A 57671-nucleotide genomic window follows, 5' to 3' on the forward strand; every position below is an offset into this window, starting at 1 on the left:
AATCCAGCACAACAAAGATTAGTGTATATAGATAATGGTGCAGATTCAGTTGCCATTAATGGAACTGTAGATTTTACAACTGATGGTTTAGGTTTTACATCATCATCAAGAATGGATATGAATACTTGTATGTATGGTAAAGAGTATACAAAGCACTTTTTACAGATGTTTGATAGGATTTGGAATGATGAATCTTTAGTTGAAGATGTAAAAGATAAAGTTCTTGAACAAATGAAAGTTATTTATAAAGAAAATACACCAGAGTTTATTTATTTCGTTACTTTATATAACATATTCAGAGATTATTTAGATGAGTTAACAGAAGACAATATAGTTAAAGCTAAAACAGGATTTAAAGAAACAGTCATATGGAATAAACTTTATAAGTTCCAAAAGGATGGAGTAATTGGAGCTATAGATAAATTAGAGAAGTATAAGGGCTGTATTATTGCAGATTCAGTTGGTCTTGGTAAAACTTTTTCAGCATTAGCCATTATTAAATACTATGAACTTAGAAATCATAGAGTGCTAGTGTTAACTCCTAAAAAGCTAAGAGATAATTGGATTATGTATACAAAGAATGATAAAAGAAATGTTTTATTAGAAGATAGATTTAATTATGATGTATTGAATCATACAGATTTAAGTAGAGATAGTGGTATGTCTGGAGATATAGATTTAGCTACTGTTAATTGGGGAAACTATGACCTTGTGGTTATTGATGAATCTCATAATTTTAGAAATAATAATGCAAGAAATAATAAAGTTACAAGATATACTAAGCTTCTTAATGACATTGTTAAATCAGGAGTTGAGACTAAAATATTAATGCTTTCTGCAACACCTGTTAATAATAAGATGAATGATTTAAAGAATCAAATTCAATTTATTACAGAGGGTAAAGATAATGCATTTGAAGAAGAGGGAATAACTAGTGTTGAACAAACACTTAGAAAAGCTCAGCTTATATTTAATAAATGGACTAATTTAGAAGAAGATGAAAGAACAGTAGATGTATTTATTGAAATGATGAATACTGATTACTTTAAATTATTAGATACAGTTACTATTGCTAGGTCTAGAAAGCATATAGAGAAGTATTATAACGTAGCTGAAATAGGAAAGTTTCCAACTAGATTAAAGCCTATTAATAAAAAGCCAGATATAGATGAATTAGGAGAATTTCCAAAACTTGAATATGTTAATAAGAGTATTAAGAACTTACACTTAGCAACATATTCTCCAATGAAGTATATACTGCCAGAGAAAAGAGATGAATATAGTAGAAAATATGATATTAGAGTAAGAGGTGGACAATCTGTTTTCAAAATGACTGATAGAGAACAAAGTCTTGTTCATTTAATGAGAGTTAACATATTAAAAAGAATGGAAAGTTCAATTAATTCTTTCGGAATTACTATAGCAAAGCTATTGAAGCAAATAGATTTAACATTAGAAAAGATTGATAAAAAGCAATTTGAATATACTCAAGATTTATCAATTAATGATATAGATACTGATGATGATAACTTAGAAGAGCTATTAATTGGTAATAAAGTTAAAGTGTTATTGCAAGATATGGATTTAATAAAGTGGAGACAAGATTTAGAGGATGACAAAAAGAAGCTAGAAGAATTACTTGTGGAAGCTGCAAAGGTTGTTAAAACTAGAGATGCAAAGCTAAATACATTAATAGAGCTATTAAAAGATAAAGTTAATAATCCAATTAATGAAGGCAACAAAAAAGTTATTATATTTTCAGCCTTTGCAGATACAGCAAATTATTTATATGAGCATATTGCACCAATGATGCTAAGTGAATATGGACTTCACACAGCTTTAGTTACAGGTAGTGGTGATAATAAAACAACATTAAAAGCTATTAAGAGAAAAGAGTTAAATGAGATTCTTACAAACTTTTCACCAATATCTAAGGAGAAAGCAAAGTTATATCCTGATATGAAGGGTGAAATTGATATTTTAATAGCTACAGATTGTATTTCAGAGGGACAAAATTTACAGGATTGTGACTATTTGATTAATTATGACATACACTGGAATCCAGTAAGAATAATTCAGAGATTCGGAAGAATTGATAGATTGGGTTCAAAGAATAAAGTTATTCAGCTAGTTAATTTCTGGGCTAATATGGAGCTTGATGAGTATATAAATCTTGAAAGAAGAGTAACTGGAAGAATGATGCTTTTAGATATATCAGCTACAGGAGAAGAAAATATTATTGAAGTTAATAGTAACAAGAAGATGAATGACCTGGAATATAGAAAGAAACAGTTAAAGCAATTACAAGAAGAGGTTGTTGATTTAGAAGAAATATCCGGTGGAATATCTATTACTGACTTGACTATGAATGATTTTAAGATGGATTTATCAAGTTATATGAAAGAGAACAGAGAGAAATTAGATAGTGCTCCTATGGGAATGTATGCTGTAGTTAATGTGGAGGATGAAACCTTAAAAGATACTATTAAACCAGGAGTTATCTTTACGTTAAAGCAAATAAATGCTGTAGCTAAGATTGAAGAAAGTAATTCATTACATCCTTATTATATGGTTTATGTTTATGATAATGGTGAAGTTAAGTATAACTTCTTAAGAACTAAGAGTATATTAGATTTTTATAAAAAGCTATGTAGTGGTAAAAGTGAGGTATTAGCAGAATTAGTACAAGAATTTAATAGTGAGACCAATGATGGTAAGAAGATGAGTAAATACTCTAGCTTACTAGAAAGTGCAATAGATAATCTTATTGGAAAAAAAGAAGAAAAGGGAATGGCTTCATTATTTAGAAAAGGTGGTACTCATATTCAGAAATCTTTATTTAAGGGCATTGAAGATTTTGAGCTTATATCATTTTTAGTAATAAGGTAGGGAATACGTATGGAATTAGATTATATGGTTAATTTCAATGCACCTAAAGAGTGTATTGAAGGTAGTAGAATACCTAAAAAGTTATTTTATGAAGAATATGATATGTCGTCTTCTGATAAAGAGTTATTTATAAAAGCAATAGATAAAATAGTTCTAGAGTATTTATTTTGTGAAGATAATACTAATATTGTTGCATATAAAAATGAGGATATTGAGTGTGAAGAGGTAGCTGTAATTAGAGTGCTTTTAAATGAGGATAGTAAATATAAAAGGATTTGTGAAATAATCCAGAGGGCTATACCTTATTCATTAATAGTTATATGTGAGCATAAAGAAAATATATTATTTAACGTAGCTAGTAAAAGAGTTAATAAAAATGATTCTCAAAAAAACACTGTAGAAGAAATGATATTTACAGATTGGATTTCTTTAGAAAAGCAAAAGAAAAATGAAAAGGTATTTTTAGAAACTCTTAATGTAAGAGAGTGGTCTTATGTTAATCTTTATAAGTTTTATAATAGCTTCGTAGATAAGGTAAAGTTATTTAATGCTAGTAAATATAGCAGTAATATAGAAGTTTTGAATAGTATTGATGTAGATGAAGTTAAGAAGTTAACTGATAAAATCGAAGATTTAAGTTTTGAGATTTCATCTTTGAAGGACAAGCTAAAAAAAGAAAGTCAGTTTAATAAGAAGATGGATTTTAATATAAAAATTAAAAAGTTAGAGATAAAGAGAAATGAATTTATAAAAGAGCTTAATGGCAATAAATAATGGGGGAAAATGAGATGAAGGTATTAACAGAGAATAATATGGAAATGTTAGATGGAAGGAGTATGGATATAATAGCTAATAATATAGAAAAATTAAGAGCTATATTTCCAGAAGTGTTTTGTGAAGATAAAGTAGATTTTGAAAAGCTTCAAGAGGTATTAGGAAATTATATAGAGGATAAAGAAGAGAGATATAGATTTGAATGGAACGGAAAATCACAAGCTATAAGAATAGCACAAACACCATCAACTGGAACATTAAGACCGTGTAAAGAGGAAAGTAAGAATTGGGATACAACTCAAAACTTATATATAGAGGGAGATAACTTGGAGGTATTAAAACTACTTCAAAAGAGTTATCAAAATAAAATTAAAATGATATATATTGACCCACCGTATAATACTGGTAATGATTTTGTGTATGAAGATGATTATAAAGATAATATAAGAAATTATTTGTTTATCACAGGTCAATTAAATGAATTAGGAAATAAATTTTCTACAAATTCTGATGAAAGTGGAAGGTATCATACTAATTGGTTAAATATGATGTATCCAAGGTTAAGATTAGCTAAAAACTTATTAAGGGAAGATGGGGTAATTTTTATTTCAATAGATGATAAGGAAGTATTTAATTTAAAAAAAATATGTGATGAAATATTTGGAGAAGAAAATTTTATTTCTAATATAGGATTAGAGATAACAAAGACACAGGGAATGAAGGTAAAGGCAGCTAAAGAGGGTTCAGTAGTAAAGAATTATGAGTATATTTTAGTTTATGCTAAAAATAATTTAAATAAAAATATAGTTAAAAATGTTTTATATGATGCAAATGAAGGTTATGATACTCATTTTTCATATTATATAGATAGAAGTTGTGGAAGTTTAAACTTGAGAAAACTAACTGATGAATTAGAGAGTAAAAAAGATATATTAGATGAATTCATTAAGTTAGGATTAACTAAAAACAATAAAATATCAATAAATTCAATAGAAAAAGCTATTAGTATTTCTGAAAAGGTTAGAGAGTATATTTTTAATGAAATTTCAAGTAATATTTATCAAGAAATGGCTTGTAATATTAAAATTGATGCTGAAACGGAGAAAAAATTATGTGAAAATAAAATAGTAGAGTATAGAAACTATTTATTAACAAAATCATCAGGTGGGAAGCTTAGACAATTTAGTTCTTTAAAAGAAACTTTAAATTACAGTGATGAGTATAAAAGTAAATATACTAGAGTGACAATAAGAGGAGATTTGTGGAAAGGGTTTTATTCAGATATGATGAATGTAACAAAGGAGGGTGAAATAGAGTTTAAAAATGGTAAAAAGCCTGTTAGATTGATTAAACAATTAGCTAAATGGATTGGTATGGAAGGTAGTGATATTGTATTAGACTTCTTTTCTGGTTCTGCAACAACTGCACAGGCAATGATTGAATTAAATTTAGAGTATGATAGTACTATAAAATATATTATGGTTCAATTACCTCAACAAACGAAAGAAATAGCAGATTCATATAGAAATATTTGTGAAATTGGTAAAGAACGTATAAGAAGGGCTGGAGATAAGATAGTTTCTGAGAATAAGGAGAAGGATGGAATTGAAGATTTAGATATTGGATTTAAGGTGTTAAAATTGGATTCCTCTAATATTAAGAAATGGAATCCTAATTATGATAATTTAGAACAAAGTTTTGATGATATGTTAGAGAATTTTGTTCCTAATAGAAGTGAAGAGGATGTTGTTTATGAAATAATGCTTAAGTATGGAATTGATTTAACTTATCCAGTTGAAGAGAAGATTATTAATGGAAAAAAGATATATAGTGTTGGTTTTGGAGCCTTAATTATTTGCTTAGATAATGATATTACTTTGGATGTAATTGAAGGAATAGTTGAAGTTAAAAAAGAGCTGTCTCCTGAAGTTTGCAGAGTAGTATTTAAAGATAATGGATTTGCTAATGATTCTGTTAAAACTAATGCTATTCAAATATTAAGAAGAAATAACATTAAAGAAGTAATGAGCATTTAAGGAGGTAACTATGAAGTTAAAATTTAATTCAGAATTAGATTACCAAATAGAAGCTATAAGCTCAATTGTTAATATATTTAAAGGGCAAACTCAATGCCAATCAAACTTTACAGTAGTAGCTGGAGTTGATGAAAGTGGGACTGAGGGAAAATTAGTTACCAACTTAGGTATAGGAAATAAGCTAGAACTTGATGAAGAGGATATATTAAAAAATGTTAGAGATATTCAATTAAAAAATGGATTACCACCATCTAAAATAATAAAACCTGGTGAATATGATTTTGATATAGAAATGGAAACTGGTACTGGTAAGACATATGTATTCTTAAGAACTATATTTGAATTAAATAAACAATATGGATTTACAAAGTTTATTATAGTAGTTCCATCAGTTGCAATAAAAGAGGGGATTGTTAAATCAATAGACATAATGACAGAACACTTTAAAGAATTATATGATAATGTAATCTTTAAAAGCTCTGAATATAAGTCAAAGAACTTAGATATACTTAGAGATTTTGCTATAAGTGATAATATAAGAATAATGGTTATGACAGTACAAGCCTTTAACAAGGATACTAATGTTATAAATAAAGAACATGAAAAAACAAATGGATTAAAACCGTTACAATTTATACAAGAAACTAATCCAATTGTTATCATAGATGAGCCTCAAAGTGCAGCTAGTACTGATAAGGCTATTGCTGCAATAAATTCATTAAATCCATTATGTACTTTAAGATACTCAGCTACACATAGAAAAATAAATAACTTAATGTTCAAGCTAGATGCTATAGATGCTTATGAAAGACAATTAGTTAAACAAATAGAAGTAGCAAGTGTAATATCAAAGGAAAATAATAATGATGCTTATATAAAACTTATAAGTGTAGATAATAAAAAATCACCTATAAGTGCTAAAATAGAAATAGACGTTAATAAAAAGGGAAAGATAAAAAGAGAAGTAGTTACAGTTAAGGTTTCAGATTGTTTAGGAGACTTTTATAGTGGTAGAGAACTATATAAAGATTATATAGTTAGTGAAATATCTTGCAAGGAAGGAAATGAATTTATTTCATTTTCAACTAAACCATCTTTGAAATTAGGTGAAGTTAGAGGGGAGATAGATAATGATACTATTAAAAAGCTTCAAATAAGAAAGACCATAGAAGAGCATCTTGATAAAGAGTTAAGATTAACATCTGAAGGAATAAAAGTTTTAAGCTTATTCTTTATAGATAAAGTAGCAAACTATAGATATTATGACAGTGAAGGTAGACCACAGAAAGGTAAATATGCAATTTGGTTTGAAGAAGCTTATAAAGATTTAATAAAACTTCCTAAATATAATACATTGTTTAAAGATATAGATGTTGAAGCTGAAGTAGATAAGGTTCATAATGGATACTTTTCTCAAGATAAAAAAGGACATTTAAAGGATACTAAAGGAGATACTGCTGCTGATGAAGATGTTTATAGTTTAATAATGAAAGACAAAGAAAAGTTATTAAACTTTAATACAAAGCTTAGATTTATATTTTCACATTCAGCTTTAAAAGAAGGATGGGACAATCCTAATGTATTTCAAATTTGTACATTAAGTGAAGCAAAATCAGAAATCAAAAAGAGACAAGAAATAGGTAGAGGATTAAGACTTGCAGTAAATCAGGAGGGTGAAAGAGTATATGGATTTAATGTTAATACTCTTACAGTAATGGCTAATGAAAGCTATGAGGATTTTGCTAAAAAACTTCAATCAGAATATGAAGAAGATGGAACATTAAAATTTGGAGTAGTAGAAAAGCATACATTTGCGAATATTGTAATTAAGAAAGATGGCAAGAACACGTATTTAGAACAAGATAATTCAGAAAAGATATGGAGCTATTTAAAGAAAGAATCACTTATTGATACTAAAGGGAAAGTAACAGATAGTCTCAGAACGCAATTAAAGAATAATACTTTTGAGTTACCAGATGAATTTAAAGAAGTTAAAGAGCCAGTAGTTAAAATATTAAAGAAATTAGCTGGAAGTTTAAATATAAAAAATGCTAATGAGAAAAAAGCTGTAACATTAAATAAACAAAGATACTTAAGTCCAGAATTTAAGGAGTTATGGAATAGAATAAAATATAAGACCACATTCTCTGTAGAATTTGATAGTAATGAACTTATTGAAAGTTGTGTTAAAGAAATTAAAGAAAATGTAGATATAAGAGAAATCAAACATTTATATAGTAAAGCTATTATTGATTATGAAAAATCAGGAATAGAGGCTAAAGAAATAGATAGATATAGTGAAGGCTCTGTGCCAGTTAAGTTTAACTTACCAGACATAATAACTTATCTTCAAAATGAAACTCAACTTACTAGAAGAACTATAGTTGAAATATTAAAACAAAGTGATAAGATGCAGGACTTTAAAAATAATCCTCAAAAGTTCATGGATGAAGTAAGAGATATTATTAAAAGAAAGATGAAGTATCTTATTGTTGATGGTATTAAATATGAAAAGCTTGGTAATGATGAGTATTATGCTCAAGAGCTATTTGAAAATGAAGAGTTATATGGTTACTTATCTAAAAATATGTTAGAAAGTACTAAGTCTGTGTATGATTATGTTGTATATGATTCAGGAGTTGAATCAGATTTTGCTCAAGCAATGGAGAATAATGCAAGGGTTAAAGTATATGCTAAGTTACCAGGGTGGTTTACTATAGATACTCCTCTTGGAACTTATAATCCTGACTGGGCTGTATTTATTGAAAAGAATAATGAAGAGAAGCTTTACTTTGTATTTGAAACTAAAGGGAGTATATTGTCAGAAGATATAAGAGAACGTGAACAAGCTAAAATTGACTGTGGGATAAAGCATTTTGAGGCTTTAGATACTGGAGTGGACTTTGTTAAGGTTGATAAATTTGATAGAGTATTAGATACAATTTAAGAGTTTAAAGAGAGGGATTATTTATGGCAGATATTAAATATGAAATAGAAAAAGAAATAGGTGTTATTTCTGAATCAGCTAAGGGATGGACAAAAGAATTAAATCTTATTAGTTGGAATGGTAAGAAAGCTAAGTATGATTTAAGAGATTGGGCACCAGAGCGTGAAAATATGGGGAAGGGAATTACTTTAAGTAAAGAAGAGTTAAAGTTATTAAGAGAATTATTAAATAGTATGGAACTATAATCGGATAAGAAAGTAGAGCTTTGGTGAAAATACTGAGGCTCTATATTTTTTAGTATTCTGTTAATTTAGATAAAAAATATTAAAAGTTATTGTTTTTTTGTAAGATTAAAATTTTTCTGATAGAATATCAAGATTTTGAAACTTAATAACTCCAAAATGGAGGGTTAGGTTGCAAAACAACATATTTTAGAATAGGAGAATAATTAAAATGGTAGTTAGAAGAGGAAGTATTTTTAATGTTAAGTTAGGAACAAAAATAGGGAGTGTTCAAGCTGGTATTAGACCAGTACTTATTATTCAAAATGATACTGGTAATAAATATAGTACTACAACTGTAGGTATACCTATTACAAGCAAAAGGTCAAAAAGGAATTTGCCAACTCATAAAGTATTAAAGAATTATGGGAAATTAATAGATGAATCAACGGTGCTAGCTGAGCAGATATGTACAATCGATAAATCTCAAATAATTAATTACATATGCGATATTAGAGAAGAGGATTTACAAGATATAAATAAGAAAATAGCTATTAGTTTAGCTTTAGAAAATTAATTAGAAGTTTTAGGTGCTATAGGAGAACAACCTATAGCATTTCTTATGCTAAAAAAATTTAAAAAGTATAAAAAAATAAAAAGGAGTTTCTTTTAACTGATATAATCTTATGCTATATAAAATTTAAGGTTAAAGGAGAGAACATTATATGATAAATGTTACAGTTGATTTAGGAAATTATAGTATAAAATATGCAGGACAAAATGTAGGTAGTTTTAGTTCTAGGATTAGTACACAGTTTAATCCAAACCCAGAAGCTTATGATAGAATTCAAATAGAAAATGAAATAACTTATATAGGTGTCGGGGAGTATGATAGGCAGTTCTCAAAAATTGATAAAAATTATTTACCATCTTTATTATTTGCTATAACGCAAGCAACGAATGAGAGTGATATAAACTTATGCTTATTATTACCATTAGTACAAATGAATAATAGTAGTAAATTTATAAATAGGCTAAAAAATAGTAGTTTCAACTTTTTAGTAAATGGTATTCCGAGAACAATAAATATTAATAAGGTAGTAGTTCTTGGTGAAGGATTTATTTCGCAGTATATGATAGAAAATAATAAAGATGACATTCTTATTTGTGATATTGGGAGTAGAACTATTAATTATGTAACAATAGTAAATGGAAAGACAGAATATAATTATACAGAAAGATTAGGAGTCTTAGATTTATATGCAAATATAAAGGATATTGAGAATTCTAAGGGGGAAGATTTTGTAGAGGAGGATATAGAAAGACTTATTAGGAATGGCAGAATAGTCGTTGATAGTAGAGTATATTTAGATTTTTTAAAGCTTATATTGAATAGAATACAAGCAAAAGTTAATATAAAAAATTATAAAGTATATTTTACTGGTGGAGGTTCTTTACTGTTAAAAGATTATATCGAAACAAATACTCCAGCTAAAGTTTTAGAAAATGCACAGTTCTCTAATGTACTTGGAGCACATAAGGTTGCTGAAATCGGTTGGAGAGGAGCTAATCAATAATATATGAGCAAAAGATTTTATATAACATTAAATCCTCAAAAAGATAAAGATAAAATTATATTAGACTATTTAAGTTCTACATATAATGAATCAGAAACTATAAAGAGTTTATTATATAAGGTTGCAACTGGTGGAGGCAATACGGTGCAATTAGATGATAGAATAAGTGGGATTATAGCTGTAAATGAGGAGAAAACTATTGCAAATAGTACCGAAAAGGTAATTAAAGATGAAAAATTAAATAATAATCAAATTATTATTGATGAAGAGATTATGGGATTCTTTAAATAAATAATAAAGTTTTAAGCTGCAATTTGCAGCTTTTTTAATACATAACATTAAAAGTTAATTCTTGATGAAGGAAAAATTAATAACTCTATTAATCATTATTATATAGATTAATAAAAAGTTTAGAAGTGCAATCATAAAATCTTTTTAATTAGGAGGAATTTTATAATGAATGAATTAATAGAAATTAATAAAAATCTTATGTTTGAGGTATGCTTAGCTTTAGATGTTTTTGAAGAAGATACTAAAGTTATTGTATTTAAAGAATGGAGAGATAAATCAATACTATTTGTTACAGATTTTTTAATGAAACATGAAATTACGTTTGAAGATATGGAAAACTTCTTTTATTTAGAAAAGTATGAATTTATTAAAGTATCTACATTATATGAGTTATTAGAAGAGCTTGTAGAAGAGCATCAAGGATTATTAGATATTGTTAGTTAATATAAAAAGCGAACTTCAATTTTGAGGTTCGTTTTTTAGTAAGCTTATTTTTTATGACCAATAAAAAAATAAAGTGATTATCAGTAAAGATGCTCACTTTATTACACTAAGTATAGCTTTATATATCATAAATTTTAATGGGGGAAAGGTTATGGTGTTGAATACATATACATGCCTCTTCAAGGGCAATATTAAAATAATATATGAAATCATATGAAAATGTATCAATTAAGGTTAAATTACAATGCTTCTTCCCAGGTAATATATCTATTGTACAGTTATGACTATAGCGATAATTACTTGATTCATGAGTAAAAACATATCTTTCAAAATTTAATAATTGAGATTTTATTTCGTCAATATCGGTACTATGGATGGTATTAAAATTTTTACAAGTTGTCATATCAATCACTCCTTTCTTTATTTAAATTACTTCAATATATACTCTATAAGATGGATGATTTCTATTTTTTATAGGTTTAGATATAGTAAGTATTTTAAATGCTTTTTGTATTTTAGATATAGCGGATATATACTCCTCTTCATTAATATATTGAATTCTTAATTTAATCATAATTAAATCCTCCTAGATAAGTATTTATATAATTAATATACAAATAAAAATAAAAAATCCTTTTAATATGGTGTTATAATGTTTGTATAAACAAAAAAATACATAAGGAGTATAAAATGTATAAAATATCAACAGTTGACAAAATGAAATTAGAAAAGTTATTAGATATGAAAGATGGATATGTATTAGATTTTACAAATAGTGAATTTGAGAGATTTATATTGGATAATGTAGGAATAAATATATATGATGATTACTATTGTGAGCGTGGTAATTCAAAAGCTAATAGACTAAGAGTATTTTGGAATAAAGAGTCAAATTGGGTTGTGAAAAAATTATTATTAAGCTTATTTGAATATATACAATTTAAAGACTCCTTAATTGGAAAAGTAAATAAAGAGTTACTGAATGAATGCTATAAAATAGCAGAAAAATTAGGTGAAGATAATATAACTATTAATAATTTAGATTCTATTAATGATGAGAATTTTGATACGTTATCTTTAGCAATTGCAGATTCAATAATGTCTGGATTACCCGTTTTGGCATTAGATAGACTTCATACATATATGATGCGATATATTAGAAAGTTATGTCTAAAACATGATATAGAGTATTCAAATAATGAATCATTAAGCAGTTGTTATGGTAAATATATAAAAAAAATTTATGCAGATGGACTAATTGAAAGTGAAATGACAAAAACAATCTTAAATGCTGAGAGAGCTATTTTAGATAAGTTTAATTATGTTAGAAATAATGAAAGTTTTGCTCATGACAATGAGGTATTAAATAGTAAAGAGAGTATGTTTATATATAAAAGTATAGTTAATATAATTAATTTTATTAATGGTATTGAAGAGTATAATATTTAAATAAATATAAATTAAATTTAGAATTATGGGAGAAATATAATGAAATTTTTTGATATAGAGAGACCAAATCCACCGAAAGATAGTAGTAAAATTTTTTCATTTGATATTCCACCTCTAAAAAGATTAGAACTTATGGATGATACTGAATTTGAAGAAATCATATTAGAGTGGGCATATTTTTATTTAAGCAACAAATACAAAAAGGTGAAAAGATTTGGTGGGGCAGGAGACATGGGTAGAGATATAGTCGGATATTATGATAATGGAGATATTGATATATATCAGTGTAAGCATTATAAAAATCAGTTGACGCCTAGTGAGTTTTGGATAGAATTTGGAAAATTATGTTACTATACATACAAGAATAAATACAAAGTACCTAAAAAATACTATATAGCAACTACGAAGGGTATAGGACCTGCTTTATCTAATTTAATAGATAATCCTAAATCAATAGCAAATGAATTAATTAAAAATTGGCAAGGATATTGTATGAACAAAATAACAAAGGATGAAGAAATACAATTAGATGAAGATTTTATAAAATATATAAATACATTTGATTTTTCTATTGTTGAAGAGTTGGAGCCAATAAAATTTTTAGATGAATATAGTACTACAAAGTGGTACAAGTATAGATTTGGAGGAGGGTTACCAAAAAGAAAATTACTTAAGGAGATAGATGTATCTATAAATGAAGAGGAAAAAGATATGAGATATATCATTCAATTAATAGATGTATATAGAGAAAAAACAAACAATGTAGTTTTTGATTTAGATAGCATTAGTAATAGTAGTGCATGTAAAGAACATTTATATAGACAAAGGCTAGCTTTTCATTCAGCACAAGCATTGAAAGTATTTACAAGGGATGAATTGATAGATATTGAACCGTATGAAGAAGCTAAAGAACAAATATATCTGTGTATTGCAGATATTATATTTGATGAATATGAGAGTTCTTTTAAAAGAGTATCTGAAACAATAAAATATTTAAATACAGTTCCATTAGAAATAAATCCATTGGGAAATATACAACCAACTGAAAAATGCGGAATATGTCATGAATTAGTAAATGATGAAAGGATATTTTGGGTAATAAAAGATGAATAATAAAAGGATATATAATAATATTTATGAGATAGCTAGTAGGCTTTTAGTGATATTGAATAGATTTGAATGTAGTTTAGATGTTCAACAACTAATATATTATGACTATTTATTAATTTATGCACATGAATTTAGTAGTGAAGGGAAAAATGTACATCCGGCTAATCCAGGTCACAAAAGAGAAGTATATTCTAAAAGAAGAATAATAATGGATGCTTTAAAGTTATTGGTTAGTAAACATTTAATAACAGTAAGTTATAGTAAGGATGGATTTTCATATAAGAAAACTTGTATAACAAATAAATTTTTAGAGTGTTTTCAAAGTGATTACTATAGCCAGTTAAATAAAAATTCAATATTGATTTATAATGAATTTAAGGGAAAATCATTAATTGAATTAGAACAGTATATGAAAAATATATTATCAATAGAAGATGATGAGTATGATAAAGAGGATTTATTTAGGGGTGGATATTTTGAAAGAACATTATAATGGAATATATATAAGAAGTTTAATCCTAGAAAGTGATAGTAAAGAATCAGTAGAAATAAGATTTAAAAAAGGATTGAATATAATATCAGGTAGTTCAAATACGGGTAAAAGTTATATATATGAGTGTATTAATTATGTATTAGGAGGAAGTAAGTCACCAAAGGATATAATAGAAGCTAGAGAATATGGCAGATTTATTTTAGAAATTGAAGGGTATGATGGTATAGTAAACACTATTGTAAGAGAGAGAAAAGGCAAAATAACGAATTATAATTGTGAATATAAAGAAATAAATAATAATATAGGACAAACTTTGTCACAAAAATTTAAAGCTGATAATTCAAAAAATATTTCAACGGTATTAACTAATTTATGTAACATAAATTACTCAAAAGTAATTTCAACGTATACAGGAAAGATAAATAATTTTACATTCAGAGAAATGATTCATTTAAACATGATAGATGAAGAGAGAGTTATAAATACTAAATCAATAGTATATGATAAAAACGGAGGATTTACTAAAGCTAAAAATGAATCAGTATTCAGAATTATTACATCAGGAAAAGATGATTCTGATATAAATTCTAATACAAAAAAGAAGAAAGAAAACACTAATATAGATTTTGCAAGAAAATTTGTTGATGAAATGAAAAAAGAACTAGGTGAAAATTACGTAGAGTCAGATTGTTTAGTAGAATTAAATGAAATAGATAATAGAATAAAGTTTACTAAAAAGGAAATTGAAGATTATAATAAAAAAATAAATGACTTAAAATATAAAATACAAGAAAAGAGTTCTGAAGAAGAAGTAATAGAAAAAAAGAAAGCATATATAGAAGAAACTATAAAAAGATTCAAATTATTAAAGAAAAATCATGAATTTGATATAGAACGATTAGATTTTATAGATGAATCTAAATTTTACTTAGAACAACTTGAAAATTTAGAATGTCCGATATGTGGAAATGAAAGAATAGAAATATATAATGATAGTAATTTTACTGAAGCTTTGATAGCTGAAAAGCGAAAGTTATTATCACAAATTAATGATTTAGAATTTACTATATTTGAGAGTGAACTTCAAAGAGAAATTTATGAAAAGGAACTCATTAATATTAAAGAAAGAATTATTGAAGAAAATGATAATATAGAAAATTCTATAAAAAATGGTTTGAATATTAAAATAGAATTATTAGAAAGATTAATGGAGTCAAAGCAGAAGTTAATTTTAAAATATCAACTTAATAATAAAGTAAAATCATTAACAAAATTAATAAACGATAATAAATCAGATTCAGAAAATTCAAATAATAACTATAAGAGAAGAATTGAAAGTAAAGTAATCCAAGAAATAATTGATATAGCGAAGAATATTTTACTTGATAGTAAAGTTTTTGATAATGTAGACATATCATTTAACTATAGCATGATGGATTTGACAATTAATAATGCTGATAAGGAGACCTATGGTAAAGGTTATAGAGCACTAATTAACTCGGCATTTTGTATAGCTATAAATAAATATATGAATAATAAAAGGCTACCTAATCTAGGATTTGTTATTATTGATTCTCCATTAACTGCATTTAAAGATAAAGAAAACAAAGAAAAGATTAATGAAGAGGTAAAAGTGGAATTCTATAATACTCTAAATAGTATTAGAGATATTCAAATAATTATTATAGAGAATCAAGAACCACCAGTAGAGTTAGAAGATAAAATTGTACATCATCATTTTAGTGGAAATGATTCAATTGATAGAAAAGGATTTATTATGTAGGATATTTTAAATGAAGATAATTTCAAATATGTAACTTTTAATTATAAAGTTAATGAAAATAATATAAAATGGTTTGAAGAATTTATTAATAGAATGACTTGAAGAAAATGAGTAGTATTATAGAAAGATAATTTTAATGAGAGGATTTATAAGGTAATGAATATAAATAAAAAATTCAGAAAAATAGTTATTAATTTAAAACGTAATTATAACGGTGTATCACTCAAAAAATGCAATGATAATTATGTAGGTTTTTTTGAATATGAAAATGGTATAGTTAAAGAAAAGTTATGGTTTTGTAAGCATTTAAGAAATATTAATAAAGATAAAGTTAAAATAACAAAAGCTAATTTAGTTAATATCAAAAATCAATATGAAAAAATAATAGTAATAGTATTAGAAAGTCCTCATATAGATGAATTTAATAAAAATAAATTTAGTGTTGCACCAGCACCAGCTTTGGGAAGTACTGGATGTAAACTTGATAAATATTTTTGTGAAGTTATTAATGAGTGTTTTAAGAAATATGATATTGAAAAAGGAAAATATCATGTGATTTTATCTAACGCAATACAATATCAATGTAGTTTAGGAACCGATACAGAAGTATTTAGAGATAGAGTATGGTTAAAATTATGGCTTTCAAGAAATTTAAAAAGTGAGTTTATTAAGAGGTTACAAATATATGAACCAGATATTATTGTTAATCTTTGTACTAAGGGGTCACATGAAAAAGATTCATTATCTCTTGGGCAGAAGAGTATAAATAATATATATTTAAAGAGTATTTGTGATAAGAAAAGGGCATATGAAAAAATTGAAAAAATAAAAAATACGACTCTTCGAAAATTAACACAAAAAGCGATAAATAAGTATAGTGAAAATAGAAAAATAAAATGTTTTTATGGTAATCATCCATCAAGCTGGTTTAATAAAAGAAATAGATGGATAAAAAGAGTTTAAATGTTTAAAATCACACTACATCTTAATTAACTTTTTGTCTACACACTGAACTCTGCACACGCTGAGACTGTTGTTAGGCTGATTAAGAAATAGGTATTTGATACTTAACTAAGATAAAAAATGATTTATAATGACCCAAAAAGTGAACAAATAAATGAAGGAGTCCGGTAATCTATAATAGATTTTCGGACTTTAATCATTTTTTATTTATAAACTTATAATATTGAACAGTATTCATAATTATATTTATATAAATTTATGTAAAAATAATGTCGAACGAAAATTATGTCAATGTAGTTCTTTTTTATAGACATAACATTTAAAATGGTATATCTTATATAAAGACAACAATTAATGACAAAAATCTTTTGAAATAGACATTAGGAATGACATAACTTAAAGACTGTATTATACAGTCTTTTTTTACGAGTTATAAAAAGAGAGGTGGATATTAATGGATAAAAAATACTCGGAGAAAATATTAGAAATGTTATTTGACACAATACCAGATTATATTTTTTATAAGGATTTAGACGGTAGAATTATTTATTGTAATAAAAGTTATGCAGAGAATTTTATAGGTAAGCCTAGGAATGATATTTATGGAAGAACATATGAGGAATTAAATATATTACAGCCATATTTTAATATTGGAATAGTAAGGGATAGAGAGATAATAGAAAAGGCCACACCATTAAAATATGAGCAAATTATATCAAAAGATAATGAAAAATATACACTTCAAGTAAGTAAATATCCTATATTTGATGAAAATAAAAAACTTAATGGTATTTTAGGGATAATAAAAGTAATTTCTTATAGAGATGAACTAAGTAAATTAAGAGAAGGCTTTTTTTCTAATGTTAGTCATGAATTTAGAACACCAATAAATATGATAATTTCATCTATACAGTTGTTAGAACAAAGATGCAAGTCTTGTAAGTTAGGTAGTTGTAGAGATTGCTTTATAAAAGATATTCAGAGAATAAATATTAATACTTTAAGAATACTTAAAATATCAAATAACTTTATTGATTTGACTAATATACAATCTGGAAATATGGAATATAATCCTCAAAATTATGATATTGTAAATACTATTGAATCAATATGTGAGGATGTAAATGAATATAAGAAATTTAAAAATATAGATATCATATTTGATACAGAAATAGAAGAAAAGATAGTTAGTTTTGATAAAATGAAATTAGAAAGAGTGATATTAAATTTAATATCAAATGCTATAAAATTTAATTATATTAATGGAAAGGTTACTGTAAGCATATCTTTAGATGATGAATATATTAAAATTTCAGTAAAAGATACTGGGATTGGAATTTCGGAAAGTGATATAGATTTGATTTTTAATGGATTTTCAAATGTAGAGGATAGGTTTACTAAGGTTTGCGAAGGGTGTGGTGTTGGATTAGCCTTGACTAAATACTTAGTTGAAATGCATCAAGGAACAATTAATGTTATAAGTAAATTAGGAAAAGGTAGTGAATTTATAGTAAGTATACCTAATATAGTAAATGAAAATGATAATATAGATACTTTGTCTAATAAAGTGTATGATAGTCGGATAGAACGTATAAAAATGGAGTTTTCTGATATATATGAGTAAAGTTTATTCGTTAGCAATTGTATAAAAAATATATTGGTTGGGATTTAAAATATTATGTATATTGGTGGAAAAATTGAAACAAAATATCAGCATGAAGGATTGTTTGATTATGGTATTCATATTCTCAATTATATTATTTTCTAAATAAATTATAGAAGATAAATTAGAATCAAAATGTTTATTCAAACATAGTTTATATAATATAAAAAAATTAAATATAGATTATATTTTACAAATTGAAATACTTATAATTAGTAAATAATATCAATTTGTATACCAATGAAAAAAACTGTAACCTATAACAGCCTTTATCATTGGTATTTTAACAAATTGAAAGTGTGAATTCGTATCTTTTAGAGTAAAAATTAATCTTTTATTTCTAGAAGTTTTAGTTCTATCATTCCCTCAATTTTAAATTGTTCTTTCTTTGGCAATTTTCTAAGATTTTCAATAAGCTTAATCTCATCAGATGATAAAATCAATTTATCATCATTTAAGTCTAATAACCAATCTACAGTTACACCAAAATATAAAGCAAGTTTTTTTAATATTTCTATGCTGGGTTCTCGTTGATTCTTTTCATATTTATGAAGATTTTCAAATTGAAGTAAATTCATTAACTTACGTTGACTAATACCTTCTCTATTTCTTAAATAAGCGAGTTTTTCTCCTAAACTTTCCATTAATAACACCTCTCTCTATAAAGTCATTTTGGCCATTAAAAATAAAAAATATTTAATTATGAAGTCTTGAGGACTGCAAAGTCGTTGACACAGGGTCTTTTTGACTTTAAAATATATATTAATAAGGGAAGTCCATATATATTTAAGGTCAATTTTAATTTTATCACAATAAATTTTAACATAATACTTAGAAATACTTTAAATTAGAGGGGTGAGTATTATAGATACATCTAAATATGAATTTGGGATTATAGTAAAAAAGAGATTAGTAGAGCTAAAAATGACACAGAGACAATTAGCAAAAAATATTGGTATGAATGAAAATTATTTGACTGATATATTAGCAGGAAGAAAAAGTGGAACTAAATATAGAGATAGTATTATAAAAGAAATAGATTTAGATAAAAAATAATTTTTATAATAAGGATTTATTTATATATAATTTAATAATAATTTTATATATGACTTTATAAAGATATATGGATAATAGTTATATGAAGTTATATATAAGCTTAAAAATTAAAGTTTAAGAGAAAAATCATAAGATTTTATAAAAGAATATATAATTGTTATATTGTATAGGGCTGTATCATAATAAATTTTATATTAGCCCATAAAAAAGAGTATTCATAAAAAGTTTTATTAATTCAACTGATGTTGTTTATGTTAGGAGCGCTAACTGAATTAATAATATTTATAGTAAGATAAGTTTGAAAAAATCTAATTTCTAAATTATTTAGAAATTAGATTTTTTTTGTAGTAATAACTATTGACTCTATAGTAACTATAGACTTTATTATGATTAGAGAAACAAAATATGGAGGGAAAATCATGATAAAAGAATTTTTAAAATATGCAGTTCCTTCAGCCTTAGCCATGTTTGTTTCATCACTATATACAATAATTGATGGAATTTTTGTTGCACAAGGGGTTGGAGATTCTGCTTTAGCAGCAGTTAATATAGTTATGCCTTTTACTATAATGTTATTTGGAATTGCTACTATGTTTGCAGTTGGCGGTGGAGATCTTGTGTCTAAAAATATAGGAAGTAATAATAAAGAAAAGGCAGTAGAGATATTTAGACAGGTATTTAAGTTCTTATTAATTTTAAGTATAGGTATAAGTTTAATATCTGTAATATTTTCAAAAAATATAGTAAAACTATTAGGGGCTACAGATAGCTTAATTCCATTAGCTTCAACTTATTTAAGATATTATAGTTTATTTTGTATTCCTAATTTAATTGGAATTGCTTTAAATAGTTTTGTTAGAAATGATAGTAGACCAAAGCTGGCAATGATAGCAACTTTATCAGGAGCTATAATTAATATAATTTTAGATTATATATTTATATTTCCATTAGGTCTTGGAATAAAAGGTGCAGCAATTGCAACAGGGCTTGGACAATTAGTAACTATAGGTATACTATTACCTCACTTCATAATGAAAAAGGGTATATTAACTTTTGGAAATGTTAAATTAGAAAAGAAAATAATAAAGAAGTTTATAAATATAGGCTTTCCATCTTTCTTTGCAGAAGTAAGTTTTTCTATAATAATATTCTTTATGAATTTAGCATTAGTTAATTATGGTGGAGAAACTTCTTTATCAGCATTTGCGATAATTAACTATATAACAACTAATATTTATATGGTATTACTAGGATTATCTATTGGGGTCCAACCATTATTAAGCTATAACTATGGTGCAAGAGAATCAAAGAAAATGCTAGAGTTTTATTCTATAACAATAAAAGCTGTAATTATAATAAATATAGTATTTATTGCTATATGTTTTATATTTGGTAAAGGAATGATATCAATATTTACTTTGGATTCTAGAATAGTTGATATTGCATATATAGGTTTAATTTTATCAACATTTGGATATTTTATGGTAGGATTTAATTTAACAAGTACAGTTTATTATCAAGCAATAAATATGCCTAGAATTTCAAATATTTTCTGCTTAAGTAGAAGTCTAATATTACTTCCTATATCATTATTCATTTTATCGAAGCTATTTGGTATTAATGGTATATGGATCACATTATTTGTTTCAGAATTAATAACATTTATAATATTAAGATATTCTATTAATATTAATGCTTATACTATAAAAGCTATTGAAAATGTAATTAACTTAGGAGATTTTTAGTATGGAAACTTATTTTTCTGTTGGGGAAATATCTAAATTAACTAATGTTCCAATTCAAACATTAAGATATTATGACAAAATGGGACTACTTAAACCAGCATATATTAATAAGCAAAATAATTATAGGTATTATTCAATAAATCAATTTATAAAGATTGATTTATTGAAGCAATGCAAGCTTATAGGACTATCATTAAAAGAAATAGAAGAATTATTAAAGGATGAAATAACTTCTGATTCTATGATTAAAATAATTGATAAACAGAGAAAAATATTAGATGAAAAAATTAAGGAAATGGAATCTGTTAAATCATATATTAATTTTTTAGAAGGTAGAATAGAGGAAAGTAAAAAAGTAAGCGAAAATGAAATATTCATTAAAGAAAATAATGAAAGAGTAGTTAGAAAATATAACTGTGAAATAAAAAATCAAAAGGATTTAGAGCTTAATTTAAGAAGAGTTTTGCTTGATGCAGAAAAAGATAATTGTATAATGAATTATGAAATAGCATTTGAAGCTCCATTAGAACTACTAAAAAAAGAAAATAGAACAGAGTATACCGCAATAATGCTTTATAATAATGAAAAGTTTGAAAGTAATACGAAGAATGTTATATTGCCAAGTGGTAAGTATCTTACAATGTATTATGATGATAGAAATGAAAATAGTTTTAAATATTATAAAAAGATGTTGGATTATATTGATACAAATAATATAGAAACAATAGGATGCTTTAATGAGTTTTCAATACTAGCAAGAATAAATTCGAAGGAAGCAGAAAAATCTATAGTTCAATTAGAGATACAGATTATATGATATTTATAGGAGTAATCGCTTAGAATAATAGCGGTTACTCCTATTTATATTATAAATAAAAAATATCTACTTCGATGTAGTATCTATTTTATTTATATTATTAATTATATTAACAAGCTCTATTGGTGATTCAGGCATATCATTTTCTAACCATGCTTGAATAATTGAAATACATCCACCAACAGAATATCTTATAAAATAATTCATATTAGACTTAATAAATTCATTTGAATTCATACATATCTTTTCAAAATCAGCCATACTAGCTACAGATAATATTCTTTCTAAAATTCTATTATCTTTTTGTCTACAAAATAGAATTTTACATAAAGCTTTATTTTCAGAAATCAATTCAAGAACTCGAGGTAATAGTGAATTAATGTATTCCTCCGCAGGAGTTTCACCTATAAATTCTATAATTTGATTAAATAGTTCATCTTCTATAGATTCAAGCAAATCAAAGGCATCTTTATAGTGAGTATAAAAAGTACCCCTATTAATATCTGCTTTTTTACATATATCAGTTACCGTGATTTGATGAATATCTTTATCTTGTAATAAGTCTATTAAACTATCTCTAATAACTTTTTTAGTATATATAATTCTACGATTTCCTTTAACACCGGCCATATTTAATCTCCTTTATATAAATTTTAGATAATTTAATTGATAATGTTATTTAATAAACACATAAATTTAAAGTGTACATTTAATAACGTTATTAAAATATCTGATTATTGTCTATAAGTAGTAAGTTTCATATACTATTTATTGTACTATTAAACATACAATGTGTCTATTTAATAACGCAAGGTAAAAAAATATAGAGTTTTAAATATAAATAAAAGAGGTGTAGTATATGGCATATATAGACGTAAAAAATGTATATAAAAGATATAAAATAGGTGAAAACATAGTAGTAGCTAATAATGGAGTTAGTTTTTCTATTGAAAAAGGTGAATTTGTTGTAATTTTAGGTCCAAGTGGTGCTGGAAAATCAACAATACTTAATATTTTAGGTGGAATGGATAATTGTGATGAAGGAAAAATAGTAATTGATAATATTGATATATCAAAATTTAAAGATAGAGATCTTACTAAGTATAGAAGATACGATGTAGGATTTGTATTTCAATTTTATAATCTAGTACAAAATCTAACTGCAAAGGAAAATATAGAACTTGCTACACAAATTTCAAATAATTCATTAGATGTAGATAACACTATTGAATTAGTTGGACTTTCTCATAGGAAAGATAATTTTCCATCACAACTATCAGGGGGAGAGCAGCAGAGGGTTTCTATTGCAAGAGCTATAGCGAAAAATCCTAAGTTGTTATTATGTGATGAACCAACAGGAGCCCTTGATTATAAAACAGGTAAGCAAGTTTTAAAAACACTACAAGATACATGTAGAAAAATGAAAACTACAGTTGTAGTTATAACTCATAACTCAGCAATTGCACAAATGGCTGATAGGGTTATAAAGATAAACGATGCAAAAGTTAGAAGTGTTAATATTAATAATAATCCTTTATCAGTTGAAGAGATTGAATGGTAGAGGTGAGGTTTAATGAAGAATAAATCATATAGAAAATCAATAATAAGAGAAATTATATCATCAAAAGAAAGTTTTTTTTCTATATTATTAATTATCTTTTTAGGGGTTGCCTTTTATTCAGGTATAAAGTCAGCAGAGCCTGATATGAATAGATCAATAAATAAGTTTTATAGTAATCAGAATCTTATGGATAGCAAGATTGTATCAAATTTAGGATTAACAGATAAGGATTTAGAAGTTCTTAAAAATGATAATAAAATATTAGATTGTTATGGAACACATACAATAGATGTAAATCTTATAAATATGAATAATTTAGTTAGGTTTATGGAATATGATGAGCAAAATCAAATAAATAAATTTGTTGTTTTAGAAGGAAGGATGCCTGAAAACCAAGGAGAGATTGCTTTAGATGAAAGAGCCTTTAGATTAAATGAGAATTTAAAGATTGGTAATAGTTATACAATTGATTCAGATGAAGATAGCATGAAGCATTTTAAGGAGACAAACTTTAAAATAGTTGGTATGGTAAGAAGTCCAATGTATGTTGAAAAGGAATCCAGGGGAGTAACGTCTATTGGAAAAGGAACAATTGATTATTTTGCAGTTTTAAATAGTAAAGATATTTCTATGGATGTTTATACTGAAGTTTATTTGAGATTTAAAAATGTACAAGGATTGGATGCTTATGGAAATGAGTATGAAAATTTAATGGAAGAAAATAATAAGTATCTTGAAGGATTATTCACTAATAGAGCAGTAGAACGGGAAAATGAACTTAAGGAAGAGGTTAAAAGAGAATTTGAAGATGCATATAAAGAAATAGATGATAGTTATCAAAAGCTTTTAGAGGTAGAAGAATTAGGATACGGTAATGAAGAGATTAACATAAATAAGAAAAAACTATTAGAAGCAAAAGATGAAATTACAAGTAAAGAAAAAGAAGCTATTGATAGTATAGAAGAGTGTAAATATTATTTCTTTGATAGAACTGATAATCAAGGATATCTAGGATATAAGGATTCTATAAATTGTTTAGGAAATATCGCATCGGTACTACCGGTATTTTTCTTCTTAGTAGCAATATTAATTTGTTTAACTACAATGACAAGAATGGTAGAAGAAAATAGGTTAGAGATAGGTACGCTGAAAGCTTTAGGATATAATGATTTAGAAATATCATGGAAGTATATAATATATGCTTCATTAGCTAGTATTTCAGGAAGTATTTTAGGAATAGTTATTGGAAGCAATGTATTACCAGCTATAATTAGTAATGCTTATGGAAGTATATACAATGTGCCTAAAATAGATTTATATTATTACTCATCATATATTATTCAGTCTATAGCTATATCAATATTATGTACTGTTGGAGCTGCATTAATCGTTATAAATGTTGAATTAAAAAGTAAGCCGTCTAATTTAATGAGACCTAAGGCGCCAAGGATAGGAAAGAAAATATTATTAGAAAGAATTACACCTATATGGAAGAGGTTAAGCTTTAGTCATAAGGTAACCTTAAGAAATATTTTTAGATATAAGCAACGTATGATAATGACTGTCTTAGGAATTGCAGGATGCATGGCATTACTTGTTACTGGATTTGGATTAAAGGATTCTAATTCAGGTATGATAGATAAACAATTTAATAAATTGTGGAAATATGATGCAATGGTTATATTAGATACAAATTCAAATGAAGAAGAAAATATAAACTATAATAATGTATTAAATAAATTAAATGGATATAAAGATAGTTTAAATATTCATCAAGAATCAGTAACTTTTTATAAAGATAGTATGAATAAACAAACAGCTACCATATATGTTCTAGAAGATATTAGTAAGTTAAATGATTTTATATTATTAAATGATAGAATATCTGGAGAACAATATGAAATTAATGATGATGGAGTTGTTATTAGTGAAAAGTTAGCAGAGCTTCTAGGAGCATATGTTAATGATACAATAACATTAAAAGATGAAAATAATAATAATCATGAAGTGAAAATAGATAAAATAACTGAAAATTATGTTATGCATTATTTATATATGTCACCATCATATTATCAAAAAGTGTTTGAAAAAAATCCAGTATATAATACTCAGTTTATAAGGTTTGATAAAAATAGAGATAGTGATGATGAAATTTCATCAAAGCTTTTAGAGTGTGGAAATGTTACGAATGTTACTTTAACATCACAAATTCAAAAAAATACTCAAGATTCAAATGATAGTATGAATTTAGTTATGATAGTAATAATAGTAGCAGCAGGAAGCCTTGCATTTATAGTTTTATATAATCTTAATAATATAAATGTATCTGAACGTATAAGAGAGCTATCCACTATTAAAGTTATTGGTTTCTTTAATAATGAAGTTACTATGTATATATCTAGGGAAAATATAATATTAACTATAATGGGAATTTTAGTAGGATCATTATTAGGTAAAATTCTTCATACTTTTATACTTAATACAGCAGAAACTGATACCATGATGATGTATCCTAATATATCAATTGAAAGTTATATATTTTCGGCTTTATTAACTATAAGTTTCTCACTTATTGTTATGATTTTAATGCATATAAAACTAAAAAAGGTTAATATGATTGATGCACTAAAATCTAATGAATAAATAATTAGCTAGATAACAAAATTTGTATTAATCTTTATTAAGTAAGGATTAGTTACAACATAGTTATCTAGCTTTTTGTATTAAATATATAAAATACTTAATGCTATAAGAAATTGTCCAATATAATAAGCAGTCAAATTAAAGCCATTAATAATTTTAGGACAATCTTTATAAAGTAATATAAATGATAGTAGATAGTCAGATAATAAAAATAAAATTGCACCGGATATTAATAATATTATTACAGGTAAATTTAATGAAGTAATAGTTATAAGGGAAATGGATTTGCAAACCATGAAGCTTATGATTAAGCAATATATACTAGCAGGAAACAAAGATTTGTTAAAATTGATTTTTTTATTACACTTTAAGGTTGATAATAAAATAAATGATAGAAATATAGCAAAAATGAAATCTCTAATGTGAAGCTCAGATAGAGTTATAAAGCATAATGAATATAATATATGTGTAATTCCAAAGCTAATTCCACCACTTATTAGTAAAGTATTTTTAGCGTGTGGTTTTTTATAATCGATTCCTAAAAGTATATCTCCTAAGAAAGAAAATATTAAACCAATGAAAATAAAAAGAAAATATTTTAAATTGTTAGGATTACTTAAGTAAGAAAATAAAGCTATAAGCAAGAAGCATAAGCTAGTAAAAATTTTAGAAATTAATCTAAAATTAGAATCAGAAGTTAAGGTGAAATAAATTAATATTCCTAAACAAGAAAGACCTAATAATAAACATATATAAATTCCCATAAGCAACTCCAATAATAAATTTACTATTTATTATTATATTAAGCTTGTATCAATAGTATTGATACAATTAGTTAATGAATTTGTAGTAGAAAAATAGGTGAAACTATCTATAATAATATTATTTATCAAGGAGAAGTGTTATGGATATACAAAAGATGCCTGAAATTAATTTTGGGGAAGAAACTCCTATTAATTTGAAAACTAAAAAAGGCGAAATGAAAGGGCTTGTTCATAATGGAATAGCAGTTTTTAAAGGCGTTCCATATGCAAAACCGCCAGTAGGAGAGTTAAGATTTTGCCCTCCACAAGATGTAGAATCTTGGGAAGGTATAAGAGATTGTACAAAATTTGGACATTGTGCAATTCAGGAGGATAGTGTTCTTATTAATACTACTCCTAGTGAGGATTGTTTATATTTAAACATTTGGACACCAGTGGAACGTAAAGAGAAATTACCAGTGTTCTTTTGGATTCATGGTGGGGGATTCTTTAATGGGTGTGGTTCAATGCCTTATTATGATGGAACACATTTTGCATTAGAGGACGTTATAGTTGTAACTATAAACTATCGTTTAGGGGCAATTGGTTTTTTAGCTTTAGAAACATCATTAAAGAAATATGGAACAACTGGAAACTGGGGAACCCTTGATCAAATTAAAGCACTTAAATGGGTGAATGAAAATATTGATGATTTTGGAGGAGATCCAAATAGAATTACAATTGCAGGGGAATCAGCAGGTTCATTTTCAATTTCTAATCTAATAATGAGTCCTTTAACAAAAGGATTATTTAGTAAAGCTATTATGGAAAGTGGTTCTATTTTAGAAAATAAAATAGCAGTTCCTTTTACAGAAGCTAAGTTAGATAAATGTATTGATATGTCTAGGCGTTTTGCAGCTGTTTTTGGAGCTGATGATAGTGAAGAAGGATTAAATATTTTAAGAAAAATTGATCCACTTACATTGTGGCAAATGGGATTTTTCTCATCAGATGCTACAGTTACAGCACCATTTGCATTTTGGGCAGCTCAAGATGGATACGCTATACCAAAGGATCCATTAGAAGCTTTAAATAAAGGTGAAAATAATAAAGGTGAGTTTATAATTGGGTATAATCATGATGAGGGCGCTGTATTTATTTCAGGAGAAGTTTCTAAACAAGTTTATGATAAATATTTATATCAAACATTTAAAGGAAGAAAAGCAGAGAAAGTAAGAGAACATTACAAGGATAAATTTGATAATAATTATAGTCAAAAGGTAGTTGATATAGTAACATACTCTTATTTTAAAGCTGGAATGACACTTTTCCAAGAAAAATTAAGTGAACAAGGTAATGATATATATGCTTATGAATTTGATTATCTACCAAAAGGAAATTATCCATTATCTATGGCAGGAGCTCATCATGCAGTTGAAATTCCTTTTGTTTTTGATACAAATGAAGAGGTTGGAATTAAGTATGATGATACAGGTAAGAGAATTACAAAGCAAGTACATGATCTATGGCTTAATTTTATTAAGAACAGTAATCCTAATGAAGGAATTGATATAAAAGCTAATATGAAATGGGATAAATATAAAGCTAATGATAGAAAGATTTATTATTTAGCATCTGAAATTAAATGTGAAAGCACTAGGGATATAGATGAAATAGAGTTTTTTAGAAATATTATATATAAATAAATATAACTTTTAATAAAAAAGAAGTGATAAAACACTTCTTTTTTTATGTTAAAGATATTATATATAAAAATATTTTAATATATAAGTAAAGGTTTAGATGACATTATTCCAATAAAAGGCTTAAAAATTTCCCGGGAAAAGGCAGGAGTTTTAAGGATTTAAGTTATATTATGTCGCAATCTATTATTTGACATAGAGTACACTCTAGCACTTATAATGAAATTGCAGGAGGGATAAAATGGAATATTTGATAAAAGATGCATCTAAAAAACTTAATATTTCAATATATACTCTTAGATATTATGACAAGGAAGGATTAACTCCCTTTGTTAAAAAGGATGAAAATGGTGTAAGAAAATATACAGATGAGGATTTAGAATGGATAAGAATGCTTATAAATCTTAGAGATATTGATATGCCAATTTCTAATATTAAGGAATATATAGAATTATATTTAAAAGGTGATGAAACTATAGAGCAAAGAAGAGACCTAATGTGTAGATATAGAGAATATATAAAGAAAAAGGTTGAAGATACAATAAGTAGCTTAGAAATGGCTACAGAAAAATTAAGAAATTATGATTCTGCAGTTGCAGATATATTAGATGATACAAATTTATTTGAAAATAAAAAAATATATAATAAGTAAATTTTGGCCAAAGTTTCACTAAGTGAGAGGTGTAAATTGATAAAAAGATTAATAGTTGGTGGGGTAGTTTGTTTTGCAGCAACAGAAACAGCAATAGCTTCATATTTATTAAAAAGAACTCTTATAAGGAGTAGGACTGATGTTGAAAGAACTAAAAAGATGTCAGGAACAAATTGGGTTAAATATATTCCTGAAATACAGAAGAAAAAAGAGTGGCTTATGAAGCAGGAACATGAAGATGTATATATAAAATCAAATGATAATTTAAAGCTACACGGAATATTATTTCATAAAAAATCTTCAAAAAAGATAGTTATTTGTTTACATGGATATTCAAGTAAGGGAGGAACAAGTGATTATACTGCTATATCTAAATTTTATTTAGATAGGGACTTTAATATTCTTATGATAGATGCTAGAGCACATGGAGCTAGTGAAGGTAAATACATTGGGTTTGGATGTTTAGATAGGAATGACCTTATGAAATGGATACAATATGTCATAAACTTATTAGGTGATGATTGTGAGATATTATTACATGGTACATCTATGGGCGGAGCAACTGTACTAATGGCATCGGGATTAGAGCTTCCTACTAATATAAAAGGAATAATTTCTGATTGTGCATTTACTTCACCTGCAGACATATTTACTAATGTATTAAAAAATATGTATCACATATATCCTTATCCTATTATAAACATAGCAAGCGTAATTAGTAAAAAGATAGCAGGTTATGGATTAGACCAATGTAATTCAGCTGAAGAGGTAAAGAAAGCGAAAACTCCAATATTATTAATTCATGGAGATAATGATACCTTTGTTCCATGCTGTATGAGTGAGGAAATATATGAGAATTGTGCCTCAGCAAAAGCTTTATTTATAGTCAAGGGAGCTGGACATGCTGAATCTTATTATAAGGATACACAAGAATATCAAAAGAAAGTTGATGATTTTATAAAGAGATATTTTTCTAATAGGGAAGTGAAAATTAATGTTTAAGGAAATAGATAATAAAAGATTATATCCATTAACAGCAGCACAAAGATTACATTTTTTTACTTTAAAATATTGTCCTAAAAAGCAAGTATTAAATATAGGAACAAGTTTAACTATAAATGAAGATATTAATTTTAATATCTTAAAAGAATCTATATATGAAGCATATTCTAGATGCGAGTCAATGAGACTTAGGTTTGTTAGTGATTCAGAAGGTAATGTGATGCAATATGTAGCTGATAAAGAGGAAAGAGATATAGAATTTTATGATTTTTCAGATTGGAAAATGGAAGATGCAGAATTAAAAATGAGAGAGTGGACTGAAACTCCATTTGAAAGAGAAAATTCACCCTTAAATAAAATAATAATGATAGTAACACCTGATAATTATAAGGGAATATATTTATTGGTTGATCATATGACAATGGACGCACAGAGCATAATAGTATTTTTAAAAGATATAATCGAGATATATTGTAGTAAAAAGTATGATGGAATGAACTATCCAAAGGAAATGTATTCTTATATAAAACAAATTGAAAAAGATTTAGCTTATGAAGCAGAATCAAAAGCTAAAAATAGAGATACACATTATTTTAAAGAATTAATTGAAACATCAGAACCTATATATAATGATATTAATGGAATTGAAAGATTGTTAGAAGAAAGGAATTTAAGGGGTAATGAAAATATAAGAAATGTAACTAATGTTAGTAATAATGTTGATGCTAATGTTAGTAATAATGTTGATGCTAATATAACTGTATTTAATTTAGAGGAATATCCATCATATATATTAATGAAGTTTTGTGAAGAAAATAAAATTCCTATAGTTTGTTTACTAATGATGGGGCTAAGAACATATTTGCAAAAGGTTAATTATCAAGATGATGTATCTATAATGAGTACAATTGCAAGAAGAGCTACAATATCAGAAAAGAAGAGTGGAGGTACAAGGTTACATTGTTTTCCTTGTAGAACCATAGTTAGTAAGGATGAAACTTTTTTAGAAGGAATAGAAAAAATAAGAGAAGTCCAAAATTCATTATTTCGTCATGCAAATTTTAATCCAGTTGAATATTTATCGTATAGAACTAAATTTTATGATAATAAACAAGGTCAGACTTATGAACCATTTAGTTTAACATATCAGCCTTTAACTATGAAGAATACAAAATCAATGTTAGGACAAACTATAGATTTTAGTGATATTGATTATAAAACTAATTGGTATTCTAATGGTGTCTGTGCACATGCTCTATATTTAACAGTAATGCATAGAGCTAATGATAATGGATTGAATTTTAGCTTTGAATATCAAACAGGAAGAGTTAATGAGGAAAAGCTGCAATATATGTATTATTATATATGTAAGATTTTATTTGAGGGTATTAATAATCCAGATAAAACAGTAGGAGAAATAATTGAAAGTGTTTAGTTTAGGAGGTTAAATTATGATATTTAATAAGGTAAAAGATATATTAGATGAATATATAGACATAGATATAGAAGATATTACTTTAGAAACAAGGTTAGCGGATGATTTAGGAATTAATTCTTATGAATTTATGAGCATAATAGGAGCTGTTGAAGAGGAGTTTGATGTAGAAGTAGATGAAAAAGATATACTAAAACTTGTTACAGTTGCAGATTTATTAGATTATATAAGTAGTTTTACAGAAGAAAATGTATTGGTATAGATATATTTATATAGATAAGAAGTTTTCTAAGATAGAAAGAAGTAAAAAGCTTCATATAGAAGCAACTAATTTATTAGAAGAAAAGTTAATAGAAAAGTTTCACTTTAAGAAAAAGGACTTAAATTATAAATATGGGTTAAGAGGTAAACCATATTTAGAAAAAAGTCCTTTTAATTTTAGTATAAGTCATTGCAATGAGGTTGTTGTATGTGGAGTAAGTAGAAATAGGATTGGTATTGATATAGAGGATATAAAAAGTATTAATAAGTATGTTATAAAAAAAGCATTAACTGAATCAGAAGAAAAAATTATGAGTTTATATAATGAAAAAGAAGAGTATTTTTTTAGGCTTTGGAGTTTAAAGGAAGCTTTTATTAAGAGTATTGGTTATGGATTATCTTATGGAATGAGAAACATTGAATTTAATATTAACAATAGAGAAGGGAAAATTTATTGTAATATAAGTGGATTTAAGTTTAGACAAGAAAAAATAAAAGTAAACAATAAAGAATATATAATATCTGTAGCTTGGGAGGCATGTAATGGATAGTATTAAAAATATGAGGGACATTATAAATTATGCGGCTAAAGAATATGGTAATAATATAGCTTTTAAATATAAGATAAGTAAAAATGAAATTGAAAGTAAAACTTATAATGATTTAAAAAGTGATAGTGAAATAGTAAGCAATGTATTAAATAAATTAAATGTTTTAGGAAAACATGTAGCGATGATAGGGTCAACATCTTATCCGTGGATTATAAGTTATTTTGGAGTTGTAAATTCGGGAGGAGTAATAGTACCAATAGATGATAAGTTACCAGTAAATGACGTATGTAATCTTATAGAAAGGTCTGATGCAGAAGTATTAATATATGATAATAATAGATTAGATGTTGCAGAAGTTGTAAAAAGTAAATGTCCTAAAATAAAGTTTATAGTTTCAATGTCAGAAAAGTCTAATCTTGATTTTGCTTTATCATTAAATGAGCTAATGAAAGAAAATAAAGGGGATTTTTATATAGATATCGATAATGAAAAGTTATGTACAATATTATTTACTTCGGGAACTACAGGAAAAAGTAAGGGGGTAATGCTTAATCATAGGAATCTTACTGATAATGTAACTTCAGTTGATATGAAGCTTAAGCCAGGAACAGTTTCAATGATAGTATTACCTATAAATCATGTTTTTTGCTTTACGATGGATATATTAAAGGGCATATATTGTGGTCTATGTATATGTATAAATGATTCTATGATAAGAGTATCTAAAAATTTGAAGTTATTTAAGCCAGAGATTATGTGTCTTGTTCCAATGGTAATTGAAGGTTTATATGATAAGCTTATAGATGTAAGTGTTATGTTGCCTAAGAAATTTGTAGCAAAAGCTGCGTTAGGAGGAAATCTAAAAAAAATTTTTAGTGGAGGAGCATATTTAAATCCTAAATTTATTGATGGGTTTAAAGAGTTTGGAATAGATATAATACAAGGTTATGGTATGACAGAGTGTTCGCCTGTAATAAGTACTAACTTACCTGGAAAGGTAAAAAAAGAATCAGTAGGACAACTTATATCTAATTGTGAGGCAAAGATTATAGATGAAGAGATTTATGTTAAAGGATCAAGTGTTATGATGGGATATTATAAGATGCCTAAAGAAACAGAAGAAACATTAATTGATGGATATCTTAAAACAGGTGATTTAGGGTATATAGATGATGACAATTATATTTATATAACAGGAAGAAGAAAAAATTTGATAATTTTAGCCAATGGAGAAAATGTATCACCAGAAGAAATTGAAAATGAACTAACAATAAATAGAATGATAAAAGAAATAATTGTTAGTGAAGAGAATAATAGAATAAAGGCTGAAATATTCCCTAACTATGATTACTTAAGTAAGAAGAAAATTAAAAATGTTGAAGAAGAAATTAAGAGTATTATTGATAGGTATAATGCTGAAACTCCTATTTATAAAAGAATTACTACTCTTAAAATAAGAGAAACAGAATTTGATAAGACTACATCAAAGAAGATAAAAAGAGAATATGTTAATAAATAATATTATTAAAGGCTGTCTTTAAAAGGCAGCCTTAGTTAATTGGTAGAAATATAAAATACAATTTAACATTATTTTTAATTATATTAATTTATATCATTTACATTGAAATATGCTAACTATATAATTAGGATGTTAATTAATAAAATATATTATAAATATATTTTTTAGATTAAGTAAAAGATAAATATATAAACTAAAAAGATAGGGGGAATAGGCATGAAATCATTAAAAATTGCTTGTACCGAAAGAACTAGAAATTATTTTTTCACAGATAGGGAAACTATAGAAGTTGGTACAACTGATTATACTGATGTAGCAGCGGCTGTAGTTAATGAAAGTGATATAGAAAGTATCAATGATATATATGATACAAGATTTGGGATAGCTATATTTGTTTTAGCTGAAACAGATGAAATTAATGATGAAATTAAAAGTAAAGTACATAAGATATTAAATATAAATGAATTAAATGAAGAGATATTTAGTAAGGAAGTAAATAAAGCAGCTGATAAATATGAAGAAGAAATGTTGCCACCATTTTTTGATGTATTAAGTGAATATTCAAGAAGAGGAAATTTACAGTTCGCTTGTCCAGGCCATCAGGGAGGACAATATTTTATGAAGCATCCTGCTGGAAGAGCGATGTATGAGTTTTTTGGTGAAAATATATTTAAATCAGATATATGTAATGCAGATGTTGATTTAGGAGATTTATTAATACATGAGGGGCCAGCAATGTCAGCTCAAACTTATGCAGCAAAAGTATATAATGCCGATAAGACGTATTTTGTAATGAATGGAACAAGTACATCGAATTCTGTTGTAATAAATGCAATAGTATCCCCTGGAGATTTAGTTTTATTTGATAGAAATAATCATAAATCTATATATAATTCAGCTTTAGTTTCAAGTGCAGGAAAACCTGTATATTTAGAAACATCACGTAATCCTTTTGGTTTTATTGGTGGAATAGATGCTCATTGTTTTGATGAAAAATATTTAAGAAGCGAAGCAGCTAAGGTTGATGATAAAAAAGCTAAAGAAAAAAGACCTTTTAGATTAGCTGTTATTCAGCTTGGGACTTATGATGGAACTATATACAATGCAAGACAAGTAGTTGATAAGATAGGGCATCTTTGTGACTATATATTATTTGATTCTGCATGGGTAGGATATGAACAGTTTATTCCAATGATGAGAGATTGCTCACCCTTATTATTAGATTTAAAACCAGAAGATCCAGGAATATTAGTTACACAATCTATTCATAAGCAACAAGCAGGATTTTCACAAACATCTCAAATTCATAAGAAGGATAGCCATCTTAAAGGTCAAAAGCGTTATGTGGATCATAAGAGATTTAATAATGCATATATGTTATATGCTTCAACAAGTCCATTCTATCCATTATTCGCAGCTTTAGATGTTAATGCAAGAATGCAAGATGGAGAAGCAGGAAGGAAACTTTGGGCTGATTGCATAAAAGTTGGAGTTGAAGCGAGAAAAGATGTTTTAGAAAGATGTGAATTATTAAAGCCATTTATCCCACCAGTAGTTAAGGGAAAGCCATGGCAGGATTTTGATACAGAAGAAATAGCTAATGATATTGAATTCTTTAAGTTCTATCCAGGAGAAAAGTGGCATTCATTTGAAGGTTATGGAGAAAATCAATATTTTGTAGATCCTAATAAATTTATGTTAACAACTCCAGGAATAGATGTAGAAACTGGTGAGTATGAAGAGTTTGGTATACCAGCAACAATACTGGCAAATTATCTAAGAGATCATAGAGTAGTGCCAGAAAAAAATGATTTAAATTCAATATTATTCTTATTAACACCAGCAGAAACTACATCTAAAATGAAAGGGCTTGTAGATCATCTTGTTAGATTTGAAAATCTTATAAAAGATGATGCGCCATTAAGTGAAGCTTTACCAAGGCTTTATGAGAAGCATGAAGAAAGATATAAAGGTTATACAATAAGAAGACTATGCCAAGAAATGCATGATTTCTATAAGAAAAATGATGCAAAGACTTATCAAAAATTATTATTTAGAAGAGATTCACTACCAGAGTATGTTATGAATCCTAATGAGGCTAATATAGAGCTTAAGAGAAATAATGCTAAGTTAGTACCTTTAAGTGATATTGTTGGAGAAATTGCATTAGAGGGAGCTCTTCCTTATCCACCAGGAGTATTTTGCGTAGTGCCTGGTGAGAGATGGAATATTGTAGCTCAAAAGTACTTCTTAATTTTAGAAGAAGGAATAAATAAATTCCCAGGCTTTGCCCCAGAAATTCAAGGTGTTTACCTTGAAAAAGAGGATAATAAAGTAAGAGCTTATGGATATGTTTTAGATAAGTAAATTTATAATAAAAAGATATAATTATTAATGATATACTCCGTTCTATATATTTAGAGCGGAGTTTTTTTGTGAAATTTAAAGGCTGAATTACCATAAAAGTTTTGTCTTAAAATAATGTAATGTTTTTTGTAGAAATAAATTAAATTTGATATAAAATATAATTATATACAAAATTTACAAGAGGTGAAAATATGAATAGGGGATTTTATAAGAGAGTAAAAGATGAATTAAATAATAATAGGAATATTTATATAGCAACTATTATAAGAGATAAAGAGGACAAGCTATTTGGAAAGAAAATATTAATAGTTAATAATGAAGTAATAAGTGAAAATGAAGATGATATAGATTTTTACAAAAATATTGTGGAAAAAATTAATTTTAATGAATGTGGAAAAATATTAAGGATTAATGAAGAGCTTGAAATTATAATAGAAAATATTATATCAAAACCTAGCCTTGTAATTTGTGGAGGGGGACATATTGCATTATCATTAGCAAGTATGGCAAAAATGTTAGATTTTAATGTTACTGTTATTGATGATAGAGAAGAATTTGCTAACCAGAATAGATTTCCAGAGGTTGATAATATAATCTGTGATAACTTTAATGATGCATTAGATAAAATAGAGTTCAATAGAAATTCATACTTTGTTGTTGTTACAAGAGGACATAGAGCAGATCAGGATTGTGTTGAAAAGATATTAAAAAATGACTTTAGATATTTGGGTATGATAGGAAGTAAGGCTAAAGTTGCAAATTCAATAAGACAGTTATTAGAAAAGGGATATACTACAGAAGAAATAAATAAAGTAAATGCTCCAATTGGGCTTAATATAGGGGCTAAAACTCCAGCAGAAATATCAGTAAGTATTATGGCGCAAATTATTCAAGAGAAAAATAGTAAAAATTTATCTACTATTGATGAAGAAATACTAAATGATATTGTTTATGAGAATAGAAAAAAAATATTAGTAAGTATTTTAGATAAAAGAGGATCATCACCAAGAGGCATTGATGCTAAAATGCTTGTTAAAGATGATAGTAGTTTTATTGGAACTATTGGTGGTGGAGTTGTTGAAAATGCAGCTTATGAGAAAGCTTTAGAGTTAATAAAGGAAGAAAAATCACATATAGAAAGTTATGATTTATCAAATTCAGTAGCGGCAAAACTTGGTATGGCATGTGGGGGTACAATAAAGGTATTTTTTGAATATATAAAATAAACACGAAAAATACCTTTGAATTATAGTTTAGATATAAAAAAATAAAGACAAACTTTTTAATTGAAGTTTGTCTTTAATTTTTGTGTTTATAGGGGAAAAGAGTTAAAAAAATAAAAAAAACAAAAAAAGTGTAAAAAAAATAGAAAAATATACACATAATTCAAAATATATGATAAAATCATCCTGTAAATAAAAAAACGTACATTTTTCAAATAAAATAAAAATATTGTTCGTGAAAATATTTTGCTATTTATAGGGGGGCATATAATGAAAACTGGAAGTGTTTATGAATTAGAAGGAAGAGTACCTTTAAAACAAGCTATCCCATTAGGGATTCAACATGTATTAGCTATGTTTTTAGGAAATGTATCACCGTTAATAATAGTATGTGGACTTTTAGATATTCCATTAGAAACTAAATCAATGTTGATTCAAAACTCAATGTTTGTAGCAGGTGTTGCAACTTTAATTCAATTATATCCAATTTTAAAGGTTGGAAGCGGTCTGCCTGTTGTTATGGGGACAAGCTCAGGATTTATAGGTACACAAAAAGCTATAGGAGTTACTTATGGATATTCAGCAATAATGGGAGCTTCATTAGTTGGTGCTTTATTAGAAATAGTTTTAGGATTCTTTATTAAACCATTAAGAAAATTATTTCCACCTATAGTAACAAGCTTAGTTGTTATATCTATAGGACTTTCATTACTTCCTGTTGGAGTAAAGTATTTTGCAGGTGGAGCTGGAGCTGCTGACTTTGGTTCTAAAAATCATTTAATAGTAGGAACAGTAGTAATTTTAGTAATAATAGTGTTACAAAATTTCACAAAAGGGTTTATAAAAACATCAGCAATATTAATAGGAATAATAGTAGGATATATATTATCGATAGTTATGGGAATGGTTGATTTCACAGCTGTAAAAGAAGCAGCATGGATAAGTTTACCTAGACCATTTGTTATGGGATTTGAATTTAGATTAGATGCAATAATTTCAATGGCAATAATGTACATTGCAACTACAGTAGAAACAATAGGAGATATTTCTGCTATTGCAGTAGGTGGTCTTGGAAGAGAAGCTACAGATAAGGAGTTAGCTGGAGGGGTTGTTGCAGATGGTGTTTCAAGTTTTATAGCGGCTTTATTTGGAGTTGCACCAAATACTTCATTTAGCCAAAATGTTGGACTTGTTGCAGTAACTAAGGTTGTAAATAAATTTGTAATTATGACAGGAGCTGTATTTTTAATTTTAGCAGGATTCTTTCCAAAATTAAGTGCAATACTTTCGGTAATGCCACAATCAGTTCTTGGAGGAGCTGCTGTTATAATGTTTGCAATGATATTTGTTAGTGGATTACAATCATTATTTAGAGAAAAATTAGATGGTAGAAATGGATTAATAGTTGCATTAGCTATAGGGATTGGGGTTGGAATAGGTAATGTTCCAGAAGCTTTAGCGCAATTACCAACTTGGGTTAGTAATATATTTGCACAAAATGGTATAATAATGACATTTGTTATAGCAACTGTATTAAACTTAGTATTACCACAGGATAAAGAAAAAAGTGAACTAGTAAATGTATAAAATTTTTATAAAAAAAGGGCTTATATCTAATAATGATATATAGCCCCTTTGTTGAGTTTATAGGAGGAGAATAATTTGTTTACGATTAGAAATTATGTAGTAGCAGAAAGCTTAGAACAAGCGTATGAATTAAACCAAAAAAAGAACAATGTTGTTTTAGGGGGAATAGGTTGGCTTAAGATGGGTGGAAGAAATATTCAAAATGCCATTGATTTATCAGCCTTAGGTTTAGATAAAATAGAGGAAGATGAAGAGTGCTTTAAAATAGGATGTATGTGTACATTAAGACAATTAGAAATTGATAAGAATTTAAACTCTTATTTTGATGGAATTATTTCAAAGTCATTAATACATATTGTAGGAGTTCAATTTAGAAATTGCGCCACTATAGGAGGTAGTATTTACTCACGTTTTGGATTTTCTGACATATTAACTTCATTATTAGCATTAGAAACATATGTAGAACTTTTTAATGGTGGAATAATACCATTAACTGAATACAGAGATATGCCTTATGATAATGATATTTTAGTAAGGGTAATAATAAAGAAAGATAATAGAAAAGCAGCTTATTTAACACATAGAAATAGTGCTACGGATATTCCAACTTTAGCAGTTGCAGCTTCTAGAGTAGAGAAGAGATGGAATATTGTAATTGGAGCTAGACCACAAAAGGCTATTAACATAAATGCAGCCGAACTTTTAAGTGAAGTTCCTACACAAAATGAAATTGATGATGTAGTTAATTATGTTATGGAAAATATTAAATTTGATAGTAACATGAGGGGAAGTAAGGAATATAGAAAAATACTAGCAAAAGTATTTATAAATAGAGCAATAAGTGAAATTACAGGAGGAAACTATGGAAATTAAACTATGGATAAACAATAAACTTTTTCAAGATAATGTAGAAGCAGATATGTTATTAATTGATTATGTAAGGAGCAAAGGATTTTTTAGTGTAAAAAGAGGGTGCGAAACTGCAAATTGTGGATTATGTACTGTTCATCTAGATGGAAAACCAGTCTTATCATGTAGTACTCTTGTAATGAAAGCAAATGGAAAAAAGGTAACAACACTTGAAGGGTTACAAGAAGAGGCAGAGGAATTTGGAGCATTTATGGCAGACCAGGGAGCAGAGCAATGTGGTTTCTGTAGTCCAGGATTTGTTATGAATGTATTAGCTATGAAAAAAGAGTTATCAAATCCTACGGAAGATGAAATTAAGCATTATTTGGTAGGTAATCTTTGTAGATGTACAGGGTATATGAGCCAATTAAGAGCTATAAAAAACTTTTTAGAAGCTAAAAAGGAGGACTAAAAATGAAGTACGTTAATAAAGGTATAAGAAAAAAGGATGCAATGTCATTACTTACAGGGAAGCCGGTTTACACAGATGATATAGCTCCAAGTAACTGTTTAATAGTAAAAGTGCTTAGAAGTCCTCATGCACATGCATTAATTGAAGATATTAATATTACAATTGCTAGCAAGGTACCTGGAATAGAGTGTATTTTAACATATAAAGATGTACCGCAAAAAAGATTTACAACAGCAGGACAATCTTATCCAGAACCAAGCCCATATGATAGATTGATTTTAGATAAAAGATTAAGATGCGTTGGAGACCCAGTTGCTATAGTTGCAGGTGAGAATGAAAAGGCGGTTAATAAAGCTTTAAATTTAATAAAAGTTAAATATGAAGTTTTAGATGCTGTTTTAGATTTTAGAGAAGCAATTGATAATGAGGTTATAGTTCATCCTGAAGATGATTTTATTGCATTAAATGATTGGATTAATGTAGATAAAAATAGAAATATATGTTCAAAGGGTGATTTTATATATGGCAATGTTGAAGAAGAATTGAGTAAATGTGCTCATATTATAGAGCAAACTTATCATACTAAAGCAAATAGCCAAGCTATGATGGAGACTTTTAGAGCATTTACTGAATTAGATACATATGGAAGATTAAATATAACAAGTGCAACTCAAGTTCCGTTCCATGTAAGACGTATATTAGCAAATGCTTTAGATATGCCTAAATCAAAAATAAGAGTTATTAAGCCAAGAATCGGTGGAGGATTTGGAGCGAAGCAAAGCGTTGTTGCAGAAATATTTCCAGCTATAGTTACGATGAAAACTGGAAAACCAGCTAAAATGGTTTATACTCGTGAAGAAAGTATGACTAATGGTAGTCCAAGACATGAGATGGAAATTAAGGTTAAGGTAGGTTCTGATGAGAATGGTATAATTAAGGCTATTTATATGTATACTTTATCTAATGCAGGTGCGTATGGAGATCATGGACCAACAACTGTTGGATTGGCTGGTCATAAATCAATGCCTCTTTACAACGGAGCAAAAGCATATAAATTTGAATATGATGTTGTTTATTCAAATACTATGGGAGCAGGAGCCTATAGAGGGTATGGAGCTACTCAAGGATTATTTGCATTAGAATCTGCTGTAAATGAATTAGCGGATAAATTAAATATTGATCCTATTAAATTAAGAGAAATGAATATGGTTGCTGAAGGTGAAATAATGCCAGCGTACTATAATGAACCTGCAAATAGCTGCGCTTTAGATAGATGTTTATCTAGAGCAAAGGAAATGATAGATTGGGATAATAAATACCCATGTAGAGATATGGGGAATGGAAAAGTAAGATCAGTTGGTGTTGCTATGGCTATGCAAGGTTCAGGTATATCATCAATAGATACAGCAGCAGTTGAGATTAAGCTTAATGATGATGGGTTCTATACATTGATGATTGGTGCAGCTGATATGGGTACAGGCTGTGATACAATATTAGCTCAAATGGCAGCAGATTGTTTAGAATGTGATGTTGATAATATTATAGTTCATGGTGTTGATACAGATCAAAGTCCATATGATACTGGATCTTATGCATCTAGTACAACATATATAACAGGTGGAGCAGTTATAAAAACTTGTGAAAAAATGAAAAAGAGAATTATTGAAGAGGCATCAAAGGCATTAAAATGTCCAGTTGAAAATTTACAGTTTGATGGTGAAAAAGTATTTTCAATAGAAGATGAAAAAGAAATAACATTAATTGATATAGCTAATAATACCTTAGTTGGTGGATTTAGAACTATAAGTGAAAGTGAATCACATTATTCAGAGGTTTCACCACCTCCATTTATGGTTGGAATTGTTGAAACAGAAGTAGATAAATTAACTGGAAAAGTTGATATAATTGATTATGTTGCAGTTGTAGACTGTGGAACAGTTGTAAACCCTAACCTAGCAAGAATTCAAGCAGAAGGTGGTATTGCTCAAGGTATTGGAATGGCACTTTATGAGGATATTACTTATAATGAAAAAGGAAAAATGAGAAATGACTCATTCCTTCAATATAAAATACCTACAAGACTTGATGTTGGAAATATAAGAGTTGAGTTTGAATCAAGTTATGAACAAACAGGACCATTTGGAGCTAAATCAATAGGGGAAATAGTTATTAATACACCTTCTCCAGCTTTAGCACATGCAGTATATAATGCAACTAAGGTGAATGTAAGAGCATTACCAATAACATCAGAAAAAATAGTTATGGGAATGTTAAATGATAATATGTAATAATAAAAGTGAAGTCTTTTTTAGGCTTCACTTTTATTAAAATAATTTTGAAGAGGTGAGTTAGGATATGAAGATAAATTTAATTTTATTAGCGGCTGGAAATAGTAAAAGGTTTAAAGGAAATAAATTATTAGCAATATATAAAGATAAGCCAATATATATGCATATAGTTAATAATATTACTAAGTTAGAAGTTAATAAAATAATATGTGTAACTCAATATGAAGAAATAAAGAAAGAATTATTAAATACTAATATTACTGTTATTATGAATACTAACAGTAGCATAGGAATTTCAAGCTCTATAAAATTGGGAATAAATTTCGATAAAGAAGCTGATGGATATATGTTTATGGTATGTGATCAGCCATTTATTACAGAAAAAACTTTAAAAATATTATTAGATAATTTTATTAATGGAGAAAAAGGTATAGTTTGTGTTGGATGTGGAAATAATAAAGGTAATCCAGTTATCTTTTCAAAAAAATATATTGATGAATTATTATTATTAGAAGGAGATAATGGGGGAAGACAAATACTAAAGGAGCATTTAAATGATTTAAATGTAGTAAATATTGATAATGATATTGAATTATTTGATATAGATACAAGGGAAGAATTTATAAAAATATCTAATATAAAATGTTTACATTAAGAACATTTAAGAAAATCTAAAAAAGTTTTTAAAATAGTGTTGACTTTTGTCTAAAAACACTGTAATATACAAAAAGTAGTCACTAAGACATACGCAAGGCCCCTTGGTCAAGCGGTCAAGACACCACCCTTTCACGGTGGTAACAGGGGTTCGATTCCCCTAGGGGTCACCATTTTGACTAAAAGGAATCTCAACTTTGTTGAGTAAATTCCACTAACTAAATCGAAGATTTAGAGTGTCATTAATGCGGGTATCGTATATCGGTAATACTCCAGCCTTCCAAGCTGGAAAGGTGGGTTCGATTCCCACTACCCGCTCCATTTTAAAATGTTAGGAACGAGCAGTACAGGAAATGAGGAATGAGCACCATAGCTTATATATAATAAGTGAGGAGTATAGTGACTAAATTGACGAAGTAATGCGAAGTTAATAACGGTTTAATAAGCGTGTTTAGCTCAGCTGGATAGAGCAACGCCCTTCTAAGGCGTGGGCCAGGAGTTCGAATCTCTTAACACGCACCATATTTGGTTTACTAGCTCAGTCGGTAGAGCACTTGACTTTTAATCAAGGTGTCCGGGGTTCGATTCCCCGGTAAGCCACCAAAAAGAAACTCAGTAGAGTTTCTTTTTTTTTGCTTTTAAAAACTTTGAATCATAATACTGACCAATGAAATGTAAATTCATATTATATTATGAATTGCTTTTTTGGGAGATAAGATGAAGGGTAAAGATTATGATAGAGAATATGAGTATGAAAAAGAAAAAATAGATAAGTATATTATAGAGTTTGAAGTTAGTTTAGCTAATATGGAGAAAGTAGGAGTTGCTTTTTTAGTGGCTGGTTATTCAAATTATATATATGCTGCCAATTTAGATATATTAGATGCACAAAATAGAAACAATACAGGGAAGACTTCTGAAGAAGCATTTTTATTTAGTCAAAAGTTAGTTTTATTAGGATATATATTATTGTGGATAGTTGCATTACGAAGAACATATGTGAAGGAATTAAGTAATATTTATAGGGATGAAAAAAATGATATAACAGCATACCAAAATGTTGCAAGTTCATATTTGATAAGCATAATTGCTAATGCAATGAGGCTTCAAGCTTTTAATACATTAAATAATGAAGAAGTACAATCTAAAAAAGAAGAGAATGATAACAAAAATAATTCATAAATTTACAAACCACTGAATAGAAATTAGTAAGCATATTATAAAAAGGTGGGAGAAATATGTCTGAGTATAAAAAGGAAAATATGTACAGGCTAGAAGGGAAAGTGCCGTTGGGTGATGCAATTCCATTGGGAATGCAACATGTTCTTGCGATGTATGCTGGAAATTTAGCACCATTACTTGTTGTCACTAGTGTTTTGAATATGGATATGGCTATTAAGGTTACATTACTTCAAAATGCTATGTTTGTAGCAGGTCTTATAACTTTGATTCAACTTTATCCTATTTGGAAAGTTGGATCTGGATTACCGGTTGTTATGGGAACTAGCTCTGGATTTATTCCAGTAAGCTTAGGTGTAGGAACTCAATTTGGATATGGAGCTATCATGGGAGCATCACTTATAGGTGGAATAATTGAATTTTTACTTGGATTTATAATAAAACCACTAAGAAAAATATTACCACATGCAGTTACTGGGACTGTTGTATTGATATTAGGAATTTCACTTATTGGTGTAGGTATACAATTCGTTGGTGGTGGGGTTGGCATGCAAGGAGATCCTACCTTTGGTTCTATAAAAAATATAACAATAGCATTAATAGTTTTTTTAGTTATTGTTTTGCTTAAACAATTTTCAAAAGGATTCTTAAGTGTATCAGCAATATTAATAGGTATTATTGTTGGATATATTATATCAATATTTATGGGAATGGTAGATTTTTCAGAAATATCAAAAGCAGCATGGTTTTCAATTCCAAAGCCTATTTTTATGATTGATGGAATAGAATATAGTTTTCATATAGAAGCAATAGTACCTTTTATATTAGTATACTTAGCAACTACAGTTGAGACTATAGGTGATAATACTGGAATTGCAGTAGGTGGGCTAGGAAGGGATATTACTGATGACGAGTTACAGGGAGCTGTACATGCAGATGGATTTGGAAGTGTATTTGCAACTCTTTTTGGTGTTATGCCTAATACATCTTTTAGTCAAAATGTAGGACTTGTAGCTATGACTAAAATAGTTAATAGATTTATTTTAATGACAGGTGCTATATTTTTAATATTATGTGCTTTTGTACCTAAGCTTGGAGCTATAGTTGCATCAATACCTAACTGCGTGTTAGGTGGAGCTGTAATTTTAATGTTTGCCATGATAAGTATTAGTGGATTAAATCTTTTAATTGAAGATGGAAAGATTTCAGATAGAACAGGTCTTATAGTAGCAGCATCATGTGCGGTTGGGTTGGGGTTAAGTTACTGTCCAGAAGTTATGCAATATTTACCTCAATGGTTTCAAAATATGTTTAGTCAAGCTATAGTAGGTGGATTTGTAACTGCAACAATACTAAATATAGTTCTTCCTAAAGAATTAATAAAGAATAAAAATATTAAATTATTAGATTATAATAAATAGTTATATATAAATTAAGACCTGTATCATATAATACAGGTCTTAATTTTATTATTCATCTTGAAGAGCATCATATCCTTCTTCATTAGTTCTTATTTTAATTACATTTTCTACATCTTGAACAAATATCTTACCATCACCAATTTTACCAGTGTATAGAGCTTTTTTAATAACTTTAACTAATGTATCTACAGGGATTTTACATACAACAATCTCTACCTTTAATTGTGGTAATAATGTAACTTCTAAAGGAACACCTCTGTAGAAATCGGTAGATCCCTTTTGCATTCCGTAGCCTAAAACACTAGTTACAGTCATACCTGTAATTCCTAATTTATCTAAAGCTAACTTTAATCTTTCGAATCTATCTTGTTTAGTTAATATTACAACTTTAGTGAATTTTGCATTAGATTTAGAGGTGTTATAAACAACTGGAATTGTATCTGTATTATCAAAGGTAGAATTATCTGGTATAGTTGATGTATAGACTTCAGTTAAATCAATATTAGCCAAAGTTGATGTTATAGGCATAAAGTCTGCATAACTACTTTCAAGACCATGCTCTTTTTTATCAAGTCCTTCAATCTCTTCTTCTGGAGAAACTCTAAGACCTATAGTGTGTTTAATAGCTAGGAAAACAATGGCCATAGTAAATATAACCCAAGCTATAACACATAATACACCTAATATTTGTGTGCTTAAAAATTTAAAGCCACCACCATAGAATAAACCACCATCAACTGCAAAAAGTCCAGTTAATATTGTACCAAGAGCGCCACAAACACCATGTACAGAAATTGCACCAACAGGATCATCTATTTTCAAATTCTTTTCTATAAATTCTACTGCAAATACAACTGCGATACCAGCAATAAGACCTATAAAGAAAGCTCCAAAAGGATTAACCATGTCACAACCTGCTGTAATAGCAACAAGGCCAGCTAATGCACCGTTTAATGTCATAGAAACGTCAGGTTTTTTATATCTAATCCAAGTTATTATTAAAACAGCCACTGCGGCTGTTGCTGCAGCAATATTAGTAGTCATAAAAATTGTACTTGCAGATAATATAGCCTCATCACCAGTCATTGAAACAGTAGAACAACCATTAAAACCAAACCAAGCAAACCAAAGAATAAATACACCTAAAGCACCCAAAGTTAAACTATGACCAGGAATAGCGTGGACTGTACCATCTTTAGAATATTTTCCTATACGAGGACCAAGAATTTTTGCACCAACTAAGGCAGCAACACCACCAACCATATGAACTGCAGTAGAGCCGGCAAAGTCGTGAAAGCCCATTTGTGATAAGAAACCACCACCCCATATCCAATGACCAGAAATAGGATAAATAAATGCACTAATTATTAAACTATATATACAATAAGATGAAAACTTAGTTCTTTCTGCCATGGCCCCAGAAACGATGGTAGCAGCAGTGGCACAAAAAACAGTTTGGAATATAACGAAAGCAAAGGTTGGAATTGAACTACTATAATCACCTTGGATAAATAAATCAATACCACCTATAAGTGAACCATCACCTGCAAACATAAGTCCAAAACCTATAAACCAAAATACTACAGTTCCTATAGCGAAATCCATTAAATTTTTCATTATTATATTTCCGGCGTTTTTAGCTCTGGTAAATCCAGTTTCAACCATTGCAAAGCCTGCTTGCATGAAAAATACTAATGCTGCTCCTAGTAGAGTCCAAATTGTGTCTAATGCTGAATACATAAATATAACCCCCTTTAAAATAGTTATAAGTTAGGTGTTTAAAGTAAGTAATTAAATTATTTGTATAACAATGACAGTATGATATTACTTCTAAATAATTCCTAAAACTTATAACTTTTATTGAATTTAAATGTTTTTATAAAACAATTGGCGTGTATTTACAGTAGGAATTTCTTAATGTAAATTACACGCCATTGTGTATTATATTATTTAGTTAACACTGAATAAAAGCTCACAATAAGTTGGAAGAGACCAATGGTCTTTACCTATTAATGTTTCAAGCTCATCAACTATTCCGCGTAAATGTTGCATATTGATAAATATTGATTCCCTATAATATTTTGCACTTTCAAGCAAATCAGAATGAGTTTTTGCATTTAATACAGAGGTTTCTAAAGTATCAAGTTTTGCGTAAAGATAATTACCAAGTCTTGATAAGTTGGAAAGTAGTTTTTCTTCTAATTCGCATTTAAGATTTGGATTAAGTTGTTTTTTACTATTTGCTATTTTAGCTATTTCTCCTTGGTAGCTTAAAACTGAAGGAATTATATATTTTTTTACCATATCAATCATAGTTAAGGCTTCTATATGAATAGTTTTACAGTAGTTTTCCATTAAAATTTCATATCTTGAATATAATTCACTTTCAGAAAATACATGGTGTTTAGTAAATAATTCGATATTTTTAGTATGAATGAAGTAAGGAAGAGCGTCAGGAGTAGTTTTTAAATTTAGTAATCCTCTCTTTTCAGCTTCTTCTACCCAAGCATCACTATAATTATTACCATTAAATATTATTCTTTTATGATCTCTAATAGTATCTTTTATAAGAGTATTTAAGTCTTCATCAAAGTTACTACTTTTTTCAAGTATATCTGCAAATTGTTTAAGTTCTTCAGCAACAATAGTGTTTAATACAATATTGGGTCCTGCTATTGAGAAAGTAGATCCTAACATTCTAAATTCAAACTTATTACCAGTAAATGCAAAAGGAGAAGTTCTATTTCTATCAGTCGTATCTTTAAAGAATTTTGGTAATACACGAACACCGATTTCCATTTGGCTCTTACCTTTATCTATATAGTTTGTGCCATTTTCAATTGCTGTAATAATTTCTGTTAGTTCATCGCCAAGGAACATAGAAACTATTGCTGGAGGAGCTTCGTTTGCACCTAATCTATGATCATTTCCTGCACTTGCAACTGATACACGTAGTAAATCTTGATAATCATCAACAGCTTTAATAACAGCTGATAAGAATAATAAAAATTGTGCATTTTCAGAAGGTGTATCGCCAGGTTCCAAAAGATTAGCACCAGTATCAGTAGAAAGTGACCAGTTATTGTGTTTACCACTACCATTTACACCTGCAAAAGGTTTTTCGTGAAGTAAACAAGCTAATCCATGTTTATTAGCGATAGATTTCATAAGTTCCATTGTAAGTTGGTTATGATCAGTTGCAATATTTGTTGTAGTAAAGATTGGAGCAAGTTCATGTTGGGCTGGGGCAACTTCATTATGCTTTGTTTTTGCTAAAACACCAAGCTTCCAAAGTTCTTGTTCTAATTCTTTCATATAAGCTGATACTCTTGGTTTAATAGTACCGAAGTAGTGATCTTCCATTTCTTGACCTTTTGGAGGTCTTGCACCAAATAAAGTTCTTCCACAGAAAACCAAGTCAGGTCTTTTTTCATACATTTCTTTATCAACAAGGAAATATTCTTGTTCAGGTCCAACAGTTGTAATAACCTTTTTAACAGTAGTATTTCCAAATAATTTTAAAATACGTAGTGCTTGTTTATTTAAAGCTTGCATTGAACGTAAAACTGGAGTTTTCTTATCTAAGGCCTCTCCACTATAAGAGCAAAATGCAGTAGGAATACATAAAGTACCATCTTTTATAAATGCATATGAAGTTGGATCCCAAGCTGTATAGCCTCTAGCTTCAAAAGTAGCCCTAAGTCCTCCAGATGGAAAACTTGAAGCATCAGGTTCACCTTGTACAAGTTCTTTACCGGAGAATTCCATTATTATATGGCCATCTTTATCAGGTGTAATAAAACTATCATGTTTTTCAGCAGTAACACCAGTCATAGGTTGGAACCAATGAGTATAATGAGTTGCCCCTTTTTCTATAGCCCAATCTTTCATTGCATTCGCAACAACTGTGGCAACTTCTAAATCAAGAGGTTTTCCAGCTTGAATTGTGCTTTTAAGTGATTTATAGGTCTCTTTAGGTAATTTTGCTTTCATAATACTATCGTTAAAAACTAAACTTCCAAATAAATTTGGTATATCTTTCATATTTAATAGCCCCCTTTAAAATAAAAAAAAGGCACCGTGGACTTTAAAATAGTCCACAGCGCCTTTGCTGTTTATGTAAGTATTATATTCTTGAAGATAAAAAAAGTAAATAGTTTTTTGAAAAAAAGTAAAATTATTTTAAAAATGCTTAATGTTGATAAAAAAATGTTTATATTGTATAATGTTACAAATGGACAAAGACGTTCATCAGATGTTTTTTAGATATATTTATTAATCATAAGATAAAACTTTCTTGTGAATAGTTAAAGACTCTAAAAATTATTTGATGAGCGTCTTTTTTTAGATTATAAAAAATTTTATAAAGTTTGAATATATATTATTTATAATTAACAGGGGGAAGAGATATGACATATGCAGTTAAAGAAGTTTTAGAATTTATTGAGGAAAATGATGTTAAGTTTATACGGTTAGCTTTTTGTGACCTCTTAGGAACTCAAAAGAATATTTCTATTATGCCTAATGAATTAGAAAGAGCATTTAAAGAAGGGGTGTCATTTGATGCGTCTGCGATTAAAGGTTTTGCAGATGTTTCTAAATCTGATTTATTATTATTTCCAGATCCAAGCACCTTGAGTGTTTTGCCTTGGAGACCACAACAAGGAAGAGTTGTTAGATTTTTTTGTGATATAAAAACACCTGAAAAGGAAAAGTTTATTTATGATAGTAGAGAGATATTGAGAAATATGGTTAAAAGATGTGTAGTTAAGGGATATACACCTTATATAGGGACAGAGTGTGAGTTTTATTTATTTAAAACTGATGAAGAAGGTGAACCAACAATGATAACACATGATAAAGGGGGATATTTTGATATAGCACCAATAGATAAAGGTGAAAATATAAGAAGAGAAATATGTTTGTGTTTAGAAGAAATGGGAATAAGACCAGAAAGTTCACATCATGAGCAAGGACCAGGGCAAAATGAAATAGATTTTAAATATAGTGATTCTCTTACAGCTGCTGATAATTTTATAACATTTAAATCAGTAGTAAAGGCAATAGCTACAAGAAATGGACTTTTTGCATCTTTTCTTCCAAAGCCAATTGCTGATGAGAGTGGAAATGGGCTTCATATAAATTTATCTTTGTTAAAGAATGGTGCTAATATATTTGAAAATAATAAATTTGAACAAGAAAATGTTCAGAGATTCATAGCGGGAATATTAAGCAAGGCTAAAGAAATAACTGCGTTTTTAAATCCCTTAGTTAATTCATATGAGAGGTTTGGAAAGTTTGAAGCTCCTAAATATATATCATGGTCTCATCAAAACAGGTCTCAATTAATTAGGATACCAGCAGCAACAGGAGAAAAAACAAGAATGGAATTAAGATCACCAGACTCATCAATAAATCCATATATTGCTTTTTCATTAATTATAGGGGCAGGGCTTTATGGAATCGAAAATTCAATAGAATTACCAGAAGCGATAAATGAAAATTTATATACTGCAAGTGATGAAATATTGAAAAAAATAGAAAAATTACCGGAAAATCTTGAAGAAGCCTTAAATATTGCTAAAACTAGTGAATTTATAAGAGAGATAATTGGAGAAGATGTATTAAATAGATATATTGAATTAAAGGAGATTGAACTTAAAGAGAATTTTAATGCATATGATAAAGAAAAGATAAAAAGAAAATATTTTGAATATATATAAGGTATTTAGAAGAAGTATAGTTTAGTTAGGTAATATAGTTTAGATAGATTTTATTAAAAATATCTAACTTATAACTATAATAATGGGGGCGATTTATTGGACAACATTTTAATAGTATCTAGCAGTAGAAAAGGAATGGAGTTTTTTACTGAAGTGCTCTCTCAAAACTCTTATGGAGATATTGTTACAGCGAAAAATGGTGGGGAAGCTAGAAGACTTTTAATTGAAAGAGATTTTGATTTATGTATTATAAATGCACCACTTATAGATGAATTTGGGGAAGAGTTTGCCAGAAATATAGTATCAACAGGAATAGGTCAAGCTATTTTGATTGTTAAATCGGAGGTTTATGATGAGGTAAGTGAAAAGGTAGAGAGAGATGGTGTAATTACTATATCAAAACCTATGAATAGAACTATATTTTGGAGTGCATTAAAAATAGCTAATGCAACTTATAATAAAATGTGCCAATTAAAAAAGGAAAATAATAAGCTGCTACAAAAAATTGAGGATATCAGAATGATAGATAGAGCAAAATGTATATTAATACAATATTTAAACATGACAGAATCAGAAGCACATAGATATATAGAAAAACAAGCTATGGATATGAGATCAACGAAAAGGTCTATTGCAGAAGGAATACTACGGACATATGAAAGTTAAATTAAAGACAGCAGAGAGATTTATATTAATCTATCCGCTGTTTTTTTATAAAATTAAACATATTTATAATTTTATTTTTCTTGTATAATTAAAGAAGATATTTAAATAAATTATATGAAAACATTTTTAATATTGAGTTTAAAAATAAAAAAGTATAGTTTTAATTTAAAATATAGGAGTGATTATGTGCTAATTAAAATTGATGAAAATGAATTTGAAAATAATGTTGAAATTAGATTTAATAATATTACAGAAGGGATTAATAGATTTGAAAATAAAACTTTAGAATCAGATAATTCTTATGATTTTGAGAAAAGTATGATTAGTTTCTTAGAAGAAGCTGTAAAGTTAAATGGTATAGAAAATTCATATGTTGATTTTTATTATAACAATTTAGAAGAAGATGAAAAGATAAAATTAAAACAATTTATAAATAGTGAAGATAAGATGTTTATAAAAAAATTTGAAAATGAGAATGGTATAAGTGGAGTTTATTTTAACTTAACATTAGAAAGTATTCCCTTCATAACAAGAATAACATGTAAAGAAGTTTTATTTTCTACTATATATTTTGTGAAAAAACCATTTACTATATGGGGTAATTATAATCAAAAATTTCCTGTCTTTTATAGGGAAAAGTGGGTATGTGATGAATACAGTAAATTGGCTGAAAAATTTAATTTGAAAATTACATAGAAAAAAATTAGTTACAATTAACTGTAAAATAATATAAAGTATAAAGTGTAAATGGTAAAAAAAGGTTGAAGTTAAGAGGTAAAAATAGTAGAATATAAATAATGGAATAAATTTGAATTAATACTTAATATTTCAAAAGATTTCAGGGGGTGAAATATAAGGATGGAACCAGTTATATCGGTTAATGGGAAAAGTGATTTAGAATATTTTTTTGAAATTTCAGTAGATTTTATGGCTATTATAGGGAAGGATGGTAAGGCTCAAAAGATAAGTAAATATTGTAGTGAGGTATTGGGGTGGAGCGAAAAAGAATTACTTGCACATGAGTGGAGTATGTTTGTTCACACATCAGATTTAAAATCTATTTTGAATGCTATATCAAGCGAAGTTATATTCAGTGGAGTTAGGGGATTAGAAGTTAGATTTAAGTGTAAAAATGGCGACTATAGATGGGGAGAATGTAATTGCCGGTTTATTAAAGAGAAGCAAGTATACATTTTAACTGCTAGAGATATAACTGAGGAAAAAAATATAATAGAGGAAAAAATTGCTTATGAAAAGGCAATAGAATTAGAAAGTATAAAAAGTGAATTTTTTTCTAATATATCACATGAATTTAAAACACCGCTAAACATAATATTAGCAACAATGCAAGTTATAAATAAAAATATTGAAGTTAAAAATATTATATCAACTGATGAGGGAAATTTAAATAAATACATGAATTCTATTAGACAAAATTGCTATAGGCTACTTAGATTAGTCAACAATATAATTGATATTAGTAAAATGGATTATGGGTATTATGATATTCAATTAGGTAATTATAATATTATAAGTGTTGTTGAAGATATTACTATGTCTGTTTTAGAGTATGTAAACAATAAAGGTATAGAGCTTATATTTGATACTGAAGTTGAAGAGGAAATAATTGCATGTGATCCAGATAAAATAGAAAGAATAATATTAAATCTATTATCTAATGCAATTAAGTATACAAAAGAAAATGGTAAAATATATGTTAATATAGGAAAAGATAATAATAATATTTATATATCAGTAACAGATAATGGAATAGGAATTCCTAAAAAGAAACTTGATACAATATTTGAGAGATATGCTCAAGTTGATAATAAATTAACTAGAAGATTTAATGGGAGTGGAATAGGATTATCACTTGTTAAGTCACTTGTCAAAATGCATAAAGGTGATATTTATGTAGAGAGTAAAATTAATGAAGGTAGTAAATTTACTATAAAATTACCTATAGTACAAGTTGAAACAAGGAATAAGAAGATTAGTGATTTAACAAAATCTAAGGTTGAAAAATGTAGTATTGAATTTTCTGATATATATAGTTGAAAATAAATAATTAATTAAAGTTTGAACATCCCTCTGATTTACTAGGCAGAGGGATATTCAAACTTTAATTATATTTATTATAAAGTTCATCTAGAGAATTTTTGGGCATTAATAAGTTAATAAAGTAGCTCATTATTAATACACCAGGTATATCTATCAATAATCTAGATAAAGTAAATTTATATCCTAGAGCTGAGAATTCAAATAATAATGTTGAAGCTTTAGTTAGACACCAGGCATTCATAAAAATAATTATATTAGAAAATTTTGCTCCCTTTTTTATTAATACTGCAGTAAAAGGAAAGGAGGCGTACATTGGTCCAGCAGCTATTGATCCTATTAGCATAGATAAAAGAATACCAATTACTCCAGATTTATTCCCCATATATTTTACAAGTTGTTCTCTAGGAATCCATACATCTATTAATCCTAATAAAATCATTACAGGTGGAAGAACAGACAGCATTTGTAATATACTTGATGTAGCGGTGTTTATAGTTTGTGTTAAGATAGAGTTACTAAAAAATGATAATATTATAAGTACTAATAAGGAAAGAAAAAAATTTTTATATCTTTTAAATATCTTTATTACAATATTCATATGATAATCATAATCCTTTCAAGAATAATTCCTACAAAAATTGAGAACAGGAATGCAATTAAATTTCTTAAGAATGCAGCTCTTTTACCAATATATTTAGATTCAAGAGTGAATGTCATAATACCAACCAATGTTAATGAAGAAATTAGAGCGCCAACTTGAGCATATCCAGCACCGTTTAAAAGTAATGTGTGACCAAGAGAGAAAGCAACAAAAGTAGGCATCATCGTAATAGAGCCTATAATATCAGCAAGCATAATGCCAAAGAAACCTGAGTTATTTCCTAGTACTTTAGATATTGTATCTGTAGTGAAAAATGAAAGAAGTATGCCAACCGTTATTATTATACAAAGAAATTGAGGCATTATATTTTCAAATGATTTTAAACCTAAAATAATAGCTTTTTTGGTTTTTGATTTATCCTTTAAAAAAGAAATTATTAATAAAATTAAAGATAAGCTATATAAGATGATTGATGTCATAAAAACCTCCTAAAACTAATTTAATAATATTCTATGATTAGTAAAAAAAGGTACTAATGTAGGAGAAAAATAGTACTATTATTTAAATTTATTTTTCAGTAACAGTACTATTAAAAATAGTATAAGAATTTATACAAAACTTCTATATCTAGATATATAGGAGTTAAAGTTCCATTTTGCAAGAAATGTTTTAGCAGAATTATATCCGGAGTTAAATAAATTTAAGTATTCATCTTTAGAAATTCCAAAATCTACAATCCCAACATCGTATGTTCTTATTTTAATAGTTCTAACTGAATCTTTATTGTTTAAAAATGCTTCATCATCTTTAGTAAGTATTGTATCTATTACATCGCAAGAGTATGTTATTAAATTACTTTTGTTTGGATGTACCGTTTTTAAATCTCCATTACTAATGAGTTTTAGTCCAAATGTAGGCCAACGTGGATTATTTTCAACATCAAAAAGCCATATTGGGAAATTACTTAGAAGTCCTCCATCGACTATAAAACTTGAATTTTTACCGTTTTTAAGAATTACAGGATTAAAATAAAAAGGAATGCTAATACTCATTCTGACGGCTTTAGCAATACTAAAATCTAATGGATCGATATTATAATTTATTAAATCATCAGGAAGAATTAGTAATTTTTTATTTGTTACATCAGAAGCAATCACCTTTAAAGGACTAACACCATTTACAGCTATATCTTTAAACTTACTCTTTCCTTTGGCTTTATATAATTTATTTAAGTAATTTTCTATATTATTACCGGAAAATAATCCTTTGTTTTTAAACAAGCTTATTGTAGGACCTAAAAATGGTAAAAGAGTTAAGTTGTTTTTTGCGTAAAAGTCCTTAAAATCTAGATCTAAAAGCATATTTTTTAAGTCTTTTCCAGTGTATCCTACCGCCAATAAGGAGGTTACTATAGCACCAGCAGATGTACCAGCGTATTGTTCAAATGTATAGCCTTGTTCTTCAAGATAATAAATTGCTCCTAATAATGCAATTCCTTTTACTCCTCCACCTTCACAAACTATATCTGCTTTCATTTACTCACCACCTAATATATTTAAATTAATATATTATATGATTAGGAATGTAATTATGGTAAAAGTTAAGATATATTAGATAATTAAAATTTTGGATATATATTAGGCTGGTTAAATAAAGGGATAGTGATAATTCACTATCCCTTTAAAATTTAAATATTATTCCTATAATAGCAGCACTTGCTATATAAATAATAGGATGTTTTTTGAATTTAGTTATAGCAAAAATCATTATTATTAATAAAATAGTAGATTTAATATTGATTACGTCTAATAACTTATGTGTAATATTAAATTTATCTAATGCTAATATAGATACTTTAAATACTTGGTAGCCAGCAGCGGCAATAAGAGCAGCAACAGCAGGTCTTAGACCATAAAATATTGAGTCAACAACACTGCTTTCTTTAAATTTATTTAAAAAATGTGCAACTATAATTATAACTATAACAGAAGGGCTAACTAAACCTATAGTAGCGATTACTCCACCTAATATACCAGAGGCACGGAAACCTGCGAAAGTAGCCATATTAACACCAATGGCACCTGGCGTTGATTGAGATACTGCAATCATATCCATCAACATTTTTTGATCAAACCAATTATACTTATCAGCTAGTTCGTATAGAAATGGAATAGTAGATAGTCCTCCACCAACAGAAAATAATCCAACCTTAAAGAATTCTAAAAATAAAATTAAATATATCATTACTTGTT

The 57671-nt window shown here is 27.4% G+C and carries 50 protein-coding genes and 4 tRNA genes (2 of these 54 only partly in view); 44 read left to right on the forward strand and 10 right to left on the reverse strand.

The window, feature by feature from the left end:
• The 9 genes from I4V51_RS00325 to I4V51_RS00365 all read left to right on the forward strand — a co-directional run.
• Window positions 1–2889: the 3' portion of a helicase-related protein gene (locus tag I4V51_RS00325; RefSeq protein ID WP_195986341.1), read on the forward strand. The gene continues 366 nt to the left of window position 1, outside the view; only the last 2889 of its 3255 coding nucleotides appear in the window; its start codon lies beyond the left edge, outside the window; the stop codon is at window positions 2887–2889.
• Window positions 2890–2898: 9 nt separating this feature from the next.
• The gene (locus I4V51_RS00330; protein ID WP_195986342.1) at window positions 2899–3663 is read left to right on the forward strand and encodes a DUF4391 domain-containing protein; all 765 of its coding nucleotides are present in this window, start codon (window positions 2899–2901) and stop codon (window positions 3661–3663) included.
• A gap of 14 nt (window positions 3664–3677) precedes the next feature.
• A complete protein-coding gene (locus I4V51_RS00335; RefSeq protein ID WP_207745881.1) occupies window positions 3678–5699 on the forward strand; it encodes a site-specific DNA-methyltransferase in 2022 nt (673 codons plus the stop codon).
• 10 nt (window positions 5700–5709) lie between these two features.
• The gene (locus tag I4V51_RS00340; RefSeq protein ID WP_195986343.1) at window positions 5710–8646 is read left to right on the forward strand and encodes a DEAD/DEAH box helicase family protein; all 2937 of its coding nucleotides are present in this window, start codon (window positions 5710–5712) and stop codon (window positions 8644–8646) included.
• A gap of 23 nt (window positions 8647–8669) precedes the next feature.
• On the forward strand, window positions 8670–8891 hold the full coding sequence (locus I4V51_RS00345) for a PC4/YdbC family ssDNA-binding protein (RefSeq protein ID WP_195986344.1): 222 nt from the start codon (window positions 8670–8672) through the stop codon (window positions 8889–8891).
• A 208-nt stretch (window positions 8892–9099) separates the two neighbouring features.
• Complete coding sequence (locus I4V51_RS00350; protein ID WP_195986345.1) at window positions 9100–9444, forward strand: type II toxin-antitoxin system PemK/MazF family toxin; 345 nt, start codon at window positions 9100–9102, stop codon at window positions 9442–9444.
• A gap of 148 nt (window positions 9445–9592) precedes the next feature.
• Window positions 9593–10444, forward strand: coding sequence for a ParM/StbA family protein (locus tag I4V51_RS00355; RefSeq protein WP_195986346.1), 852 nt, complete (start codon window positions 9593–9595; stop codon window positions 10442–10444).
• 3 nt (window positions 10445–10447) lie between these two features.
• Window positions 10448–10735 (forward strand): hypothetical protein, encoded by a 288-nt coding sequence (locus I4V51_RS00360; RefSeq protein ID WP_195986347.1) that lies wholly within the window; start codon window positions 10448–10450, stop codon window positions 10733–10735.
• Between the two features lie 165 nt (window positions 10736–10900).
• Window positions 10901–11179: a hypothetical protein gene (locus tag I4V51_RS00365; protein WP_195986348.1), complete on the forward strand. Its 279-nt coding sequence runs from the start codon at window positions 10901–10903 to the stop codon at window positions 11177–11179.
• Window positions 11180–11603: 424 nt separating this feature from the next.
• Here I4V51_RS00365 and I4V51_RS00370 read toward each other — a convergent pair whose 3' ends face one another.
• Entirely contained in the window at window positions 11604–11753 is a 150-nt protein-coding gene (locus I4V51_RS00370; protein ID WP_195986349.1) for a hypothetical protein, read from the reverse strand.
• Between the two features lie 116 nt (window positions 11754–11869).
• Here I4V51_RS00370 and I4V51_RS00375 point away from each other — a divergent pair, with 116 nt between their 5' ends.
• The 6 genes from I4V51_RS00375 (at window position 11870) to I4V51_RS00400 (ending at window position 18601) form a co-directional block, all read left to right on the forward strand.
• Window positions 11870–12628, forward strand: coding sequence for an abortive infection family protein (locus tag I4V51_RS00375; protein WP_195986350.1), 759 nt, complete (start codon window positions 11870–11872; stop codon window positions 12626–12628).
• Window positions 12629–12667: 39 nt separating this feature from the next.
• Window positions 12668–13741: an ABC-three component system protein gene (locus I4V51_RS00380; protein ID WP_195986351.1), complete on the forward strand. Its 1074-nt coding sequence runs from the start codon at window positions 12668–12670 to the stop codon at window positions 13739–13741.
• Window positions 13734–14231 (forward strand): ABC-three component system middle component 2, encoded by a 498-nt coding sequence (locus I4V51_RS00385; RefSeq protein WP_195986352.1) that lies wholly within the window; start codon window positions 13734–13736, stop codon window positions 14229–14231. The genes I4V51_RS00380 and I4V51_RS00385 overlap by 8 nt, the downstream gene beginning before the upstream one ends.
• Window positions 14215–16014, forward strand: a complete 1800-nt coding sequence (locus I4V51_RS00390) for a hypothetical protein (RefSeq protein WP_195986353.1) — start codon at window positions 14215–14217, stop codon at window positions 16012–16014. The genes I4V51_RS00385 and I4V51_RS00390 overlap by 17 nt, the downstream gene beginning before the upstream one ends.
• A 156-nt stretch (window positions 16015–16170) precedes the next feature.
• Window positions 16171–16977: a hypothetical protein gene (locus tag I4V51_RS00395; protein ID WP_195986354.1), complete on the forward strand. Its 807-nt coding sequence runs from the start codon at window positions 16171–16173 to the stop codon at window positions 16975–16977.
• A gap of 454 nt (window positions 16978–17431) precedes the next feature.
• On the forward strand, window positions 17432–18601 hold the full coding sequence (locus I4V51_RS00400) for a PAS domain-containing sensor histidine kinase (RefSeq protein ID WP_195986355.1): 1170 nt from the start codon (window positions 17432–17434) through the stop codon (window positions 18599–18601).
• Between the two features lie 365 nt (window positions 18602–18966).
• Here I4V51_RS00400 and I4V51_RS00405 read toward each other — a convergent pair whose 3' ends face one another.
• Window positions 18967–19284 (reverse strand): helix-turn-helix transcriptional regulator, encoded by a 318-nt coding sequence (locus tag I4V51_RS00405; protein ID WP_195986356.1) that lies wholly within the window; start codon window positions 19282–19284, stop codon window positions 18967–18969.
• Window positions 19285–19495: 211 nt separating this feature from the next.
• On the opposite strand from I4V51_RS00405, the gene I4V51_RS00410 reads away from it, so the two are divergent.
• From I4V51_RS00410 to I4V51_RS00420, 3 genes are all read left to right on the forward strand, one after another.
• Entirely contained in the window at window positions 19496–19696 is a 201-nt protein-coding gene (locus tag I4V51_RS00410; RefSeq protein ID WP_347708638.1) for a helix-turn-helix transcriptional regulator, read from the forward strand.
• 419 nt (window positions 19697–20115) lie between these two features.
• Window positions 20116–21441: an MATE family efflux transporter gene (locus I4V51_RS00415; RefSeq protein ID WP_195986357.1), complete on the forward strand. Its 1326-nt coding sequence runs from the start codon at window positions 20116–20118 to the stop codon at window positions 21439–21441.
• Between the two features lies 1 nt (window position 21442).
• Window positions 21443–22258, forward strand: coding sequence for a helix-turn-helix domain-containing protein (locus I4V51_RS00420; protein ID WP_195986358.1), 816 nt, complete (start codon window positions 21443–21445; stop codon window positions 22256–22258).
• A 66-nt stretch (window positions 22259–22324) separates the two neighbouring features.
• Here I4V51_RS00420 and I4V51_RS00425 read toward each other — a convergent pair whose 3' ends face one another.
• The gene (locus I4V51_RS00425; RefSeq protein ID WP_195986359.1) at window positions 22325–22888 is read right to left on the reverse strand and encodes a TetR/AcrR family transcriptional regulator; all 564 of its coding nucleotides are present in this window, start codon (window positions 22886–22888) and stop codon (window positions 22325–22327) included.
• A gap of 229 nt (window positions 22889–23117) precedes the next feature.
• On the opposite strand from I4V51_RS00425, the gene I4V51_RS00430 reads away from it, so the two are divergent.
• The 22 genes from I4V51_RS00430 (at window position 23118) to I4V51_RS00540 (ending at window position 46368) form a co-directional block, all read left to right on the forward strand.
• Window positions 23118–23819 (forward strand): ABC transporter ATP-binding protein, encoded by a 702-nt coding sequence (locus I4V51_RS00430; RefSeq protein ID WP_195986360.1) that lies wholly within the window; start codon window positions 23118–23120, stop codon window positions 23817–23819.
• Between the two features lie 12 nt (window positions 23820–23831).
• Window positions 23832–26462 carry an ABC transporter permease gene (locus I4V51_RS00435; protein WP_195986361.1) on the forward strand — a complete coding sequence of 877 codons (2631 nt, stop codon included), beginning with the start codon at window positions 23832–23834 and terminating at the stop codon, window positions 26460–26462.
• Between the two features lie 904 nt (window positions 26463–27366).
• Window positions 27367–28911, forward strand: a complete 1545-nt coding sequence (locus tag I4V51_RS00445; RefSeq protein ID WP_195986363.1) for a carboxylesterase family protein — start codon at window positions 27367–27369, stop codon at window positions 28909–28911.
• 238 nt (window positions 28912–29149) lie between these two features.
• Window positions 29150–29560 carry a MerR family transcriptional regulator gene (locus I4V51_RS00450; protein WP_195986364.1) on the forward strand — a complete coding sequence of 137 codons (411 nt, stop codon included), beginning with the start codon at window positions 29150–29152 and terminating at the stop codon, window positions 29558–29560.
• Window positions 29561–29596: 36 nt separating this feature from the next.
• A complete protein-coding gene (locus I4V51_RS00455; protein ID WP_195986365.1) occupies window positions 29597–30562 on the forward strand; it encodes an alpha/beta hydrolase in 966 nt (321 codons plus the stop codon).
• Window positions 30555–31997, forward strand: a complete 1443-nt coding sequence (locus I4V51_RS00460; protein WP_195986366.1) for a condensation domain-containing protein — start codon at window positions 30555–30557, stop codon at window positions 31995–31997. The genes I4V51_RS00455 and I4V51_RS00460 overlap by 8 nt, the downstream gene beginning before the upstream one ends.
• Window positions 31998–32013: 16 nt before the next feature.
• On the forward strand, window positions 32014–32259 hold the full coding sequence (locus I4V51_RS00465) for a phosphopantetheine-binding protein (protein WP_195986367.1): 246 nt from the start codon (window positions 32014–32016) through the stop codon (window positions 32257–32259).
• Window positions 32246–32809, forward strand: coding sequence for a 4'-phosphopantetheinyl transferase superfamily protein (locus tag I4V51_RS00470; protein WP_195986368.1), 564 nt, complete (start codon window positions 32246–32248; stop codon window positions 32807–32809). The genes I4V51_RS00465 and I4V51_RS00470 overlap by 14 nt, the downstream gene beginning before the upstream one ends.
• Window positions 32802–34328 (forward strand): AMP-binding protein, encoded by a 1527-nt coding sequence (locus tag I4V51_RS00475; RefSeq protein ID WP_195986369.1) that lies wholly within the window; start codon window positions 32802–32804, stop codon window positions 34326–34328. The genes I4V51_RS00470 and I4V51_RS00475 overlap by 8 nt, the downstream gene beginning before the upstream one ends.
• Before the next feature lie 216 nt (window positions 34329–34544).
• Window positions 34545–36695: an ornithine decarboxylase gene (speC, locus tag I4V51_RS00480; protein ID WP_195986370.1), complete on the forward strand. Its 2151-nt coding sequence runs from the start codon at window positions 34545–34547 to the stop codon at window positions 36693–36695.
• Window positions 36696–36886: 191 nt separating this feature from the next.
• Window positions 36887–37921, forward strand: coding sequence for an XdhC/CoxI family protein (locus I4V51_RS00485; RefSeq protein WP_195986371.1), 1035 nt, complete (start codon window positions 36887–36889; stop codon window positions 37919–37921).
• Window positions 37922–38188: 267 nt separating this feature from the next.
• Entirely contained in the window at window positions 38189–39505 is a 1317-nt protein-coding gene (locus I4V51_RS00490; RefSeq protein WP_195986372.1) for a nucleobase:cation symporter-2 family protein, read from the forward strand.
• Window positions 39506–39580: 75 nt separating this feature from the next.
• Window positions 39581–40378, forward strand: coding sequence for an FAD binding domain-containing protein (locus I4V51_RS00495; protein WP_195986373.1), 798 nt, complete (start codon window positions 39581–39583; stop codon window positions 40376–40378).
• A complete protein-coding gene (locus I4V51_RS00500; protein WP_195986374.1) occupies window positions 40368–40826 on the forward strand; it encodes a (2Fe-2S)-binding protein in 459 nt (152 codons plus the stop codon). Before I4V51_RS00495 ends, I4V51_RS00500 begins: the two co-directional genes overlap by 11 nt.
• Window positions 40827–40828: 2 nt before the next feature.
• On the forward strand, window positions 40829–43114 hold the full coding sequence (locus I4V51_RS00505) for a molybdopterin cofactor-binding domain-containing protein (RefSeq protein WP_195986375.1): 2286 nt from the start codon (window positions 40829–40831) through the stop codon (window positions 43112–43114).
• Between the two features lie 67 nt (window positions 43115–43181).
• Window positions 43182–43769 (forward strand): nucleotidyltransferase family protein, encoded by a 588-nt coding sequence (locus tag I4V51_RS00510; protein ID WP_195986376.1) that lies wholly within the window; start codon window positions 43182–43184, stop codon window positions 43767–43769.
• Window positions 43770–43866: 97 nt separating this feature from the next.
• Window positions 43867–43941 (forward strand) — tRNA-Glu (locus I4V51_RS00515).
• 74 nt (window positions 43942–44015) lie between these two features.
• Window positions 44016–44089: transfer RNA gene (locus tag I4V51_RS00520), tRNA-Gly, on the forward strand.
• Window positions 44090–44213: 124 nt separating this feature from the next.
• Window positions 44214–44290 (forward strand) — tRNA-Arg (locus I4V51_RS00525).
• 5 nt (window positions 44291–44295) lie between these two features.
• Window positions 44296–44371 (forward strand) — tRNA-Lys (locus I4V51_RS00530).
• 114 nt (window positions 44372–44485) lie between these two features.
• Window positions 44486–44950 carry a hypothetical protein gene (locus tag I4V51_RS00535; RefSeq protein ID WP_195986377.1) on the forward strand — a complete coding sequence of 155 codons (465 nt, stop codon included), beginning with the start codon at window positions 44486–44488 and terminating at the stop codon, window positions 44948–44950.
• A 56-nt stretch (window positions 44951–45006) separates the two neighbouring features.
• Entirely contained in the window at window positions 45007–46368 is a 1362-nt protein-coding gene (locus I4V51_RS00540) for a nucleobase:cation symporter-2 family protein (protein ID WP_195986378.1), read from the forward strand.
• Between the two features lie 48 nt (window positions 46369–46416).
• On the opposite strand, the gene I4V51_RS00545 is transcribed toward I4V51_RS00540, so the two are convergent.
• Both I4V51_RS00545 and I4V51_RS00550 read right to left on the reverse strand, forming a co-directional pair.
• A complete protein-coding gene (locus I4V51_RS00545) occupies window positions 46417–48108 on the reverse strand; it encodes an ammonium transporter (protein ID WP_195986379.1) in 1692 nt (563 codons plus the stop codon).
• 210 nt (window positions 48109–48318) lie between these two features.
• The gene (locus I4V51_RS00550; RefSeq protein ID WP_195986380.1) at window positions 48319–50412 is read right to left on the reverse strand and encodes a glutamine synthetase III; all 2094 of its coding nucleotides are present in this window, start codon (window positions 50410–50412) and stop codon (window positions 48319–48321) included.
• 365 nt (window positions 50413–50777) lie between these two features.
• Between I4V51_RS00550 and I4V51_RS00555 the strand changes: the two genes are divergently transcribed.
• The 4 genes from I4V51_RS00555 (at window position 50778) to I4V51_RS00570 (ending at window position 54815) form a co-directional block, all read left to right on the forward strand.
• Window positions 50778–52091, forward strand: a complete 1314-nt coding sequence (locus I4V51_RS00555) for a glutamine synthetase family protein (RefSeq protein WP_195986381.1) — start codon at window positions 50778–50780, stop codon at window positions 52089–52091.
• Between the two features lie 96 nt (window positions 52092–52187).
• Entirely contained in the window at window positions 52188–52757 is a 570-nt protein-coding gene (locus I4V51_RS00560) for an ANTAR domain-containing protein (RefSeq protein WP_195986382.1), read from the forward strand.
• A 186-nt stretch (window positions 52758–52943) separates the two neighbouring features.
• The gene (locus I4V51_RS00565; RefSeq protein WP_195986383.1) at window positions 52944–53453 is read left to right on the forward strand and encodes a hypothetical protein; all 510 of its coding nucleotides are present in this window, start codon (window positions 52944–52946) and stop codon (window positions 53451–53453) included.
• A gap of 162 nt (window positions 53454–53615) precedes the next feature.
• Entirely contained in the window at window positions 53616–54815 is a 1200-nt protein-coding gene (locus tag I4V51_RS00570) for a PAS domain-containing sensor histidine kinase (RefSeq protein ID WP_195986384.1), read from the forward strand.
• Window positions 54816–54879: 64 nt separating this feature from the next.
• Here I4V51_RS00570 and I4V51_RS00575 read toward each other — a convergent pair whose 3' ends face one another.
• The 5 genes from I4V51_RS00575 to I4V51_RS00595 form a co-directional block, all read right to left on the reverse strand.
• A complete protein-coding gene (locus I4V51_RS00575; protein ID WP_195986385.1) occupies window positions 54880–55416 on the reverse strand; it encodes a permease in 537 nt (178 codons plus the stop codon).
• Window positions 55413–55898 carry a permease gene (locus I4V51_RS00580; RefSeq protein ID WP_195986386.1) on the reverse strand — a complete coding sequence of 162 codons (486 nt, stop codon included), beginning with the start codon at window positions 55896–55898 and terminating at the stop codon, window positions 55413–55415. Before I4V51_RS00580 ends, I4V51_RS00575 begins: the two co-directional genes overlap by 4 nt.
• Before the next feature lie 129 nt (window positions 55899–56027).
• Entirely contained in the window at window positions 56028–56954 is a 927-nt protein-coding gene (locus I4V51_RS00585; RefSeq protein ID WP_195986387.1) for a patatin-like phospholipase family protein, read from the reverse strand.
• 145 nt (window positions 56955–57099) lie between these two features.
• The gene (locus I4V51_RS00590; protein ID WP_195986388.1) at window positions 57100–57663 is read right to left on the reverse strand and encodes a chromate transporter; all 564 of its coding nucleotides are present in this window, start codon (window positions 57661–57663) and stop codon (window positions 57100–57102) included.
• A protein-coding gene (locus I4V51_RS00595; RefSeq protein WP_195986389.1) for a chromate transporter crosses the window boundary here: on the reverse strand, window positions 57663–57671 show its end. Its footprint extends 531 nt past the window's final position; the window shows 9 of its 540 coding nt (coding positions 532–540); its start codon lies beyond the right edge, outside the window — the gene reads right to left on this strand; the stop codon is at window positions 57663–57665. The genes I4V51_RS00590 and I4V51_RS00595 overlap by 1 nt, the downstream gene beginning before the upstream one ends.

The sequence above is a fragment of the Clostridium sp. D53t1_180928_C8 genome (genome assembly GCF_015667795.1).
Taxonomy (GTDB): domain Bacteria; phylum Bacillota; class Clostridia; order Clostridiales; family Clostridiaceae; genus Clostridium.

Excerpts from the sequence above, each read along its gene's own strand:
- I4V51_RS00330 (WP_195986342.1), top strand. The coding sequence starts at position 2,899 with ATGGAATTAGATTATATGGTTAATTTCAATGCACCTAAAGAGTGTATT.
- I4V51_RS00335 (WP_207745881.1), top strand. The coding sequence starts at position 3,678 with ATGAAGGTATTAACAGAGAATAATATGGAAATGTTAGATGGAAGGAGT.
- I4V51_RS00340 (WP_195986343.1), top strand. The coding sequence starts at position 5,710 with ATGAAGTTAAAATTTAATTCAGAATTAGATTACCAAATAGAAGCTATA.
- I4V51_RS00345 (WP_195986344.1), top strand. The coding sequence starts at position 8,670 with ATGGCAGATATTAAATATGAAATAGAAAAAGAAATAGGTGTTATTTCT.
- I4V51_RS00350 (WP_195986345.1), top strand. The coding sequence starts at position 9,100 with ATGGTAGTTAGAAGAGGAAGTATTTTTAATGTTAAGTTAGGAACAAAA.
- I4V51_RS00355 (WP_195986346.1), top strand. The coding sequence starts at position 9,593 with ATGATAAATGTTACAGTTGATTTAGGAAATTATAGTATAAAATATGCA.
- I4V51_RS00360 (WP_195986347.1), top strand. The coding sequence starts at position 10,448 with ATGAGCAAAAGATTTTATATAACATTAAATCCTCAAAAAGATAAAGAT.
- I4V51_RS00365 (WP_195986348.1), top strand. The coding sequence starts at position 10,901 with ATGAATGAATTAATAGAAATTAATAAAAATCTTATGTTTGAGGTATGC.
- I4V51_RS00370 (WP_195986349.1), bottom strand. The coding sequence starts at position 11,753 with ATGATTAAATTAAGAATTCAATATATTAATGAAGAGGAGTATATATCC.
- I4V51_RS00375 (WP_195986350.1), top strand. The coding sequence starts at position 11,870 with ATGTATAAAATATCAACAGTTGACAAAATGAAATTAGAAAAGTTATTA.
- I4V51_RS00380 (WP_195986351.1), top strand. The coding sequence starts at position 12,668 with ATGAAATTTTTTGATATAGAGAGACCAAATCCACCGAAAGATAGTAGT.
- I4V51_RS00385 (WP_195986352.1), top strand. The coding sequence starts at position 13,734 with ATGAATAATAAAAGGATATATAATAATATTTATGAGATAGCTAGTAGG.
- I4V51_RS00395 (WP_195986354.1), top strand. The coding sequence starts at position 16,171 with ATGAATATAAATAAAAAATTCAGAAAAATAGTTATTAATTTAAAACGT.
- I4V51_RS00400 (WP_195986355.1), top strand. The coding sequence starts at position 17,432 with ATGGATAAAAAATACTCGGAGAAAATATTAGAAATGTTATTTGACACA.
- I4V51_RS00405 (WP_195986356.1), bottom strand. The coding sequence starts at position 19,284 with ATGGAAAGTTTAGGAGAAAAACTCGCTTATTTAAGAAATAGAGAAGGT.
- I4V51_RS00415 (WP_195986357.1), top strand. The coding sequence starts at position 20,116 with ATGATAAAAGAATTTTTAAAATATGCAGTTCCTTCAGCCTTAGCCATG.
- I4V51_RS00420 (WP_195986358.1), top strand. The coding sequence starts at position 21,443 with ATGGAAACTTATTTTTCTGTTGGGGAAATATCTAAATTAACTAATGTT.
- I4V51_RS00425 (WP_195986359.1), bottom strand. The coding sequence starts at position 22,888 with ATGGCCGGTGTTAAAGGAAATCGTAGAATTATATATACTAAAAAAGTT.
- I4V51_RS00430 (WP_195986360.1), top strand. The coding sequence starts at position 23,118 with ATGGCATATATAGACGTAAAAAATGTATATAAAAGATATAAAATAGGT.
- I4V51_RS00435 (WP_195986361.1), top strand. The coding sequence starts at position 23,832 with ATGAAGAATAAATCATATAGAAAATCAATAATAAGAGAAATTATATCA.
- I4V51_RS00445 (WP_195986363.1), top strand. The coding sequence starts at position 27,367 with ATGGATATACAAAAGATGCCTGAAATTAATTTTGGGGAAGAAACTCCT.
- I4V51_RS00450 (WP_195986364.1), top strand. The coding sequence starts at position 29,150 with ATGGAATATTTGATAAAAGATGCATCTAAAAAACTTAATATTTCAATA.
- I4V51_RS00460 (WP_195986366.1), top strand. The coding sequence starts at position 30,555 with ATGTTTAAGGAAATAGATAATAAAAGATTATATCCATTAACAGCAGCA.
- I4V51_RS00465 (WP_195986367.1), top strand. The coding sequence starts at position 32,014 with ATGATATTTAATAAGGTAAAAGATATATTAGATGAATATATAGACATA.
- I4V51_RS00470 (WP_195986368.1), top strand. The coding sequence starts at position 32,246 with ATGTATTGGTATAGATATATTTATATAGATAAGAAGTTTTCTAAGATA.
- I4V51_RS00475 (WP_195986369.1), top strand. The coding sequence starts at position 32,802 with ATGGATAGTATTAAAAATATGAGGGACATTATAAATTATGCGGCTAAA.
- speC (WP_195986370.1), top strand. The coding sequence starts at position 34,545 with ATGAAATCATTAAAAATTGCTTGTACCGAAAGAACTAGAAATTATTTT.
- I4V51_RS00485 (WP_195986371.1), top strand. The coding sequence starts at position 36,887 with ATGAATAGGGGATTTTATAAGAGAGTAAAAGATGAATTAAATAATAAT.
- I4V51_RS00490 (WP_195986372.1), top strand. The coding sequence starts at position 38,189 with ATGAAAACTGGAAGTGTTTATGAATTAGAAGGAAGAGTACCTTTAAAA.
- I4V51_RS00500 (WP_195986374.1), top strand. The coding sequence starts at position 40,368 with ATGGAAATTAAACTATGGATAAACAATAAACTTTTTCAAGATAATGTA.
- I4V51_RS00505 (WP_195986375.1), top strand. The coding sequence starts at position 40,829 with ATGAAGTACGTTAATAAAGGTATAAGAAAAAAGGATGCAATGTCATTA.
- I4V51_RS00510 (WP_195986376.1), top strand. The coding sequence starts at position 43,182 with ATGAAGATAAATTTAATTTTATTAGCGGCTGGAAATAGTAAAAGGTTT.
- I4V51_RS00535 (WP_195986377.1), top strand. The coding sequence starts at position 44,486 with ATGAAGGGTAAAGATTATGATAGAGAATATGAGTATGAAAAAGAAAAA.
- I4V51_RS00540 (WP_195986378.1), top strand. The coding sequence starts at position 45,007 with ATGTCTGAGTATAAAAAGGAAAATATGTACAGGCTAGAAGGGAAAGTG.
- I4V51_RS00545 (WP_195986379.1), bottom strand. The coding sequence starts at position 48,108 with ATGTATTCAGCATTAGACACAATTTGGACTCTACTAGGAGCAGCATTA.
- I4V51_RS00550 (WP_195986380.1), bottom strand. The coding sequence starts at position 50,412 with ATGAAAGATATACCAAATTTATTTGGAAGTTTAGTTTTTAACGATAGT.
- I4V51_RS00555 (WP_195986381.1), top strand. The coding sequence starts at position 50,778 with ATGACATATGCAGTTAAAGAAGTTTTAGAATTTATTGAGGAAAATGAT.
- I4V51_RS00570 (WP_195986384.1), top strand. The coding sequence starts at position 53,616 with ATGGAACCAGTTATATCGGTTAATGGGAAAAGTGATTTAGAATATTTT.
- I4V51_RS00575 (WP_195986385.1), bottom strand. The coding sequence starts at position 55,416 with ATGAATATTGTAATAAAGATATTTAAAAGATATAAAAATTTTTTTCTT.
- I4V51_RS00580 (WP_195986386.1), bottom strand. The coding sequence starts at position 55,898 with ATGACATCAATCATCTTATATAGCTTATCTTTAATTTTATTAATAATT.
- I4V51_RS00585 (WP_195986387.1), bottom strand. The coding sequence starts at position 56,954 with ATGAAAGCAGATATAGTTTGTGAAGGTGGAGGAGTAAAAGGAATTGCA.
- I4V51_RS00590 (WP_195986388.1), bottom strand. The coding sequence starts at position 57,663 with ATGATATATTTAATTTTATTTTTAGAATTCTTTAAGGTTGGATTATTT.